This is a genomic window from Paludibacter sp. 221 (genome assembly GCF_010501035.1).
Classification (GTDB): domain Bacteria; phylum Bacteroidota; class Bacteroidia; order Bacteroidales; family Paludibacteraceae; genus QVMH01.
The window spans coordinates 1-49,532 of record NZ_QVMH01000009.1 but is presented as its reverse complement, the minus strand read 5'-3'; the positions used below and the strand labels follow the sequence as shown (position 1 = coordinate 49,532).

Annotated in this window: 52 protein-coding genes; 41 read left to right on the top strand and 11 right to left on the bottom strand. The window is 38.2% G+C overall.

What is annotated here, in order from left to right:
* Window positions 1-313 precede the first annotated feature (313 nt).
* The 6 genes from D0T49_RS03645 to D0T49_RS03620 all read right to left on the bottom strand — a co-directional run bounded on the left by D0T49_RS03645 (window position 314) and on the right by D0T49_RS03620 (window position 3,941).
* Entirely contained in the window at window positions 314-649 is a 336-nt protein-coding gene (locus D0T49_RS03645) for a helix-turn-helix domain-containing protein (protein ID WP_163629231.1), read from the bottom strand.
* Between the two features lie 2 nt (window positions 650-651).
* On the bottom strand, window positions 652-906 hold the full coding sequence (locus tag D0T49_RS03640; RefSeq protein ID WP_163629230.1) for a hypothetical protein: 255 nt from the start codon (window positions 904-906) through the stop codon (window positions 652-654).
* A 46-nt stretch (window positions 907-952) separates the two neighbouring features.
* A complete protein-coding gene (locus D0T49_RS03635; protein ID WP_163629229.1) occupies window positions 953-1,570 on the bottom strand; it encodes a hypothetical protein in 618 nt (205 codons plus the stop codon).
* 26 nt (window positions 1,571-1,596) lie between these two features.
* Window positions 1,597-2,295, bottom strand: coding sequence for a J domain-containing protein (locus D0T49_RS03630; protein ID WP_163629228.1), 699 nt, complete (start codon window positions 2,293-2,295; stop codon window positions 1,597-1,599).
* 307 nt (window positions 2,296-2,602) lie between these two features.
* Entirely contained in the window at window positions 2,603-3,073 is a 471-nt protein-coding gene (locus D0T49_RS03625) for a BACON domain-containing protein (protein WP_163629227.1), read from the bottom strand.
* A 145-nt stretch (window positions 3,074-3,218) separates the two neighbouring features.
* On the bottom strand, window positions 3,219-3,941 hold the full coding sequence (locus D0T49_RS03620; protein WP_163629226.1) for a hypothetical protein: 723 nt from the start codon (window positions 3,939-3,941) through the stop codon (window positions 3,219-3,221).
* A 160-nt stretch (window positions 3,942-4,101) separates the two neighbouring features.
* Between D0T49_RS03620 and D0T49_RS03615 the strand changes: the two genes are divergently transcribed.
* The 26 genes from D0T49_RS03615 to D0T49_RS03490 all read left to right on the top strand — a co-directional run bounded on the left by D0T49_RS03615 (window position 4,102) and on the right by D0T49_RS03490 (window position 17,655).
* Entirely contained in the window at window positions 4,102-4,338 is a 237-nt protein-coding gene (locus D0T49_RS03615; RefSeq protein ID WP_163629225.1) for a hypothetical protein, read from the top strand.
* Complete coding sequence (locus D0T49_RS03610; RefSeq protein ID WP_163629224.1) at window positions 4,335-4,532, top strand: helix-turn-helix domain-containing protein; 198 nt, start codon at window positions 4,335-4,337, stop codon at window positions 4,530-4,532. Before D0T49_RS03615 ends, D0T49_RS03610 begins: the two co-directional genes overlap by 4 nt.
* Before the next feature lie 128 nt (window positions 4,533-4,660).
* Window positions 4,661-4,939 (top strand): winged helix-turn-helix domain-containing protein, encoded by a 279-nt coding sequence (locus D0T49_RS03605; RefSeq protein ID WP_163629223.1) that lies wholly within the window; start codon window positions 4,661-4,663, stop codon window positions 4,937-4,939.
* A gap of 2 nt (window positions 4,940-4,941) precedes the next feature.
* The gene (locus tag D0T49_RS03600; protein WP_163629222.1) at window positions 4,942-5,424 is read left to right on the top strand and encodes a hypothetical protein; all 483 of its coding nucleotides are present in this window, start codon (window positions 4,942-4,944) and stop codon (window positions 5,422-5,424) included.
* A 19-nt stretch (window positions 5,425-5,443) separates the two neighbouring features.
* Window positions 5,444-5,926, top strand: a complete 483-nt coding sequence (locus D0T49_RS03595) for a hypothetical protein (RefSeq protein WP_163629221.1) — start codon at window positions 5,444-5,446, stop codon at window positions 5,924-5,926.
* Between the two features lie 26 nt (window positions 5,927-5,952).
* Entirely contained in the window at window positions 5,953-6,348 is a 396-nt protein-coding gene (locus D0T49_RS03590; RefSeq protein WP_163629220.1) for a hypothetical protein, read from the top strand.
* A 214-nt stretch (window positions 6,349-6,562) separates the two neighbouring features.
* On the top strand, window positions 6,563-7,558 hold the full coding sequence (locus D0T49_RS03585; RefSeq protein WP_163629219.1) for a reverse transcriptase/maturase family protein: 996 nt from the start codon (window positions 6,563-6,565) through the stop codon (window positions 7,556-7,558).
* Window positions 7,530-7,841 carry a hypothetical protein gene (locus D0T49_RS03580; RefSeq protein ID WP_163629218.1) on the top strand — a complete coding sequence of 104 codons (312 nt, stop codon included), beginning with the start codon at window positions 7,530-7,532 and terminating at the stop codon, window positions 7,839-7,841. The genes D0T49_RS03585 and D0T49_RS03580 overlap by 29 nt, the downstream gene beginning before the upstream one ends.
* 11 nt (window positions 7,842-7,852) lie before the next feature.
* Window positions 7,853-8,956: a DNA polymerase III subunit beta gene (dnaN, locus tag D0T49_RS03575; protein WP_163629217.1), complete on the top strand. Its 1,104-nt coding sequence runs from the start codon at window positions 7,853-7,855 to the stop codon at window positions 8,954-8,956.
* An 11-nt stretch (window positions 8,957-8,967) separates the two neighbouring features.
* Window positions 8,968-9,360, top strand: coding sequence for a PcfK-like family protein (locus D0T49_RS03570; RefSeq protein WP_163629216.1), 393 nt, complete (start codon window positions 8,968-8,970; stop codon window positions 9,358-9,360).
* A 7-nt stretch (window positions 9,361-9,367) separates the two neighbouring features.
* Window positions 9,368-10,771 carry a PcfJ domain-containing protein gene (locus D0T49_RS03565; RefSeq protein ID WP_163629215.1) on the top strand — a complete coding sequence of 468 codons (1,404 nt, stop codon included), beginning with the start codon at window positions 9,368-9,370 and terminating at the stop codon, window positions 10,769-10,771.
* A 14-nt stretch (window positions 10,772-10,785) separates the two neighbouring features.
* A complete protein-coding gene (locus D0T49_RS03560; protein WP_163629214.1) occupies window positions 10,786-11,097 on the top strand; it encodes a hypothetical protein in 312 nt (103 codons plus the stop codon).
* Window positions 11,048-11,923, top strand: coding sequence for a hypothetical protein (locus tag D0T49_RS03555; RefSeq protein WP_163629213.1), 876 nt, complete (start codon window positions 11,048-11,050; stop codon window positions 11,921-11,923). Before D0T49_RS03560 ends, D0T49_RS03555 begins: the two co-directional genes overlap by 50 nt.
* Complete coding sequence (locus tag D0T49_RS03550; RefSeq protein WP_163629212.1) at window positions 11,920-12,075, top strand: hypothetical protein; 156 nt, start codon at window positions 11,920-11,922, stop codon at window positions 12,073-12,075. The genes D0T49_RS03555 and D0T49_RS03550 overlap by 4 nt, the downstream gene beginning before the upstream one ends.
* A gap of 65 nt (window positions 12,076-12,140) precedes the next feature.
* The gene (locus D0T49_RS03545) at window positions 12,141-12,512 is read left to right on the top strand and encodes a hypothetical protein (protein ID WP_239056997.1); all 372 of its coding nucleotides are present in this window, start codon (window positions 12,141-12,143) and stop codon (window positions 12,510-12,512) included.
* 5 nt (window positions 12,513-12,517) lie between these two features.
* On the top strand, window positions 12,518-12,841 hold the full coding sequence (locus D0T49_RS03540; RefSeq protein ID WP_163629211.1) for a hypothetical protein: 324 nt from the start codon (window positions 12,518-12,520) through the stop codon (window positions 12,839-12,841).
* A 3-nt stretch (window positions 12,842-12,844) separates the two neighbouring features.
* Window positions 12,845-13,255, top strand: coding sequence for a hypothetical protein (locus D0T49_RS03535; RefSeq protein WP_163629210.1), 411 nt, complete (start codon window positions 12,845-12,847; stop codon window positions 13,253-13,255).
* Between the two features lie 87 nt (window positions 13,256-13,342).
* Window positions 13,343-13,546: a hypothetical protein gene (locus tag D0T49_RS03530; RefSeq protein ID WP_163629209.1), complete on the top strand. Its 204-nt coding sequence runs from the start codon at window positions 13,343-13,345 to the stop codon at window positions 13,544-13,546.
* A 45-nt stretch (window positions 13,547-13,591) separates the two neighbouring features.
* A complete protein-coding gene (locus D0T49_RS03525) occupies window positions 13,592-13,816 on the top strand; it encodes a hypothetical protein (protein ID WP_163629208.1) in 225 nt (74 codons plus the stop codon).
* A 3-nt stretch (window positions 13,817-13,819) separates the two neighbouring features.
* Window positions 13,820-14,017 carry a hypothetical protein gene (locus D0T49_RS03520; protein WP_163629207.1) on the top strand — a complete coding sequence of 66 codons (198 nt, stop codon included), beginning with the start codon at window positions 13,820-13,822 and terminating at the stop codon, window positions 14,015-14,017.
* Window positions 14,018-14,081: 64 nt separating this feature from the next.
* Complete coding sequence (locus tag D0T49_RS03515) at window positions 14,082-14,321, top strand: hypothetical protein (protein ID WP_163629206.1); 240 nt, start codon at window positions 14,082-14,084, stop codon at window positions 14,319-14,321.
* A 50-nt stretch (window positions 14,322-14,371) separates the two neighbouring features.
* Entirely contained in the window at window positions 14,372-14,608 is a 237-nt protein-coding gene (locus D0T49_RS03510; protein ID WP_163629205.1) for a hypothetical protein, read from the top strand.
* Entirely contained in the window at window positions 14,598-15,410 is an 813-nt protein-coding gene (locus D0T49_RS03505) for an RNA polymerase subunit sigma (RefSeq protein ID WP_239056996.1), read from the top strand. The genes D0T49_RS03510 and D0T49_RS03505 overlap by 11 nt, the downstream gene beginning before the upstream one ends.
* Window positions 15,400-15,606, top strand: coding sequence for a hypothetical protein (locus D0T49_RS03500; RefSeq protein WP_163629204.1), 207 nt, complete (start codon window positions 15,400-15,402; stop codon window positions 15,604-15,606). The genes D0T49_RS03505 and D0T49_RS03500 overlap by 11 nt, the downstream gene beginning before the upstream one ends.
* Before the next feature lie 159 nt (window positions 15,607-15,765).
* Entirely contained in the window at window positions 15,766-16,692 is a 927-nt protein-coding gene (locus tag D0T49_RS03495; RefSeq protein WP_163629203.1) for a radical SAM protein, read from the top strand.
* A 9-nt stretch (window positions 16,693-16,701) separates the two neighbouring features.
* Window positions 16,702-17,655 carry a hypothetical protein gene (locus tag D0T49_RS03490; protein ID WP_163629202.1) on the top strand — a complete coding sequence of 318 codons (954 nt, stop codon included), beginning with the start codon at window positions 16,702-16,704 and terminating at the stop codon, window positions 17,653-17,655.
* 421 nt (window positions 17,656-18,076) lie between these two features.
* Here the strand turns inward: D0T49_RS03490 and D0T49_RS03485 are convergent, their stop codons facing one another.
* Window positions 18,077-18,400 carry a hypothetical protein gene (locus D0T49_RS03485; RefSeq protein WP_203583415.1) on the bottom strand — a complete coding sequence of 108 codons (324 nt, stop codon included), beginning with the start codon at window positions 18,398-18,400 and terminating at the stop codon, window positions 18,077-18,079.
* Between the two features lie 280 nt (window positions 18,401-18,680).
* Between D0T49_RS03485 and D0T49_RS03480 the strand changes: the two genes are divergently transcribed.
* From D0T49_RS03480 to D0T49_RS03450, 7 genes are all read left to right on the top strand, one after another.
* On the top strand, window positions 18,681-20,609 hold the full coding sequence (locus tag D0T49_RS03480) for a hypothetical protein (RefSeq protein ID WP_163629201.1): 1,929 nt from the start codon (window positions 18,681-18,683) through the stop codon (window positions 20,607-20,609).
* 70 nt (window positions 20,610-20,679) lie between these two features.
* Window positions 20,680-23,409 (top strand): hypothetical protein, encoded by a 2,730-nt coding sequence (locus D0T49_RS03475; RefSeq protein WP_163629200.1) that lies wholly within the window; start codon window positions 20,680-20,682, stop codon window positions 23,407-23,409.
* 79 nt (window positions 23,410-23,488) lie between these two features.
* Window positions 23,489-24,115 (top strand): hypothetical protein, encoded by a 627-nt coding sequence (locus D0T49_RS03470; RefSeq protein WP_163629199.1) that lies wholly within the window; start codon window positions 23,489-23,491, stop codon window positions 24,113-24,115.
* A gap of 67 nt (window positions 24,116-24,182) precedes the next feature.
* Window positions 24,183-24,620 carry a hypothetical protein gene (locus D0T49_RS03465; RefSeq protein WP_163629198.1) on the top strand — a complete coding sequence of 146 codons (438 nt, stop codon included), beginning with the start codon at window positions 24,183-24,185 and terminating at the stop codon, window positions 24,618-24,620.
* A 27-nt stretch (window positions 24,621-24,647) separates the two neighbouring features.
* On the top strand, window positions 24,648-25,163 hold the full coding sequence (locus D0T49_RS03460) for a hypothetical protein (RefSeq protein ID WP_163629197.1): 516 nt from the start codon (window positions 24,648-24,650) through the stop codon (window positions 25,161-25,163).
* Between the two features lie 34 nt (window positions 25,164-25,197).
* Entirely contained in the window at window positions 25,198-26,220 is a 1,023-nt protein-coding gene (locus tag D0T49_RS03455) for a hypothetical protein (RefSeq protein ID WP_163629196.1), read from the top strand.
* A 2-nt stretch (window positions 26,221-26,222) separates the two neighbouring features.
* Window positions 26,223-36,557 carry a hypothetical protein gene (locus tag D0T49_RS03450; RefSeq protein WP_163629195.1) on the top strand — a complete coding sequence of 3,445 codons (10,335 nt, stop codon included), beginning with the start codon at window positions 26,223-26,225 and terminating at the stop codon, window positions 36,555-36,557.
* 166 nt (window positions 36,558-36,723) lie between these two features.
* On the opposite strand, the gene D0T49_RS03445 is transcribed toward D0T49_RS03450, so the two are convergent.
* The 4 genes from D0T49_RS03445 to D0T49_RS03430 all read right to left on the bottom strand — a co-directional run bounded on the left by D0T49_RS03445 (window position 36,724) and on the right by D0T49_RS03430 (window position 39,357).
* Window positions 36,724-37,620: a hypothetical protein gene (locus D0T49_RS03445; protein ID WP_163629194.1), complete on the bottom strand. Its 897-nt coding sequence runs from the start codon at window positions 37,618-37,620 to the stop codon at window positions 36,724-36,726.
* 432 nt (window positions 37,621-38,052) lie between these two features.
* Window positions 38,053-38,622 carry a rhomboid family intramembrane serine protease gene (locus D0T49_RS13190; protein ID WP_163629193.1) on the bottom strand — a complete coding sequence of 190 codons (570 nt, stop codon included), beginning with the start codon at window positions 38,620-38,622 and terminating at the stop codon, window positions 38,053-38,055.
* 47 nt (window positions 38,623-38,669) lie between these two features.
* Window positions 38,670-39,038 (bottom strand): HAD hydrolase family protein, encoded by a 369-nt coding sequence (locus D0T49_RS03435; protein WP_163629192.1) that lies wholly within the window; start codon window positions 39,036-39,038, stop codon window positions 38,670-38,672.
* Entirely contained in the window at window positions 39,022-39,357 is a 336-nt protein-coding gene (locus D0T49_RS03430) for a hypothetical protein (protein ID WP_163629191.1), read from the bottom strand. The genes D0T49_RS03435 and D0T49_RS03430 overlap by 17 nt, the downstream gene beginning before the upstream one ends.
* 133 nt (window positions 39,358-39,490) lie before the next feature.
* On the opposite strand from D0T49_RS03430, the gene D0T49_RS03425 reads away from it, so the two are divergent.
* The 8 genes from D0T49_RS03425 (at window position 39,491) to D0T49_RS03390 (ending at window position 48,383) form a co-directional block, all read left to right on the top strand.
* A complete protein-coding gene (locus D0T49_RS03425; protein ID WP_163629190.1) occupies window positions 39,491-40,270 on the top strand; it encodes a hypothetical protein in 780 nt (259 codons plus the stop codon).
* Window positions 40,271-40,304: 34 nt separating this feature from the next.
* Window positions 40,305-41,651, top strand: coding sequence for a DUF5309 domain-containing protein (locus D0T49_RS03420; RefSeq protein WP_163629189.1), 1,347 nt, complete (start codon window positions 40,305-40,307; stop codon window positions 41,649-41,651).
* 74 nt (window positions 41,652-41,725) lie between these two features.
* Window positions 41,726-42,166, top strand: coding sequence for a hypothetical protein (locus D0T49_RS03415; RefSeq protein ID WP_163629188.1), 441 nt, complete (start codon window positions 41,726-41,728; stop codon window positions 42,164-42,166).
* 79 nt (window positions 42,167-42,245) lie between these two features.
* Window positions 42,246-42,947 carry a hypothetical protein gene (locus D0T49_RS03410; RefSeq protein ID WP_163629187.1) on the top strand — a complete coding sequence of 234 codons (702 nt, stop codon included), beginning with the start codon at window positions 42,246-42,248 and terminating at the stop codon, window positions 42,945-42,947.
* Between the two features lie 47 nt (window positions 42,948-42,994).
* The gene (locus D0T49_RS03405) at window positions 42,995-44,377 is read left to right on the top strand and encodes a hypothetical protein (protein WP_163629186.1); all 1,383 of its coding nucleotides are present in this window, start codon (window positions 42,995-42,997) and stop codon (window positions 44,375-44,377) included.
* 106 nt (window positions 44,378-44,483) lie between these two features.
* On the top strand, window positions 44,484-45,122 hold the full coding sequence (locus D0T49_RS03400; protein WP_163629185.1) for a hypothetical protein: 639 nt from the start codon (window positions 44,484-44,486) through the stop codon (window positions 45,120-45,122).
* 98 nt (window positions 45,123-45,220) lie between these two features.
* Window positions 45,221-47,770: a glycosyltransferase gene (locus D0T49_RS03395; protein ID WP_163629184.1), complete on the top strand. Its 2,550-nt coding sequence runs from the start codon at window positions 45,221-45,223 to the stop codon at window positions 47,768-47,770.
* 58 nt (window positions 47,771-47,828) lie between these two features.
* Window positions 47,829-48,383 carry a hypothetical protein gene (locus D0T49_RS03390; protein ID WP_163629183.1) on the top strand — a complete coding sequence of 185 codons (555 nt, stop codon included), beginning with the start codon at window positions 47,829-47,831 and terminating at the stop codon, window positions 48,381-48,383.
* Window positions 48,384-49,532: the final 1,149 nt, after the last annotated feature.

Below are 49,532 nucleotides of genomic sequence, written 5' to 3'. Positions count from 1 at the left end.
CAATTTCGGTTTATGCCGAGTCGCGAGAAGCATCTATGTCTCATGAATGTTGGTTGTGTGTTTCACAGAGCCACACAGAATTGTTCACGGAGTTTCGCAGAGAGTTTTTCTTCAAAAATTGTCATTTCCAACAGTGTATATAGTGTTGTAAACAGGCAAAAATTTAATAAAAAAAGCCCTAATAACCATGTTCTGTACATTGATTATCAGAGCTTTATTTGTAATGTCGGGGTAGCGGGATTCGAACCCACGACCCCCTGCTCCCAAAGCAAACGTTGCTAGAATTAAGAGTCTGATAATCAAATCAAAATGATTACTTGATTTTTTTTTGCAATATATTTGCAATATTATTAATGGTTTTATTTTGTTCTTCTAATTGTATTGACATTTTGTTTATTTGCTCTTGTTGTTTGAATAGTAAAATTTTTAAATCCGTTCCTCCTTGTTTTACGTCTTTAGCTTCTCCAAAAAGATAAGCTACTGTAACATTGAAATACTTGGCTGTTTTAACTATTTTATCAGACGGCATGAATGTTTTACCACTTAAATAGCCTTCAAGTGTAGTGCGATGAATCCCAAGATATTTAGCAAATGCCGTTTTATTTACCTTGCGCTCATGAAGAAGATTGGTGAGTATTTGAGCAAGCATGTTTATTGTTTATAGCATATTTTGCACTTGGTTCTCCCCCACTTTTCTGCTTCTTTCATTGTTACTGTTTTCTTTTCGCCCTTGCAAGCATTTAACCCCCGGCACTTATTTGTTTTATGGTATTTGGTAGCTGAATTACCGGTACAGATAGTTACTTTAGTTTCTTGTGTGCTACTTTTTATTTTGTTCTCTGTTCCATTGAGTGAGAATGAAGCTAAGAATAAGGTGAACGATATGAGTAATAGTTGCTTTTTCATTCTGAATTCTTAAATAATAACAATAGTAATGTATTCACATAAATACTTAATTTTCGAAAAAAGTAGATTGATTAATACGAGAGGTTGAAGCATTTCCACCTGTCACGGTATAAAGAGTTACCGTAGCAACAGTGTAACCATTATAACTGTCTTCGAAGTACTGGGGTTTATCAAACTCTGAGAAACTTACATTTGATTCGAAATATCCTTTTCCTCCACAGGGATTTTCGAGTTCTGGATTCCAGTCGTTCCCATAAAAAACTCGAATTTTGTATCTGCCTTGCGCAATGTCGGTCATGGTGAAATTTGTATTTCTTTGTACGTATTCATTTCTTATTGTTCTATCGAGAGCAATGCTATACAGACAAATGACGGCATCCGAACTTGCTCCGTTTTTTATGGTTAATGTGGCATTTCCGTTGTAAATTCCTTTACCAAAACAAGAGTCGAAAGGCGACGATCCATTTTGAAGTTGATAGCCGGCATACTTGCTTTTGTGTGTTTGATGGGAGCTATATTGACGTGTAGTCTCATGTGTTTTTGCTACACGAGGATTTCGTGGTGTGTTATCAGTGTTATCGATTGTCAAATAAAGCAAAAAAGCATAACAAAATGCAATTATTACGATAGTTATAACTAAGAGTATTTTTCTATTTCTGCTCATCTTTCGTTTGAAAATATATGGAGTTTTTATGCTGTTGGTTTGTTTTTAGACCAGCCTCTTTTATGTAATGCAACTACAAGTTCGCAAGCTGATATATCAGATTCTTTTTTTATTCCGGCATCTTTGACTATGATTGATTTGTCAATTGCAGATAAAATTCGTCCCAAAAACCATCCCAAAAGTAGACCTACTATTGAATAAAGAAGCCAATCGTTTTCCAAACCACTGATAAGTCCTAAAATAATTCCCAATGCGGCAAAAGAAATAAGTGGTAAGAATAAGAATAAATTCGAGCTGATTTTATGTGTTTTATGGCATGCTCCACATCTTGGTATTTCGATATCTACAGTGCTGAACCAAACTTTTCGCTGTGGAAAGTGAGTTCGCTTAGTTTCTTTGTAGAGTGTTGTTTTATATGAAAATTCTTTGTTTGCCAAATTGCGATCACAATAATAGCATTTTTCTATTTTTACTTCTGTTTTTTGTTGTGGTTGTATTCTTTGATAAAATTGTGTGTAATACTTTATATCGTAATCCCTTCTTTTATCTCTATCGCTAAGAATGGTATTTGCTTCTATTATTAATTGCATTTGAGAAGTGGTGTCGCTATTGCTATTTGCATCCGGATGCCATTTCTTGGCCATAGTTCTGTATGCCATCGCTACTTCTTCTTGCGTGGCTCGTGGAGAGATGCCCAATATTGAGTAATAATTTTTAAGATACATGTTTTTTCAGGAATTGGCAGGGATGAAAAAATTATTTCTTTTCGATTTCGTTTCTGTATTCGCTACTAACAAAGAATAACATCATGTGTATCATGAAATTTGAGATAAATACAATTACTGATGGTGCAAATAGCCGAATATACCATTTGTCGATTATTCCAAAATATTTAAAAATATAGATTCCGAATACGACCATGGAGACAGTAAATACTCCGAAAATAATCTTGTGTACTAATTTACCTTTATTGAAATAAGGAAAGGCTAATAAGCCTGCAAGTAGACATCCAATTGTGAGCATCGTTTTTTTTTATTTTATGGTTTTTTCTTGAGAAATTTCTATGATTTTTTCTTCTTCAAATCCATTTGAGAAATACTTAAAAGATAGCACTGCGTGAACAGGTGGCAGTGAGGGATTTAGAATGGTTTGCTTGTATCTTACATTCACCTTGCCATCATTTTGTCCCGATAGAGGAGTGGCTTGTAATCCTTCAACGGGAATAATAATTTCACCCCTTCCAGTTTCTAAGTAATTAAAAATTTCGACTGTCCATTTCGTGTTTGATTTTACATTAAGCTGAAAAGAACCAGCTTCAGCACCAAGACGAATGAAATAACATTCGGTACAGCCACGACTTTCTTCGTCACAAGACATAAGTGTGCCTCCTACGAGTTCTACGTCCAACTTAGTTTCTACATCTAATTGTGTGCCATCGAGGGGTTCGTTATCACAGGAAGTAAGCAGTAGGATTGAGGCTAAAAGTAATAGTGTTTTTTTCATATATGATTTTGTTTCAATGTTGTTAATTTTAAGATAAATTTTGTATATTTGCTTTCACATATAAGCTGTTGGTTTTGTAAAAAATACGAATTAATTAAGCCTCTCCTTACCTATGATTAACAGAAATGTACATTCTAGGATTATACTATTTGCGTAATCTATCCTTATAAGTTGCCCCTTTTTTAGCGTTTTCGATAAAATCATTTTCTTTAACAGCCGAAAGTCTATCAATTGTTTTTTGTTTATTCTCAAGCTCCCTATTTAGTATTTCTTTATCCTGTTGTAAAATTTTTTTGTCTTGTTTTAAATCTAACTTGTCCTGTTCCAAGGATTTTATTTCTTTTCTGAGCTCATTTATTAGTTCATCTTGATTGTTTCCATCTATCTTATTGTATTCCGGAACCGGCGAGGCTACTATTGAGGTGGTGTTGAAAGAATCGTATTTTTCAAATAAAATTACTGTGTGGCGTTGTACCCCACCGGATTGCAATCCGGCTTCGGATATGGATGTGTTAATAGCATTCCAGCCATTATTATTCATTTCTGTTATTTTATTATTCACTTCCCATTCGTCGGTAGAGTTAATAATAATAGTTTTTTGCTCTTTCTTTGTTTTATACGGCTTAGCTTTCTGCTGTGTATTCAACATCTCTCCCCTGCCTGTTAAAAGCCAATCAGCATTAATGTTTAATGTCGAATTATCTACAATTCTATTTAGTATTTCGTATCTTGGCTTTGCTTGTTTTTTACCAACAATATCTCTTAAAGCTGGTTGATTCACCCCTGTAATGCGTGCTAATTCAGAAATATTGTTATCGCAAAGTTTCTCTGATATAATACTAATTCTTTGATTAATAGTTGTTTCCATCCCGAGTTATTTTTAAACATTCTAAATTGTAGATTATTCTACAATTATTACGGAGAATTATTTTTATTGTAGAAATATCTACATATATTTGCAATGCAATCAACGTGTAACTAAAACGCAACCAAATGAGATAAGATACAAATATAATAAAATAGTAGATATGGATAAAAAAGAGAGGCTAAAACCAGTAAAAAAAATAGATGTGAAGGCAACCTTGTTACAGATGCAGCCGGGGGATTTTTTGGATTTCAAATACAGGGATGTTGTTTTAGGTACTTTAAAATCGGCAGTATCGAGATTGAACAAAAATCCAAAAACAGGAAAAATGTTTACTTGTTCGGAAAAAGAGATAGAAGACGGTGTAAGAGTGTATTGTACAAAAATAAGAAACATATGACAACTACGATGCCGGAAATAAAAGATAATGACCGATATCCTATTGGAGAAACAGCCAAGATTTTGGGTATTTGCCGTGATACGCTTCGGAAACATACGGAGGAAGGATATATAAAATGTATCTATAACCGTGTAAATAAGCGGAGGCTTTATACCGGAGCAGAGATAAAACGATACTGGAACTCATATTCATAACCAAGTACAGGCTCTAATAAAATAAACATTGATTATCAGAGCAAATAAAAACCACATTTTTTTTCTTCAGGCGTGAAGAGTAGAGCCTGTACTTGAATGAAAATAAGAACAATATAAAAAACATTATTATGAACCAAGTTATTTTTAATGACGCACAGCGTATAGTATCGGTTAACGGTACGACTACCCGGCTCACCGAAAAAGAGTTTCTACTGTTACAACTGCTTTACAGCAATAAAGGAGAAATTGTAGAACGTGACACCTCACTTTCCTCTATTTGGAAGAATGTAGACGAATTTACCCGCCGTAGCATGGATGTTTATATCTGCAAACTGCGGAAAAAGTTCAAGAGTTTCTTCGAAATTGAAAGCATCCATTCACAAGGACATAAATTAATAGAAATATAATTATGAATGAAAAAACATTTACCATCAATCCGCAAGAAGCCCGCCAAATATACGCCGGAGCTTCTGACAAAGTAAAATCCCTTTTAGAAAAAAAAGCAGGGAAAGACTTCTTTTCTTCAAAAGTAACCGACCGTATAAAAACATATGAGGATGCTTGTGTCGAGTTGGGCGAAAAACCTATAAACGAGGACGAATTACTCCAAGCTGGCTTTACAAAAGACGAAATCACTTATCGTAAACTTAAAACCATTACCAAGGCCCTTAATGAAGGACGGGAGTTTGATATTTACGATTCCGATGTGCGCCGTTGGTATCCATGGTTTGAATGTAACGATTCTCCTTCGGGCTTCGCGTTCTACGATTCGAATTGCGGTCGCTCGACTGCGGATGCGGGTAGCGGTTCGCGCCTTTGCTACAAATCTGAAGAATTAGCAAACTATTCAGGCAAACAGTTCCTTGACCTTTGGAGAGAATTTATTCAATAACCTTAAAAATACAATCAATATGAAAATAGACGAACAATTAAGCATTCCAAAAGCAGAAATCATAAAGAAATGGCGTAATGCTGATAACGACGGGAAAAAGCTACTCGAAGCAATTTACGGACAAGAAATTTTTGAAAGTGAAGATGTTACATTAAAGATAAAAACGGTAGAAGATGCCTTCAAACTTACTGGACGGCCTAAAATAGACTTCTCCAACCTTCCTAAAGATATGAGAGAAAAGTTTGAAGCCGAATATGAAATGAATGTCATTTCAGAGGCAATAAACGAAGGTTGGATTCCTGATTGGGACAATGATAATCAACCCAAATGGCGTCCATGGTTTATCATGTCTCCTTCGGGCTTCGCGTTCGACGTTTCGTTTTGCGCTTACTCGGCTGCGTATGCGGGTAGCGGTTCGCGCCTTCATTTTGAAACGCGAGAGAAAGCAATCTACGTTGCAAAGCAATTTCTTGACATCTGGAAGAAAATACAGTTAGGATAAATTAACAACTATAAATAATAGCAAGAATGAAAACATTAAAAGAACAACTGGAAGATAGATTAAAAACAGTAGAAGATGCCTATAACGAAACCGGACGTCCTAAAATAGATTTTTCTGTTTATCCGGAAGACATGCGAAAACATGAAGAAGCAGACTATACTGCAAAAATCATAGTAGAAGCAGCCCGGAAAATAGAAAAAGAAAATAATCCGGAAGAAATAGACTGGGGCAACTTTAGTCAACCCAAATGGTATCCTTGGTTTATCATGTCTCCTTCGGGCTTCGCGTTCTACGGTTCGCTTTACGATCGCTCGATTGCGTGTGCGGGTAGCGGTTCGCGCCTTCGCGTTCTGAATGAGGAAACCTCCGATTACATAGGAAAAACGTTCTTGGATGTTTGGAAAGACGTTCAATTAGGATAAAAACAAAAGGTTGTTTGTCTTTGTGGCTGTCTCCTTCAGGCTTCACGTTCAACGATTCGAATTACGATAACTCGAATGCGAATGCAGGTAGCAGTTCGCACCTATGCAGAAATGATTTTCTAAAAAGACAAAGACCTTGCCCCTTGGCAAAAAACAACAATTCAAAAGGTGTTAGTAGGATAACCCGAACGCTCCGATAAGAAAAGCAAAGGCTATGAAACGGATAAATAACTTATTCGAAAAAGTATGTGAATTTGATAATCTCTATCTGGCTTACCAAAAAGCCAGACAGGGAAAGTCAAATCGGTATGGAGTAAAGCTCTTTGAGAAGAATCTGGACGAAAATCTAAATCAGATACAACACGAACTTCTTTCCGGTACATACAAAACATCCGAATACGACATTTTCATCATTCACGACCCAAAAGAACGGACCATTTACCGTCTCCCGTTTAGAGACAGAGTAGTGCACCACGCAATAATGAATGTGATGGAAAGTATATGGAATACCATTTTCATATCCAACACATATTCCTGTATCAAGGGACGTGGAATACACGGAGCCTTAAAACACATCCGGCGTGATATGAAAAATGTAGAAGAAACCCGGTATTGCCTCAAACTTGATATAAAGAAGTTCTATCCAAGTATCGACCACGAAGTAATGAAAATCATTATTCGGAAGAAGATAAAGGATTCACGCCTTTTAAACCTGCTTGATGGCATAATAGATTCAGCACCCGGAGTGCCTATCGGAAATTATCTGTCACAGTTCCTTGCAAACCTTTACCTGTCTTATTTCGACCATTGGATGAAAGAACAGAAGCAAGTTAAGTACTATTACCGCTATGCCGATGATATAGTCATTTTAGCACTGGATAAACCATATCTGCATATCCTCTTCAAAGAGATAGAGCAATACTTGAACAATAACCTCAAGCTACAGGTAAAACACAATTATCAGGTATTTCCTGTCAATAAACGGGGGATTGACTTTGTAGGGTACGTATTCTACCATCAATACATTCTGATGCGTAAATCAATCAAAAAACGGTTCTGTAAGCGTGTCGCTAAACTCAACAAGAAAAACCTTACTGCCAAAGAATATAAGATAAAAATATGTTCATGGCTTGGATGGGCAAAACATTGTAACTCCAAACATTTAATCAAAACCATAATCAATGAAGAAATTCTCAGAACTTGGGATTGAGATTGAAACTGGTAAAAATATGTTTCAAGTTCCCAAAATACAAATAACCGAAATAATTAATTGTGAAATAGAAGTATTGGACTTTGAAAAAGACATAACCACCCGTCATGGGGATGGAAGATATATCTTAAAAATAAAATATAATGGGAACGAATATAAATTTTTCACTAATGCAGCTAAAATAAAAGAGGCTCTAGATAAAATACCTAAAACAGAATTCCCATTTCAGACAACAATCAAACAAGAGAGCTTCGGAACAGGTAGAACTTTTTACTTTACTTAACAATAACTTACATGAACACAACAATTAAAGTCTCAAAATCGGAGTTACAAAACAAGCTCCGTCTGGTTGGAAAAATAGTACAGCCAAACAAAGTAAACCCGATAGCCGAACAGTTTTTGCTTGAGGCGGAAGAAAATACATTACAAGTATCGGGAACTGATATATCGGGTATGATAACGGTAGAAATAGAGTGTATAAGCATTTCGGGTAGTGCACGTTGGTGTATTGACGCAAAAAAGATGCTTGATGCAATCAGTGAGCTTCCGGACCAACCATTGGTTATCGAGGTGAATGATTTTAAAACGGAAGTGAAATATAGTTCCGGTACGTTTGAGTTAGGTACGCATCATCCTGATTTATTCCCTGTAATAAAAGATAATAGCGCTAATACCTGTTTGTCGGTAGAGAAAAAATTGCTCATTGAGGGTATCAATCAGGTGATAGGTTGTGTGGGTAACGATGAACTTCGTCCGGTGATGAGCGGTGTTTACATGGAATTGAAGGAACGAAAATTATCTTTTGTAGCTACTAACGCCCATGTGCTTGCTTTGCGTGAATATCCTTTTGATTCCGTGTTTGAAACGGGAGCTATTATCCCGTCCAAAGCCGCTAAACTGATTGCATCTATGCTTGCTGTTTGTGATGATACAGTAGAAGTGGGCATATCCCTTAAAAACATATTAATCAGGTCGAAGGGATACAGTTTTATATACAGGCTGATAGAGGGGCGTTATCCGAACTACAGAAGTGTTATTCCAGACAACCAATTATCGGTTGAGGTTGATAAAAGTGATTTCTTAGGAGTATTGAGACGTATTGCCATATTTGCGAATGAAGCAACGTCGTTAATGACCCTTGAGCTTAATACAAATACCATCACTTTAAATGCTGAAGATGTGGACTACAGCAGGTCGGCAAAGGAAACAATGCCTGTAGATTACTCCGGAATCTCCCTTAGGATAGGCTTTAAAGCATCTTACCTGATTGCACTGATTAATTCGGTTGAAACATCATCCTGTACCTTGCACTTTTCGGAACCGGAGAGAGCAGCTCTCATCACTCCCAAAACAGAAGGCATTACATTGCTTATTATGCCCTCGATTATTAACTCATAACACATAGCTATATGAAAGCATCCGATGGATTTAAAAAAACGATAAAAGCCTATTTAGATAACCGGGCAAAAGAGGACGAACTTTTTGCGGAAACTTATGCCAAACCCAATAAGAATATAGAGGATTGCATTACTTATATTCTGAATTCGGTTCAAAAATCAGGTTGTAACGGCTTTGATGATGATGAAATTTACTCTATGGCAGTACATTATTATGACGAAGATAATATTGATGTAGGTAAACCGGTCAACGCTAAAGTGGTGGTAAACCATAAAACCGAGAACAAAAGAGATGAAGATGATAATAAAGCAGCCAAACCGACAAGTGAAGATAAAACAGTTTCGACTAAAAAAAGAACCTCAAAACAAAAGAAAGAAGACGTAGGGCAATTAGTGTTATTCTGATAAAGCTATGAAACCGAGAACTAGATTACAGCGAGAAATAGTAGAATCAGCCCAATATCTTTTTAACAGGGAGAATGAAATACTCCCATGGGCGAGTAAGGTGTGTTTAGAGCACAGGGGATATGCTACAAAAAAGCGTGTAGTGTGTATGGACTGCGGTGAAACATTTTCGCCGGAAATGGTAAAACGCAAACAAGCTGTTTGTCCCCATTGCAATACACGTATAAAAGTGACGCAATCGAGAAAAACCACCGATGAGCAACGGACATACGTGGCTTATGCTGAGATATACGGAGAGTTTCAGGTTATCCGCAACTATGAGCTTCGTTCGTACCACAGGGCAGGTGAAAAAGCAAGGTATTATTTTGATGAGATATTGCAACATTGGATATTGCCGAATGGTAAAAGAGAGGTTTACGGCAAAAATCACACTACAAACTGGTATTGTGATTCGTGGAATGGAGATATGGAGATACGGAGAGATTACCCCCGGTATTACGGTGGTGATAAATACGATGTTTACCCTTATAAATATCATCCCGCCTCTGTTTTCAAGCCGATGTACAGCATTTATGGCATAAATCACAAATTGGAAGGTTTTACTTTCTTGGAGGCGATTAAAGTTCTACCTCATGACCCTAAAGCCGAAACTCTGTTGAAAGCAAAGCAATATAGTATGCTTGGCCAATGGTATTCAAAAAGGGGAAGTATAGACAAATACTGGGCTTCGATAAAAATATGCCTCCGGAATAAATATATGGTGAAAGATGCCGGGTTGTGGCTTGATTACCTTGACTTGCTCAGTTACTTCAAAAAAGACCTGCATAATGCAAAATACGTATGTCCTAAGAATTTAAGGAAGGAGCATGACCGATTTGTGGCGAAGAAACGTAAGATTCAGGAGCGGAAAAACATGGAAGGGGATTATTTAAGCCTACTGGAATACTTCGGGATACCATTCGATAAAAAGAACTACGTGTTCCCTAAAAATCTGAAACAAGAATACAACAGGCTCCTGAATGATAAAAAGCGTGTAGAGTTAGAGAAAAAACTGAAATGGCAATCGGACAGGGAGAAGGTGTACAGGGAATTTATAGAACGTTTTATCGACCTTGTTATTTCGGATGGAGAACTTGTAATAGAACCATTGAAGACGATTGAAGAATTTAAGCAGGAAGGGGATGAACTGAAGCACTGTGTATTTACAAACGAATACTTTAAAAAAGACAATAAGCTAATCCTCTCGGCCAAACTAAAAGAAACAAGAGTAGAAACCATAGAGTTTAACCTCAAAACAATGAAAGTAGACCAATGTAGGGGAAAGCACAATAACAATACGGAATACCACGACAGGATTCTTAAACTGCTAAACCGGAATAAAAAACTAATAGCGGAACGGGTAACTGCATAAACAATTTACACATTATGAAAACACTTCAGGAAAATACAGTAATAAATTATTTTGATAAAAAGTACGGTACAGATGTAGAGCGCCGTTACCGGAAATTGCAGGAGGAGGTGAATGAGCTTCATATAGAAATGCTAAACAGGGAGCGTGGGATGGATAATACAGATAGGATAATAGATGAGTTGAGTGATTCCTTTGCCGTGCTTCTTCATTTGGCATATTGCATTGGTATGGAACATAAAAAAGATTTATGTGCATCGGAACTGCTAAGAATGGCTTATGAGAAGAATAAAATTAGAGAAAGCAACCCTGAATATAAAAGACATTAGTATGGAAACATTCAAAGGAAAAGCAATTTACAACCCTGCCGGTCCTGCCGGAGAGTATTCGAGATGGGCGTGTAATTTCTACATGGGCTGTTCAAATGATTGCGACTATTGTTACTGTAAAGAATATCCTTTAGGTATTTATTGGAGCACATCTCCCACTTTGAAACGGATGCTTGTAAATCCAAACAGGGCGATTGAGATATTCACATACGAGCTATTGAAAAATAAAGAGGAGTTGCAGAAATATGGTTTGTTTTTCTCGTTCACTACCGACCCTATGCTAACTGAAACAATCAAGCTGACACTCAATGCCGCTTTGATATGTTTGGATAACGACGTGCCTGTAAAGATACTTACAAAAAGAGCCGATTTCTTAGAAAGTGAGAGCTGGCTTTACTTTTCGGCCAAGTATATGACGTCGTTACGGAAAAAGAATGTGGCAATAGGTTTCACCCTTACCGGGCATGATGAGCGTGAGCCAAATGCCTCGTCCAATGCAGAGCGCATTGCAGCTATGCGTCAACTATACGAAATGGGGTTTAAAACATTTAGCTCGGTGGAGCCTATTATCACATTTGAGAAAGCAAAGCAGGTGATAGAGCAAACAATGGATTGCTGCCATTTGCATCAAATAGGCCTTATGGATAAGGGGAAGGAATATAACTATGGTGAGTTGTACGACTTTATCAATTGGCTTATCCGGAGTAAGGACGGTTTTGTTGGAAAAATATTCCTGAAACATTCGGTTATGAAGAAGTTGGATATAACCCTTGGTCATCTTCCTTTTACTTTCGTAGGTAAGAAATATAATCTTTTTAATCAATGAAAGCAAGAGTAGTACAAGGTGGAATAGGCACTTACGAAGTAGAGGTGAAAGCAGCATGGTATATGCCGTGGCAACCTGTATATGATGGCATGTTCCCATTTCGTGGTTCTTATAGCGAAGCAAAGAAAATAGCAGATAAGTTTAATAAATGAATTACCTTTTTAGACCTGTCATAAAGTAAAAGTAACAATAACAGATATATAATAGATTATGAATTATGAAAATACTACGATTGACCTTAAAAAAGAAATGGTTCGACATGGTACTCTCCGGAGATAAGAAAGAAGAATATCGAGAGATTAAACCATACTGGATGAAAAGACTCACTTTTTGCTTTATGGGTGGCTTTGTTGCCTGTAAATATAATAGTTGTGGCGGAAGACACGAACATTGTATGAATGCGATGAATGATGTATATACTCATGTCGAATTTAGGAATGGTTATTCTTCGAAATCTCCTAAAATATTACTTGAACTAAAAGGAATTATTGTAGGGAAAGGGCATAAGGAATGGGGCGCTCCCGATGACAATGTATTTATTATTAGACTTGGTGAAATTATCGAAACAAAAAACATCACGCCCAATTAATAGTTATGAAAGAATTTAACGGAACACAAGGTAAGTGGGAATCAGTTGAAATAGATTTGGCTGATTACAAACAAGTTTCGATCGGCTCAGGCGAAAAAATAATTTGCCATTTACACATTGAAAATGAAATATCGGATGAAGTAAAAGCTAATGCCCAACTTATCGCTACTGCTCCCGAATTATTGGATAAATGCATTGAATTGAGGAAGCAGTTAGATACGATTATTACATTATACGGATGTCATATTGAGGCTAAAAGGTATAATGAAATCACAGCTATATTAACCAATTCTTTTAAAGTAATCAATGAAAGTATTGGGAGGGTATGAGTAATGAAAAATGAAATCAAATTACAAAAAAATAATTGCAATAGGGAGTGGAGTGATGTTGAGTGGATACAAGAATTTCACGATTTTTTGCAGGGTGAAATTTCTGAAAATATACGATGTACGCCATTAAACTTGACACCAGAACAATCGAGTTTAATTATATGGTATCTACAAGAACACTTTTCAATACTCCCTGACCATATCGAAATGTGCGATGATTGTAAACAGATGTATGATAGCTATTCAGAGGGGTGTTATTATGAGATTGAGGGCAAATTTTATTGTGGTGCATGTGAAGATAATAGTGAAGCCGTTTATTGCGATTGTTGCATGACTGACATGTGGAAAAAAGACGGTCGAAATGATGATGGAATGTATTATTGTGATGAATGTAAAATCAAAAAACAAGAGTAATATAAGTTACTCGATGTTTTCGAATAACTGCAGAAAAGTAAAACAACAGTACATCTTATTATACATTTTATTTAAAAAAGTAAAACAATGAAAACATTTTACATGGTATTTGTGGAAGGGTGCGGACATCCAACGTATAAACATGAAAGCATGGATTCTGCGGAAAACGAAGCTAAGCGACTGGCAACTTTATTTAAGAAAAAAGCATACGTGCTTTGTACGATTAAATCAATAGAAGACAATCATTATATTATTGAGGATTGCCGACCTGATGATGAATTACCTTTTTAGACCTGTCATAAAGTAAAAGTAACAATAACAGGTATATAATAGATTATGAAAGAAACAAAATTAAAAGCACGGGAAATAGTTAACAGTATTTATCAGCCCTTAGGATATTTACGCTGCATGGTTTCTAACAATGAAATGTGGGAATGGGCTAAAGAAAGAGCAAAAGAACAAATCTCTTTACTAAAATCTCAAATCCCTATGTATGCAGGAGGATTGAATTCTAAATGGGATTTTTGGAATGCTGTAGAACAAGAAATAGATAAATTATGAATTATGGCGTGGTTAAGCAAAGATAAAAATGGTATTGAAACCTTGTGGCTTTGCGAATATCCTCCGGTTCGTTGGCGTGATGAATGGAGCTATGACGAAGAATCGCACGGACAAGAACAACCAAAAGGGGCATATCGGGATTTCCCGGACGGCACTTTTAAAAGTTGTCCCAAATGGGACGAAAATCCGATAGAAATATAATACAATTTTAAACGAAAAATATATATACCAATATACAATAATTCAGTAAAAATAGATATAAATCATGAGAAAATTTAATTTGTACGACAAAGTAACATTTATCCCCGAAGGAGAAACGGAACGGAGAGTAGGCTGTATTATCGGCTTTGAAACCGAAGAAGACGGCTGTATTATCAGCAAAGAAAACGGGGCTTTGGTAGAGCCTAACGAGCATTCGTATATCGTAATTGAAGGCGAAGTAAACGGCCTTAATCTTTCATTAACGGAGTGTCTCGAAAGCGAACTTGAATTAGTTAATGAGTAGCCGGAAGTGGTAAGGCAAGGAGAATTAAAATAACTTTAAATAAAATACTTATGTGGGAAACAACATTTAAGCATTCGGAGTTGGGCGTGGAGGAGGTAACGCACGACTTTGGCAACCAAATAAAGATAGTTGCCAATCTTAGAAAAAAGACTGTTTGCCGTGTTCACGGTGAGATAATAGTAAAGGAATTTGACTACGAACCGGACTTGGAGCGGTATATTCAATTTCTTGAAAACATATATTTTGAAGTAAATCCACCTAAAAAACACAAAGAAGATGAGGAATAAAATAGCGACCAAACATACAGAAGAAAGGTTTAAGACTTCCATACCTGCTAATATGCTGAACAGGTACACGGCAAATAGAGTATTAAAATCATGGGTGGAAAATTTTGTAGACGAAGATAGCGGAGAGGTAGTAAGCATAGAAAGGAACGAGGTTCTTTTTGAAAAGGGCATACTGATAAATCAGGATATTCTGTCGCAGATACGGTTTCACATGGAGAGCGGAGAGATTAAAGAAATAGAGGTAAGTAACCAACGCCGGATTGCTTATTGTCAGGAAAGTACTTGTTTGTTTCCTCACATGGCCATTGTAGAAATGAACAGAAAGAAATATAAGTTTCTGTTTTATGCAAACGGTATTGATAATGCAATACTTATTCTTAACGACTACATTGAGCTGAATTATACTTCTCCTTTTTTTATTAAAGAGATAAAAGACTATCGTGCAGATATTATTCTGATTGATAATCTGAAAGCGGTAAAACCTGCGGAAGCTGACACGGATACGGAAAATGAAAATTCGTCGGACAGCGAGAAAAAGTTTTATCATATAGAATTTAGCATTGAGGTAGATGGGGAGTATTATACCGCCTCGATAGCGGTAGTTCACACATTTACCGTAGACCGGGCCATGATGCTTATAAACGATTACTTAATAAAGAAGGAAAGAAAGCGCTCGGAAGAAAAAAATGAGCCGGAGAGGGTTTTTACAACCATGATAGAGTTGGCCAAACCTACCTCTATCCATGTGTATATTCCTGAAGAATTTTCCGAAGCATATAATAGATACGAATATGAGCAATGAAAGGAAATTGGAAGAAATAGAAAGGTTGAGGCAGTTTGCGGATGAAACGGTTAATCCTAATGTGAAGATAATACTTCTTTCCCTCGCCGGAGCACTATTGGACGACGATGACGGGGTACTGACCTTGCATGTTCAGAATATAGTAAAAGAAGTATTGATACCAAAATCGAAAAAAGATAAGTTCAGATTAAATTAGCATGACTGTAGTTATAAAATGTAAGCATTGTGACCATTTTCGGCAGGAATCGCCAAACAGATACAAATGTGTCCAGCATAACCGAATTGTTGATGAAGAAAATATGCGTTGTAAAAATAACTTTGTCTATAGCAGGGAGCAGCATCCTGAATTGTATAAATGAGAGTAGGATTAATAGATGTAGACGGGCATAATTTTCCGAATCTTGCTTTGATGAAAATATCTGCTTATCATAAACAGAAAGGAGATAGTGTAGATTGGTACTCGTGGCTAAATGGGAGTTATTATTATGACATAGTTTATATGAGTAAGGTTTTTACATTTACTCCTGACTATGAACATCCTATAGCATCTATACACGAAATAAAAGGCGGAACAGGATATGGGAGATATGAGAGTTTGCCGGAATACATAGAAAATACCCAGCCTGATTATTCAATTTATCCCATATCAAAGTGGTATGATGCTAAAACGGCTTATGGTTTTCTTACCCGTGGATGTATACGAAAGTGTACATGGTGTATTGTTCCACAGAAAGAGGGGTATATAAGAACCGTATCGGATATTTATAGAGTTGCAAATGGATTCAATAAAGCGATATTGCTTGATAATAATATTCTTGCAAGTAAAGATTGTATCAAACATTTGAATGATATAATTGAATCCGGTTGTAAGGTTGATTTCAATCAGGGATTAGATAGCCGGTTGGTAACAGATGAAATTGCAGAATTACTGTCGAGAATAAAGTGGATACGGTATATACGTTTTGCTTATGATACAGAACAGCAATTACTCCCACTATTGTCAGCCCTGCATAAACTCAATAAATATGGCATTGATAATTCGAAGGTATTCGTGTATTGCCTGTTGAAGAGCTTGAATGATAGTTATGAAAGATTGAATAAAGCAAAAGAATTAAGAGTATCTCCTTTTGCACAGCCGTACAGAGATTTTACAAACAACCAGATTATTCCTCAATGGCAACAGGATATGGCTCGATGGTGCAATCATAAAGCTACTTTTAAAAGTGTGGATTTTAAAGATTATCAACCACGCAAAGGATTTTATTGTAGAGAATATTTCTAAAACAAGATTGTGTTCGATAAGATAACGATACGTGCTGCGGTAAGCGATGATGAAAGTGTGCATCTGGCACGTCTTCATCGTTTGCATGTTTGGACGAATGAAAGCGGAACTCTATCGGAATACCGGAGCAGTGAGTATTCTAAACTTACAGGCGTGGAGGTTAGAATAGTACGCGGGAAAGTTACTATAAAAACGAGCTTGCACAAGTTTTGGAATGAAAGGAGCTTTGGGAAATTACGAAATGATAATATGTTTACCATATCGGAAGCTAAGGCCGCTTTTGAGATGCTGCTATTTGAAAACGGACTGACAGCATATAAAACAAGGGTGGTACAGTTTGAATTAGGGTTGAACCTGAACGTGAGTTACGACCCGCTATCATTTATTGAACTGGTGAAATATATATCGCTCCGGGATAAAATCATGTTCATTGATGCTAACTATCGGATAAACCGTCAAAAGACGACGCTAAAGCATAAAGATATACGGAAATACTTTAAGATATATGATAAAGGCTGGGAGATGATGGATAAAAAGCGCATCCCGGCCAAACCTATCGATGGAGAGGCTTTGAAAATACTACGAGTAGAGACAGTGTATAAACGCCATAATGAGAGGGCGGATTCGTTCTTTTCAGACCAGAATATAAACCGGCTTGTGAAGTGGTTTTATGTGGATTGGAAAGACTTATTTTTTATGCGGACGGTACGTGCCGATAAAGGCGCGCGAAAAAGCGAAATAGAGCGTGCCGAATTGATTATTAATATGGGTGCGGAGGAATACCTTGAAAAAGCAAAAAGCGAGTTGGAGGAAGGATTAATAACGCCTAAACAGTATAGAACCATCCGTGAGTTTGTGCGTGACTACGAGGATAGCCACGCTCGGTTTAAGACGATTATTTCGCCACAGGAAAAGGAATATAAGGAGCTTTTAAGTAAGCAATACAATATAGCAAAACAATAAATAATTTACGAAAATTCAGCAAAAATCTGCGAAATGCCGATAAGGGCATGCTTAAAGTATTGAAAATCAGAATAGGTAAAAATACATCCTTTAAAAATCAGGGAGTTATATAAAAATTTGGCTACATATAAGAGCCAAATTTTTTTTTGTCCAAGTATGAATGATTTTTTTTGATTTCCGGCAGCTTGTCCTATACTTCCCGAAAGGAAGCGGAATGTTAATTTCGCTTTCAAGGGAAGAAACTGTTTTATTATTTAGAATTAAGAAGTAGGAATTAAGAAGTAGGAATCGGTCTGTTGGTTGATATTCAGGTGCTTGGTTGTTTGGTTTGATAAATGATAAGCTCCGGATTATCTAAAATAGAGGGAAATAGATGTTTCAGTTACTGGTTACTAGCTACTAGTGATTAGGGAATAGTTTATTATTCAAACAGCTCATTTACTTTATCCATGCTTTCTTTAACTGCCTTGGTTGTTTCTTCGTCGAACGATAGTTTATTCTCTGTCTGCTTTGGTAAGACATAGGGAAGAAGTTTGGTGATGATGTTAATCTTTTCGTTTACCTCCAGCGTTTTGAAGTTCTTTTCAAATTCTTTCAAGTTGTCACCTACAAACTTGTTAAGCCAGCTACGCATCTCTGCAGTAGTTTTGTTGGGTGTGCCTTTCTTCCTTCCTCCTGTTTTTTCCCTTTTCTTTTTGACTACTGTTGTTTCATCCGCAGAGGGAGTTATCTCTTTCTTTGCCATAGTTGTATATATGATTGGATATTTTAAAAGAGACTAAATTACAAAGATGATTGTTGAGAAATAGCCGACTTAAGATTAATGATAAAATAAATTCTCATCTTGGGCAAAATAGCAACTCAAAAAAGCGCAATTTTGAGTTTATTTTGAGTTTATGCAAGAAACCCGCAGGAATATACAAGCCTACCAACGAAAGTACAGCAAAACGGCGCAAAATGCGAAAAGGAAGCAACGCAGAGCAGACCTAGAGGATAGTGATATAAAACACGAATCAAACCTTTTGATGTCTGCCTACAACTGCTGGCTATCGATGGCGCAGTGGCGCACAGATATACGCCGGAACGAAGAATTTGTTTTTGGCGACCAATTTTCGGACCGTGTGTATGACGCAAAGAAGCACCGTATCGTGACAGAGCGTGCCTTGCTTGTAGAGCAGGGCTTGCAACCTAGCCAGTATAACATCATCCGGAATGTATTACGCACAATTGTAGGTGTTTGGAGTTCGAACAAGACACTCCCATCCTGTATAGCACAAAAAGACGAGAACCAAGCGGAGAGCGAAGTACTTACCGCTACGCTTCATGCCCTGTACCGTAAGAATGAGCTGTGGAAACTGGATATGGCGGAGTTGCTTCAATTGCTTATATCCGGAGTATCCGTGACAAAGAACCATTTCGCAAGCAGAGACGGAGAAAAGGATGTAGTAAACGATTTTATCGACCCCTTTTCTTTCTTCGTGGATAACACAATGAAAGACCCGCGCTATACGGACTGCTCGTTAGTAGGTTATTTTTACGATGTGTCGGCAGATGATATTGTCGGGTTATTCTCCAAAGGCAGTAAAAGCAGGGGTGAGAAACTGCGTCGGCTTTACGGTGGGAGAAGCGAGGAGCGTATTTATGAAATGTCGGAAACATTTACCGACCAGCGTTTGGAGTTGGATTTCTTTGTTCCCGGTACGGAGGCGTATGGCTTATGCAGGGTGATTGAAATATGGCGTAAAGAGAGTAAAGAGTGCTTTTGGATACATGATTACCTGCACGGTACGTATTATCCCGATTTCGAGATAAAAGAATCGGATATTAAAAAGGAAAACGTCCGAAGAATACAGGAACAGGGCGCAATGGGTGTGGATGAGGAAGATATGTTGCTGATAGACTATGAATGGGGTACCGCGAATTTCTGGAAATACTATTTCCTTACACCCTGTGGCGAGGTATTGGATGAGGGGATGAACCCGTATTGGCATGAGATGCCTCCGATTGTGTTTGAGCTGCATGATTTCTTCTGTGGCAAGATATACCCATTTGTCAAAGACCTGATAGATACCAATAAGCAGATAAACCGCCTATCGGCGATTTCGGAGCTGCTGTCGAAGTATAGCGCAAAGTCGCTGCTGTTCATGCCTACCAACTACATAGACGATGAAAATGGTTACGGAATAGAGTATATACAAGATAAAGCGACTGATTACGATTCCGTCATTCCTTATAAACCCGACCCGAGAACACCCCATACTAAACCCGAATATGTAAACACGGTGGCTCAGGCATTTACACCGCTAAACGTGGTTAATATGTATTTGCGCTTATCGGAGAATGTGAGCGGTGTTTACGGGGCATTGCAAGGCCAGCAGCCAACCTCAGGCACTCCTGCGCAAATGTATGCACAGCAAAGCCAAAACTCCGCGACCAGCCTGAACGGTATATTTGAGGCAATCAACTCGTTCCGTGTACGGAGGGATAAGATGAATGTACAGCTGATGCAGCAGTATTACGATGAACGAAGATACATTTTTGATAAAAACTCCGGGAAACGACTACTTTATGACCCACCCAAAGTAAAAAACATTGATGTAGAGATAGCAGTAGTTGAAAATACGGACACGCCTGCATATCGCCTGATGGTAAATGACCTGTTGTTCCAACTGAAGCAATTTGACACCAATAACGTACTTGACTTAAGAGGGATGATAGAAGCAGGGAACCTGCCATTTAAAGACAAGCTACTGGATTATATGAACAAGAGAGAACAGGAAGTGAAAGATGCAGCTATGGCCGGACAGCCAATGGCAGGAGCGCAGCTCCCACCTGAATTGCAGCAGGAATTACAGCAATACCAATTTTCGCCGGAGGTACAGCAGCAGTTATCGAGCTTGCCTCCTGACGTACAGGAAATGATAATGCAACAGGCGGAGGGAGTTGGTGGGTAGCTACTAGTTACTAGCTACCGGTGACTAGTTAAAAATGAAAAATTAGTAAGGGATAGAGAGCAGATAAGTAATGAAAAAAAGCATAGACATACAGGGTATAAGTACAACATCGCTTTATAATGAGGGTGATTGTGCTGAGGCGGTGAATGTGCGAAAGAAAAACGGCGCATTGCATCCGGTTACCCCACGCAAAGTAATAAAGGAGCTAGACCGTAAATATGATATAATTGTAGTTCATAGTAATTCGGATTACGAGAACTGGATAGGTGTAATACTCGAAGCGGAAAAATCAACGATTTATTACAATATAAATAATGTTGCTATCCAAATAGGAAGCGTAAGCGGAAAAATAAACTCCATACAACAGATAGGAAATACCCTTTCATTTGTAACGGAGGATGATATTTATTATGCCCTTTATACAGAAAATGATTATAAACTTATAGGAGTACTCCCGGAACTTCCTGTCATACAGTTTGGTTCTGATGATGCACATTTGTATACAAAGACGGATACTTCGAGTTGGACAGGGGGCGTAAATCCTGATTCAGAAGAAATAGAACTTCATGTAAAGTCACTAGTTTATGGAATCATCAACAAAATAAAGGAGGAAAACGAATCAGTATTGTTTGACGGACATCTGATACGTTATGCTTTCAGGCTGCACGATAACTCTTTAATAAAACATTCACCTCCTATTTTACTGCTTCCCGGTATTGAAAAGGTAAAGCATGAGAGTAAATATAAAGAATTAGAACATGAATTTGGAGGAATACTGGCGGCTAAGTATGCAACTTTGAAGGCTGAATCAGGAGGTAGTAGTGGCGTTTATAGGAATAACCTTAGCGCCACAATTACGGCTTACAGCGTATTGTTGAATTACGATTTATCTACGCTAAATGATTTTAAAGATATAATCAAGTCGGTGGATGTTTTTTTAAGTCCAGCATTAAACTTATCCAACATAGAGAACATACGAAAAGATATACAATCAGGACAAGAACAACCAAACGAGGTTTATCATGAATATTTTTGGACTCCATTTCCACTTATAGCCGAAGGTTATAAAATTGTAAAACATATTCATCCTGTTATAGAAGCCGCCGGCAAATTTGTGAAAACACAAATACCATTAGAGGCCATCAATACTGTTAAGGAAGAATCTCTTTTCTATCATATACGGAGCTTAGAAATAGGTTCGGAAGGTGTTGATGTAAAATTTCCGGATGTAGCAAAAGACCTGATTCCTAATTTAGATAATCTTGTCTATCAAGAACAAATGTCGACAGATAGTTTCAGTCACCATAATATAGGTGCGGGAAATGCATTGATTTATAACAGCAGGCTTCACTTGTCGGATATAAAGACAACGTTTTTCAAAGGATTCAGTCCGGATTACTTCCAATGGAATGGAAACCGTTATAATGATGTTTCGGCAGCGGAAGAATTGTTAACCGTTCCTCGTTATATTGTAGTTGAACTTAACGTTGACAATGTAAAAAAATATGCCATATCCGAATATAAGGCTAATGATAAAGAAGGAGCTTTTTTCAGTGCTTATTTTTCATATCCCGATTCAAGGGCTACACGTTTCTATGTCATAACACGACAAATACCCAATATACTCCGATGTATATTTTCGGAAGAACTAACAGCGCATAATTCACTTAATATATCTTACTTTTTACGTGCAAACTACAAGACACGAAGCACTAATACACCTCAGATTGGGACAATACATCCAATAACAGACTTAGCTTCTATGTTTAAAATACCTTCTGACTTAGACTGGGATAAAATACCAACTTATAAAGAGCAGAATAAAATACGTGTTTCCGAATTAAACAATCCGTTTTATTTTCCAGCTATCAACACTTATATGGCGAGCAATGGTGAAATACTTAACATGGCAGCCAATGTGATGAATGTATCGGACCGTAATTTCGGAATGTATCCATTGTATATAGCGACTACACAAGGATTCTTTATGCTGAGTGTAGGTAGTGGAGAGGTTGTGTATTCTAATGTTACTCCATCTTCGTCGCGGGAAGTACCTGTTTTGGGTTTGCTATGCCCCACGCCTTACGGAATTGCTTTTGTAGGGCAGCGCGGTATTTATATTATCAACGGCAACGAAACGACATGTATTACCTTACCTGTAGAGCAATTTCCTGAAAGTATGGTTTTGGACGGTGATAAAAAGCAACTTGTTTCGTTTCGTGAATATATTAAAACGCTTTCAGCCCTTATTTATAACCCCACGGAGAATGAATTAATCATCGTCAACAAAGATTATGGTTTCAATTATGTGTATTGTTTTGATACCCGGAATATCTATCAATCGACGGAACGGATAGATTACGAAGTGGGTAACACGTATCCTAAATTATTAGTAGCAGAGGGTAACAAGATAAAAGATTACTTCCAGTCGGGTACGAATGTAAGTCATATAGAATTTACGCTTCGTCCTTTATATTTCGGTATCGATGAGGTGAAAAAACTACAACGCGCCATAGTGCGAGGCTTGTTTTACCAAGTCCGGTCCAATTTGCCCGCCAACAAAGCATTCTTAGCATTGTACGGTTCAAACGACGGTGTAAACCATACCTTGTTGCGTGGTTTCGGTATGCCTGCTAACGTGCAGGGACAGGATTACAAAGATTTTGATTTGGGGCTGATGACACGTTCGACCTACAGGAATTACTTTCTGTCGCTAATAGCTGATGTTGATGAAGAAACAGAAATAAGACATATTGACTTTGAGATAGCGGACAGTTATACGAATGATAAGATGAGGTAGTTGCGAGTGGCTATCTAGTAGCTACCGGTGACCGGTGACTAGTAATAAGGATTATAATTAAATATTAAACATTAAAAATATGGCATTACCATTAGCAGCAATACCCGCAATAGCAAATATAGCTCAAACAGCATACGGAGCGGTAAAAGAGGGTGAAGAGAGAAAAAGAATGCAACGTGAACGTAATAAGTGGAACGCGGAAAACGAAGCCTTGTTCAATAAAGATTATTACAGCGATTATCTGCAAACAGCCGAAGCACAAAACGTTATCAGACAGATGCGCGAGAACATGAAAAGGCAATCGAAGGCAGAGCAAAACAATCAGGTTGTAACCGGAGCAACCCCGGAGGTGGCAGCCGCAAATAAGGAAATGCGCAACAGAGCCGTAGCTGATTTGTACGGAAACCTTGCAGCTCGTGGACAGCTCCGTAAAGACCGTGCTCAGGACAGGTACTTGTCACGTAAATACAGTTTACAAGGATTAGAATATGACACATTGGGACAGCAGGCCCAAAGCGCAAACAACATGCTTTATAATGGGATAAAAGGACTTGGAAACGCAGACTGGTCGAGCATCATCAACTTTGGAAACAACAAAGGAAATAATAACGCCATACCCCAAGCGGGTAGTGATGTAAATTATGATTATACCCCATCGGGAGGTAATGGTATTTCAGACCCGAATAACGGCACATCGTTAGCTTGATGGTAGCGGGTGGTTGGTAGCGAATAGCGAGTAGTGATTAGTAAAAATAAATAAAAATACAACTCTTATGAAAGGAAACACAATGGAAGTAAAAAAAGGACTTACACTCATGGAACGGATATCTGAATTTATCAGAGAATTAAAGTTTCACACGAAGGCATCATTCATACTTTATATTGAAGCCATTAAATTAAAGCTGGCGATACACTTGTCAGACATCAAGCAGAAAGCTAAGAACCGACGTTTTTTTGTCATCTCCATGCAGGTGGGAATAAAAGAAAACGGTGATTCCATTATCCGATTGCGCAGTATAGATAATGATGGGTTTAAGTACTGCAAGCGCATGGGATGGCTGCCTAAGCACATGAGTTACCTTGAACTACAACAAAAGTGTTTTTATTCTACTTCTTTATCGAGGAACAACACTCAGACTACCGAAGAAAAGAAAAAAGCGATGGAGAAGTATATACGTTATCAAAAGATGCTGAACAGGGTGAAATTATAATGTTTAATTATTAATTGTCAATTATTAATGATACTGTTTTTTATATATACGCACGACCTTATACAGCAGCTGGTGAAGCAGGAAACAAGTTTGCTGGCTGAACGCCGTTTTACGGAACTTAAAGACGGAAGCAAAGAAAGCCTTTTTGATAAGCTGGTAATGGACGAGGAATATGATGTATTATTCCGGCGTCTTTTCGGTGAGGCACATGCAGATATAATAACAAAGATACCTGTTAATTATTTAGCAGATACTCCTACCGACTTAGAACCTGTATATCGGGAGTTCCCGGATTTCAGCGTTGACCGTGATTTCAACCTTTATCTTGAGATGCACAATGATTTTCCGTTGCAGTTCCGAAAAAGTATCGACATAAAGATACAGCAATACCTGATAGATAATATCTGTTACCGATGGCTTGAGACAAAATCGCCAAACGATGCGGCAACCTATTATTCACGGTTGGATAAAGCTATCGAGGATATAAAGAGTTTGCTTATCCGGAGAACAACTCCATTGAGACGCAAACCGAGTTTCCCGTAACCAGCTACTCGTGATTAGTTTAAAATAATGAATTATGGCAGAAGAAAAAAAACAATCATACAACCAATACGAACAGCAGATAGAAGAAATGCCCGCATTTAATTACAACCAGTTTGTAAGCGATTGGAAAGAAGGGGGTAAACCTATCGTTGAGGCGATAATGAGTAATTATAGCAAGCCTGAACCGCAAATTACCCCGGAGCAGGAAAAGCGCGCAAAATTTGCATCGGCGTTGACCGATAGTTTCTCGTCGCTTGCAGAGATGTTCGCGCATGGCCAAGGAGCGCATATCCGTAACAGGGAGGGAAACACCAGTAGCCAGACGACTAATGCCCGGTTGGACGCAATTCGGGATAAGTATAATAATGATTTAACCCGATATCAGACCATGCGGGGCAATGCAGAGATGCAGGACTTCAACCAGATGTTGAAAGCAGCTATGGATGCCCGTGGCGAGAAAAGGCAATGGTTGATGTATAAAGATAGGCAGACGCAAGAAGAAATAGCAAGAGAACAAGACAGGCAAGACAAATTGAACTATCAAAAGAAGGCTTTTGATAACGAAGTGAAGCTTATTAAGGAACGGGCGAGAGCTAATCCTCCTACCAAACCGGGTCCCCGTACAGAATTTTACGTAACACCAAATAAAAATAATACTACAACTACCGCTCCTGTCGTAACTCGCGAATATGGCGAACGGCGGCAATACACTGTTACTCCGGCTGAGAAATCGAACATGATGTCGTACATTATAAAATCCCGTCCGGATTTGTTGAAAAAATACGGTTTACTTATTCAGAAGAAGGTAATGGATGATGATGGACGTAGTGAAATAGTTACAAAATATGCAGACGAAGACAGATTTGTAGATGCTTACCTGCAGGAATATGAGAATGGCACATTAGAAAAGCAAGCGCCCGGGTTTGATATGAATAATTTCATCTGGCGTCCTTTGAGCTATCCACCTCATTTAAACCGTCAGGAGGCATCTTCGACAGTACAACAGAATGTAGAACAGACGACTACCCAAACAGGTAGTACAAATGGCTGGTATTGATTATGAATGAGAATTTGACTAAATTACATAATAATTTAACGTCGCGTGACAGCGGGTTTACCATAAGTTTAGAACAGTTTTCTACTGACATGCAAGATGCAAATAAACGTCGTAGATTGTATGATAACCTAACATCGCGCGATAAGGACTTTACTGTTCCCTATGAGCAATTTTCGGTTGATATGGGTTTCCCGCCAACTAATGAAGCAGCCCCTTATCAGTCGAAAAAACAAGCTGTAGAAAGAGAAAAAGGATTCTGGAATACATGGGCAGGTGATTTGCTGGAGAAATTCGGTGCAGGTGTAGTGAATACAGGTGCAGGACTTTTGAGCATGGTAGAAAAAGCAGCAGAAGGTTCGAGAATACCAATTACCATGGGAGGAGATTATATTCCCGACCACGTGATGAATAGTGTTATAGCAGGAGAATATAAGCAGGAGAATTTAGGGTTAGGCAATAAATTGCAAGAGAAAGGAGCTGAAATATCGCAACGGGCAGACAGGTATGGCACGATGATAGACCCTAAAACGGGTGCAGGACGTAAAGTGCAATATTCCGACCTGTTTAAAGAAGGTAAGATTTTAAGCGGTTTGGGCGAAATTATGTTAACTGCTACAGAATCAGCTCCAACTTCTCTTGTTGCTATGATACCGGGTGCAGGGCTACCACTTATAGTAACTTCTGCTGCAGGGCAAAAATTGAATGAACTGGAGAGTGACCCCGACACAAAAGATATGCCCGAATGGAAAAAGATGCTTAATGCTGCCGTTTCAGGTTCGCTTGAAGGTATAACAGAAAAGTTGGGCGCAAAGGTGGATGCCAAGATGATAGAGCCTTTCCTTTCTAAAATGACGGAAACAACCGTTAAAGGTATACTAAAAAAAGGCGGAATCAACGCACTTATTCAAACCGTAACAGAAGGAGCTGAAGAGGTTGTTTCCCAGTTAGGCGAAAACGCAATAGACGCTGCTACGGGAGTATCGGAAACATACAGGCCATTTGAGGGCGTATTGGATGCTTTTGTATATGGTGCCGGAGGAGGCGCTCAGTTCGGCGGTGTTACTGCCGGAACATCCGCTTATCGTGCCGGAGACTTAGCACGACGGAACCGGAAACAAAACACTATACTTGAAAATATAGTAAATCCTGTATTACCGGAAAACTTTGATTTTGACAATGTAAATAACTATGTATATTCAAAGATTACTTTTGTTGAAGCTAAAAGGGCGATGGATGAAGCATTGCAAGATACCGGTTTCACATTTAATCCTGATGTAGCGGGCTTGGTGATTGAGGACCAAAAGCAGATTGTATCTCAAGTATTGCAAGATGAATCTTTGTCGACTGACCAAAAAGAGGCTATCGTTAATTATATAGCTACAGCTGCGTTGGAGAAGCAGTTGCAGGCTGCCCGTCAGAATTTAATCAATGAGAATTTAATTAGCGCGGAGCAGCAATTGAAAAATTCCGTGAACCAAAAAACCGGAACATTAGTGTCGGCCAATATATTGGGAGACGAAAATGCTCAGGGAGTTTTTATAACTGGAGGAGTGACCTTGGGTATTGATGAAAATAACGAAATTAATCCTTATGTTGTTGATGTTGAAAATTCGGATGAAGCAATTTATTACTTTGATAAAGCTGGTAAGGTGCAGGTTACAACAGCCGAGAATGTGGAGATTGTCGACCAAAGTAGCTTAGAAGATAGTATAGCGCAATTACATGACCGGTATAGCCAAGAGAATGAACAACAAGAGGCTTATATAAATAGCTCCGTACGCGATTATTTCGCACAAGTTCCGAAAAATGACGCTGAGGTTGGAGATATGGTAGAACAGCCGGATTTTACGAATGAAGAAAGAGCTGACAACTTGTTTCCAGATAAAACAATAGAAGAACTAAACGAGCAACTATTGCAGATAAATGGCGCGTTGGAATCGGGCGTATTGAGTGAACAGCAAGAAAATGAGCTGATTCAATTAGAAGAGGAGATACAGTCGGAGTTAGCATTGCGGGAAAGCGTCCGAGAAAAAGAAGTTTTGGAACAATCAGGTGTTGTTAGAGAAGAATCATTATCCCCTATTGAAATTATACGGCAATCGGCACCCAAGCAAGAAAATGGTGAAATAGACTATGATGCATTACTAGAAAAGAGTCCGCAAGCATTTGCTACGCTTTATGAGAGTGAGGAAGGAACGGCAGAAACAATAAAAGAATTGCTTTCAGTTGCAGAGGTTATCAACAATAAGATAGCTTCCGCACAAAAAAAACTAGGAAAAGCAGATTCAATAAATCAACGGAAAGCTGCTCGTACGGAGATTGCAGAATTACAAAACAAGAAGAATAGCATTGATGGAGTTATTGGGGTACTGAGGGAAACCCCTAAAGAAAGTCAAGAATCAAGCACCGAGAGTCAGGAAATAAAAGAAGGCTTGTCGGCAGAGTTGGAGGATGCAAACATTGAAAACAAACCGGTTGAAAATCAGGAAGCACAAACAGCCCAAGAAGCTATTCCGGTTGAAGTTCCAAAGGATGGTGATAATTTCTCCCCCGTGGACTTAGAAAACAGGTTGAATGATTATTTTGATACAGTAGATAAGCGTACATGGAGGGAAGGGACGTTGTTTGAAGGTAGAGATGATATACTAGCTAAAAAGGGGAATTATGTATTGTCTATAAAACCAACGAAAAGCGGTTACCATGTGTCTCTTGGCGAACATGGTATTGGAGTTGACAATACATCCCGACGGATGGAAATAGAATCTTGGTTTCCCGGAACAGAAGAGGAATTGATGAAAAGTATAAATCATGCAATTGAGATTATTGATATTGAGAATCAGGGACCAAGAGTTGATAGTCAGGAATCTTTCTCTAATCCTTCCACAGCAGAGGATATTAATGCTCCTACAGACAATAAATTTACCGGAGATATAATTGAGTTTGCCCAAAATATAGCTAAAAATAATGAGATAAGAGAAGCAGAAGAACAGGTTAATACCAATCCTACCGAAGCGCAAAAAGAAGCAGGAAATTATAAGAAAGGTCATGTAGATATACAGGGGTTTGATGTAACCATAGAAAATCCTAAAGGTTCTGTGCGTTCGGGTGTGGATGAAAATGGGACTCAATGGAGTGTAACCATGCAGAATGACTACGGATATATTCGCGGCACAAAAAGCAAGGACGGTGAGCAGATAGATGTGTTTATTGGTCCTAATCCGATGAGTGATACGATTTATGTAGTTGACCAAGTTGCCCCTGTTCAGAGCCAAGAGTCAGGAACCAGGAATCAAGACTTTGTATTTGATGAGCATAAGGTGATGATTGGTTTTAATTCGTTGGAAGAAGCGAGAGAGGCTTATTTGTCTAATTATGAAGATGGTTGGCAGGGTTTAGGTGATATAACTCCAACCGATGTAGAAACGTTTAGGAAATGGGCTGAAATGGACGGCAGGCGAATAAAGCCGTTTGTGGAGTATATTTCTATTCAGAACCAAGAACCAAGAACTAAGAGTCAAGAACCTGATAAATCGGCCGAAAATATTCGTTTTCAGAACGTCAGGGAAGATTGGCGTGATGGGCATGCAGCTTCGAGTATGGGATATGAATCACTACAAGAGGCTTTGGATAATGGAGATGAATTTAATCTATCGGAAGTAGTAAGAGGTTTTCATAATCAGCCTGATAATTATTTTGACACAAGAGTAGGGGCTAAATACTACTCTTATGATACAACAGCAGGGCATGAAAGCCTTACAGCTATTAACAATGTAAAAAGAGCAATAAATGCAGGAAAGAATCTTTCTGAAATTACTATTACTGCATATAGGGCAATTCCAAAGGATATTGATGTTGATAAATTAAAACAATATGACTGGGTTACATTTTCCGAATCATATGCACAACAGCACGGAGAGCATCGGTTTGGAGAAGGTGAATATAAAATTATAAAAGAAGAAGTTCCTATTCGCTATGTATGGTGGGATAGTAACGATATAAATGAGTGGGGATATGACAACACGAATGAAATTCGTTTTCAAAACACTTCTTCTATTCAGAAGTCTTCAACAGTTTTCACTCCTATATCGAGAGAGATGTTTGATTCTCTTATTGAGCAATTAAAACAAACTGGCTTGGCAAAGGATGTTGTGACAGATAAAGGGGAGTTTGATAGAAAATTAATGGAGTTGTCCGGTAAAAAGAATAGTTCTCGTGTCAGAGCCATGTTTTACCATAATCCGAAAATAGAGACAGAAAGTGCACAGGAATTAATAGACTTTGTCAAAGAACGGTATAACAATGGAAATGAATATGTAGATGCGGTTTATCGTGGACAGCCTATTTCAATCAGAATGAATAAAGACCATTCTTGGAACTTTAATCGAAATTCGGATAGTAGTGTTCATAACCTATCTCTGGTGAATGTTAAGGATAATTCGGCAGTGGGTTATTCAGATAAAACAGGAGTTATAAGAAAACAGGTTGACAATATCAAAGAGTGGGAAGATGCTGCGAACGAAATTATTGACTTTTTAGCTGCTGTAGAAGAAATAAGCGACCTTGATACGGATTGGAGAACATTGCTGAATGTTCAGTTCATGAAATATCCGAATGGTACGGTTTACGGTTTTGTTACGTCTGATGGTGTAGTTTACCTGAATCCGGAGCGAATGAACGCTAATACTCCTATCCATGAGTTCGGGCATTTGTGGAATAGTTTTACGAAAGAGAATAATTCGGAATTGTATAAAAAAGGAGCTGAACTGATAAAAGACAGCGAGTACTGGAAGCGGGTAAATGAAAATCCGGTTTATAGTAATCTTTCGGAAGAAGGTAAGGTAGATGAGGCATTGGCTATGGCCATTGGAGATAAAGGGGCGTTGTTAGTACAAAGGGAAAAGGGAAAAGGGAAAAGTAACTTTAATAAATTAAGAGAGTGGCTGAATGAGGTGTGGGGATGGATAAAAGCCAAGCTGAATATATCATCTGACATTAAGCTTGAGGATATGACCTTAGAGGATTTTACGGATTTGGCTGTGGGTGAATTGTTGGGTGGAGAAAAGATTGTAGAGAGTCAAGAGTCAAGAATCAAGAGTCAAGAATCAGTAGATAAAGAGCAAGATAATAATTTGGAAAATCCGCAAAAAAACAGTATATTTGTAAACGATGAAACAACCGCACAACAAGAAGACTCCGACATTCCACTCGGAAGCCGAAAGACTGAACTACGAAGGGGCAATGAAAACTCTTTCGGAACGGGTCTTACCTCTCGACTTAGAAAAGGTACAGGAGGAAATTCTTCGCAACTCCCGATAACAAAAAGACAGGACGTTGAAAAACGTATTGCTGTTGACTTTGCCAAAGAACAAGGTTTTTGGATTGACGACTTGTACTCGCTCGGTATGCCTATGCGTGGCGGGGGCAATGAAAACACCTTAGCCATTGACGCAGAAACGGGAGCAATCTACAAATCAAACAACCTTATGAACTCGAATATGCTTGTTTCGCAACTACTGGAACAGGTGGAGGCGCATAACAGTATATTTCCGATGGATGCATACTCCATAGAGGGAGTAACCGGATATGATTTTGGAGCGAATAGCATTCCTATTGTTGAAGTAGTGCTAAAACAGGATTATGTGCCGGATGCTGTTGAAGCTACACAAGAAGATATTGACGGATTTATGCAGTCAAAAGGTTATACAAAAATCAATGACACGACCTTTACTAATGGGAAATACATTGTATCCGACCTTCATCCGCGTAATGTATTGAAAGATGTAAACGGATTTATCCATGTTATTGATGATATTATTCGTCCGGCTACAGAAGCGAGGTTGCAGGAAATATCGGAAATGGATGCTGTCAGGCAAAATAGCATTGATAACGGCACTTTCATGCTTGCTCCCAATGGGAAACCTACTAATTTGAATGAAAGACAATGGCTGCAAGTACGGACTACTAATTTTAAAAAATGGTTTGGTGACTGGGAAAACTCTCCTGAAACCGCAAGCAAGGTGGTGGACGCAAATGGTGAGCCGTTGGTGGTATATCATGGAACAAATAATACAGAAGTAAAACAAGTTTGGAATGAAAAGACAAAGGATTATAACACTTTGCACAGTGATTTTACCATCTTCAAAAACACTTATGATGAGCAAAGCGGGCATTTTTTTAATAGCGAATTTGACAACGCAGGCGGTTATGGAAGTACGGTGTATGAAACATTTTTAAATTTAAGAAATCCTTTAGTGATAGACGCAAAAGGTTCTCATTTCAGTGACATCGAGCATAATGGAGAATGGAAAGATACTTATGAATGGGCTGAATATGCGAGAAAAAGCAGAAAAGATGGTGTTATTTTCAACAACGTAAGTGATGGTGTTGATTATGGAGATTTAGCGACTCCCACGAACGATTACGTTGCCTTTGCAGCTAACCAAATAAAATCGGCTACTGATAATACAGGAGGATTTAACCCTGCCGATAATGATATTCGTTATCAGGTGGATGGGGAAAAGCCCCAATACTCTCCGGATAAAAGTATTGGTGAGTTTGCCAAAGAGATAAATGAATGGAATAAGAAAATAGCAAGTATTGAAAAGAAAAAAGATGCTCTTCGGAAGGCTCATTTAAAAAAAGAAATCAGCAATAGTGAATTTGCCCAAAAAGCAGATAGCTTGTCAGCAGAAAAGAGTTCAGCAGAAAAGCAAGTAGAGGCACTAGAAAAAGAAAGAAACGAAAGAATAGTTCCTCCGGAAATAGAATCGGGCGAATCATTACTTGACTATTCGGTACGAATAAATGCCTGGCGAAATAATATCGCAAATGAAATCAGCGAAATAACCAAGGAGCTCAATACCGCAAATGTAGCGCTGAAAAAGCTACGATATAAGCGCAATGCCATTGCAAGAAAAGTAGGTGATATAAACGAAATCGGAGGCAATAAGGCAGAGATATTGGAACGTACCCGGAAGACAGCTCATGAATTGGAAAGTTATATCAGGAATAATCTGAATAACGAATTGGCTGATTGGATGGGGTTGGGAGAATTACGCAGCTTATTGGCCGGTTTGAATAATCCGACAAGCAAAAAGGATGTAGAGGCAGCCATGCTTGCGGTTGACAGAACGTTGAACAGCATAGAAACCCGCAAGAACCGCCGGACACTGAATGCATTATTAAATACCAAAATACTTGATTGGAATAAGAAAGGTGTATCCATAGCAAAAACGGTTGACGATGATACGCGGCGTTCAGTAGAATATATACGGACTAATCAGTATTTGTCTGAAGCAGAGGTACATGAGCGTATCGCAGAAATAGAAAGCAATGCGGAGAATGGCATTCTATCACCGGAAGATACACAAACGCTTGGAAGTTTAGAAATTATCCGCCTATTGTCTGCCATTAATGTAGGGCATAACAATGTACGTCAGATAGATGATGAGATACGCCGGGCAAATGTGGAAGCCACACAGCAGATAGAGCAACTTAAAAAAGAAGACCCGGTAAACAACAAGGCGCTAAAAGCCGCTTACAGACACCGCAGGAATATTATACAATCGCTACAACAAGAACGTGTTGCGGAGCAACAATATACGAATAAGGCGTATGATAATGTTATCAATGAGTTGAACTCTCTGATAAATACCGGCAAGAGTAAATTAATAGAGCAAAAAGAGCATGAGCTTAAACGAAGAAATGAGATAGCACGCGAATCTATTGAGGCGGTATACGACAAAGAAATAAAAACGCAGGCTCAGGATAAAGAACTATCAAATTGGGAGCGTGTAAAAGATATTTTGGCTCATAATAAAGTAAAAGAGTTTTTATTGTCACCGCTCGGTAGTTTTAATTTTATGTTGAAAAGCCTAGACCGAAATCATCCCATAGGGGCCGGCTCTATGTATGAACGTTGGATGAAAGGGAAAGAAGGAGCGTTGCAAGCAGAAATAAATTTTGAAAAAGGCTGGCGTTCTTTTAAAGAGGAGGTTGCAAAAAAAGCAGAAGAAATATTCGGTGAGAAATTTTACCAAGTAATAAATGATAGCCGGAAAGATAGCGGAGCTGCTGTAACTTATAAGACATTTGAAAAAGAAGGTGAAAATGGAGAGCTAGTTCCCGTAACAACAACCGCTTCTATGACCAAGGGCGAGTTACTGTATATTTACATGACATGGAAGCAAGCAGAGGGACGTGAAAAACTGCGAAACATGCTTATCGACGAAGCAGTTATTGACGAAATAAAAGAAACGCTGGGAGATAAATATATTGCGTTTGCCGATTGGGTACAAAGTGAATTTTTACCATCGAGACGTACGAAATACAACGATACACATAAGCGTGTATTTTTCACATCGATGGCAGCAGTTGAAAATTATTTTCCGTTGAAATATAATGAGAAAGATATTTCCAAGCCGGTAGAGATAGGACGGGAACTGGATTTTGGTTTGCCGAGCACTATGACAGGGGCAATTATAGGGCGTAAAAGGAACAAGAACGAAATAGCTTTGAATGCTAACGCCTTTGATATACTTATGCAGAATGGGCATGAAATGGAAGAGTGGAATGCTTACGCGCGCTTGCGTAAAGATATGAACTCCTTATTGAGCAATAAGCATTTCAGGAACCTTGTAGATGCCAACGACAGAACGGCTTTTGAAAAATTCAAAGATAGTGCACGAATAGCCCTTAAGGCAAAAAGAGATAAAGTATTGGACCCTGAAAGCTGGGCAGGACGATTTAACAGTAAATTGGCCGGAGCGGCAATTGCGTTCCGAATAAATACGGCTTTCAAGCAAATTCTTTCTTACCCTGCATTTATGGCTTATTCAGCTAACCCGGTATATCAGGCCAGATTGATATCTAATCTTAACCCTTACATGCTTTACCGGAACTACCGATGGGCGTTAGACCATTTACCGGGGTTTAAAGAGCGGGTAAGCTCAGGAGCATTTGGAAACGAAAAATTGCTATCTGATGGGTGGCAGAATAGCGAACAAGCAGCAGGAAAGCAAAAGATATTAGGAAAAGCAGGCGTTAAGGCAGATGATTTCTTTAATGTACTGACTAAAATAGGTATGAAGCCGAATCAATTTATAGACGGTTTGGCCATATCGGCAGGAGGAAGAGCCATTTACGACTATAAAAAAAGCATTTATAAGAAACAAGGATTAACAGAAGAGGAGGCTAACGAACGCGCCCTGTTTGATGCTGCAATAGCAGGAAATGAGAGCCAGCAATCTGCTATGGATGTATTTCTATCGCCTATACAAAAATCAGAAACACTTTGGGCGCGAGGATTAACTACCTTTATGAATGCTAACTTCGGATACTTACGTAAACAAGTAGAAGGAGTGTTACAATTAGCCCGAAGTAAAAAACAATACGAAGCACTTGTGCGAAAGAATCTTGAAGCCGGCATGAATGAGGAAGCAGCCAAAAGCAATGCTTTAAAAACAGTGTTGAATGCGGATGGAAAAGCGGTATTGAATGCCGTTATGTTTGGTGTGATGCTAAATACGATTTGGCAGCTTGCGGAAAAAGCATTGTGGGGAACGGGAGATGATGACGATGAAAAGAAAGCAGAAATAATAAAAGCAATAGCTACTTCTCCTATAGATAATATACTTGGTGGTAGTATGATAAGTGCTGTTATAGATGGATTTGAGCCACAGGATTTGATGAGCAGCGAAATAAAGAAAGCTTATAATGAAATAGTAAAAGCTACCAAAGCAGAAGGGTTTATTAGCGAAGAAGTGGCACTTGCTGCAACTAAAACCTTTATTAAGTTCAATACGGGTATTAATTTCGATACATGGAAAAATATATATAACGGCTATGAGAAAGGAATAAAAGAAAAAGGCGGAGCTGCTATGGCTTATCAGTATTTTACGAATGTTCCGCAGAGTATCCGTATAGCAACCGCCCAAAAGATTCAGCAAGGAGAAAGTATCGGGGATTATGCCAAACGAGTTTCGCTGGCATATGACAATGAAAAGCGTTTTGAACGTGAGTTGAAATCCATTATAGATAAATACCTGTTTAGTGATGAGGGCGATATGACCAGATTCAACAATGCTATAGAAGAAGCTAAGGAGTGGCAGGTGTTGGATAAAGGACGTGATAGCCTTTCGGAAGTAGCTAAAAAACGGCTGAAAGAACTGGATGAAAACAAAAAGCAATACAAAAATTTACTGAAGCTTGAAAAAGATGCTGTCAGCGACATAAGGAAGTACCTGAAAGGTCAGAAAAAATATACCGACGACAGGATGGATGCAAAAATCAATACAACAAGAAAGAAGTATGATGAAATAGTTGATGCGTTGGAGTAAGAAACTGTTTTGAATTTTAAATAAGTTGTGTTTTCATGTAAAAAGAGACTAGCTTGTCGGGAGACAAGCTAGTTTTGTATAATGCAATTACGGCAGTATCCCAAATTTTGTGTAAACTGTAAAACAGGTAATCGGATTCGGACAGTGCCTCCTTTACATTTTCAGATTACACATTTATGTTAGTATTATTATCTTCTCTTAATTTTTCTTTCTCCATATCTTTTTTAACATTAAGCTTTTTTAATTTATTTCGCTTATAATAATTTTCAATGTATTTTGAAAACATAGTAAATAAGAGAGAGATAATTCCTCCAAGCAAAGTAGCAATAACGAGATTTCGTGTCTCGTGTTTCGAAGTGTTGTCTGTCCTTTCCCCTTTTATATAAACATAATCCAAAAAATCGTTATCCGATTCAGAATATACTAAACTCTCATCAAAAAGCTGTTGATAGGGAGGAAATGTTTCAATATCGAAGTTAAAAGGTGCTTTGATTAGGAATCCCTGTGTCCCTCTTGGAGTATCATCAAAGCAGGTATAATTCATTTCTATCTTAAATTTTTTTTCATTTATTCCAAAAAAATTTCCTTTGTACCTGTATAATATTGTGTGTTCTCGATGTTCGCTCAAATCAACGTCAATAGTTAATTTACTTTCAAATTTATTTTCATGAAATTCAGTGCTATAGTAGTATTCTTTAAGATGATAAGTAATACACTCATCTTCTAGAACCCAATATATCGGAAAATTATCAGTTATTACGATTGCATCCTTAATTACCATATCTTCCCCTCTGTCCTTTTTTTCTCTCCATATTATGCTATCCATTTCATATTTTAATGCATGATATTTTAAATCCTCTCCATTTCCATTAAATTCAAGGCTAAATGAACGGTAAGTTAAAGATAGATTATTACCATGAGCCATAATAAAATGCTTATTTTTCAGAACATAAATTTCATGATATGGGTTTATAACAAATAAATATAATATAGCAATAACTGAAATGTTAAGTATAAAAACAATTAAGAAATGCTGTTTGATATAAGTAATTAGGTTTTTCATGTACATTTTTTTACAAAAATAAATGATTATCATTTTATTTATTTTTTTTAACATGTAATGTGAGCGATGAAAAAACAATTCCGAGTAATAAGCAAATTAAATGTAGTCCGAAGGCGCTGTTTTCTTTGAAAAAACTTAGAGTTAAGCTGAGTGTAAGACAAACAAGAAAAATATAGAAGTTATTAAATCTTTTACAGAATGTGAGCAGTACGGTTTCTTATAAAACTAGTCATTGGTGATAATTTCTTTTTTGATGTAGGTTTTATTGTAACAGCTATATTATATTCATCATAATTATCAATAACATATAAACACAATTTGTTATTTATGTCATAAATTATGTTGGTTATACCTATACCTCCAGCAATGAATTTAACTTTATAATTAAATTTGGTTTTATATACTCGTTTTGCTGTTGGCTTACGCGTGATTTCAGTTCTTTTGATTACTTCGAAATGTGAGCAGTTGATTTTCATTTGACTTTTTTTTAGTAAATATATTAAGAAGCATAGACAAAATACATGCAGATAGCATACATATTAAATGTAATGAAAAGGCGCTGTTTTCTTTGAGGAAACTTAGAGTTAAGCTGAGGGTAAGGCATGCGAGAAAAATGTAGAAGTTGTTTTTTATTTTAATCTTCCGTGTTATCGCGTCAGATAGCACAAGCCCAATATATATACCTGTCATCGCGTAAACCATGCCGCTTGCACCGACGAGAGGAAGCCCCCCTAAGTCCCCCCTAAGGGGGGATAATAAGAGAAAGGAGGCAAGAACGGCTATCAGCCATGAGCTAAAAGCTAATAATTGAGGTTTTATTCTTTTTTGTAGTACACGGAAGAACATAAAAAATGAAATGGAATTTAGGATTAAGTGCCAAAAATTAGCGTGCTGGAATGAGTATGTAAGATGCGTCCACCATGAAGAAGAGGAGGTAACTCCAAGCTCCAACCCCCAGAAACAGTATACTATAATGAAAATGAATATAAAGAGATGTTTCATATATTTTAAAGCTTAGAGAATCAAGAATCAAGAATCAAGATTGATTTTTATTTTTTCAGATTATTATATTCAGCTTCCACCCTTTCGATTTCTTCTTTGCATTTGTTCCATCCCGGGAAGCCTCCCACGTTTTTATCATCGATGTACATGTGCGCATATACTTTGCGGCTATTGCTGTTGTATTTGGCTGTATTGGTTGGTTCGTTGTCGTTGATGCGGTGAAATTTTATATCGTTATTCAGCAGGAAATTAACAGCGGAAGTAAGATGCAGGTCGCAACGACATGTCCAAATGATAATATAATGCCCGGTATCATATAACGAATTGATGACCTCTTTTGCTTTGGGCAGGAGAGTACCTATTTCGGGAAATTTGTTCTCTACAATAGTACCGTCGAAATCAATGGCTATTATCATTATTTGCTCTTAGTTTAAGTTGTTTGTTGATGATACGTCTGATAGTTTTTTCATGGAGACAATATTCGGGTTGATTATTGAATGTATAATATATAGCTTTATTTACATCCTTGATTTCCAAAAATTTAAGTTTGAAAACTTTATATATTTCCTTTGAATGTTCCAATTTTAAATTGCTTTTTCCATTATAAACGATATTCCTTATTCTTTTCAATGAAAGAAAACTTGGTAATTTTTGTTGAGCAATTTCATCAAAGTTTAATTTTTTATTTTCCCATAAATATAAAATATATGTATCTCTTTCTGTTGTATTTTTCATAATAGCAGTTTTAAACTACAAATGTAGTATTAAATCTACAAATAATTCTCATCTTGGGCAAATAATAATTTAAAAAAATCATTCATTTGTATTCATTTAAGAATAATCCAAATCAATACAAAGAACAAGATTTATGGAAGATGCAAAAATTCAAGTTCAAGCTACAGAGCAGCCAGAAGAAGGACAGACACCAAGAGGCCGCGCCGCTTTTTTAGAAGCATATAAAAAGTACAATCCGGATATAGCAGATGAGCCGGATGATGATTCTCTTTTTGACTTTGGCCGTATAGGGTTGACGGAAAGAGATGAGCTGAAAGGGAATTATGAGCGAATTAACGGCGCAAACGAGCGATTGTCTGCTGTTATCTCGGAAGACCCTCGTTTTGCTCAGTTTATTGCAATGGTAGCTAACGGTGAAAACTTGATGTATGCACTAGGTAAAACCTTTGGTAACCTTATAGACCAAGTGAATGATGACCAGTTGGAGGAGCTTCGCAAGGGACAAGAGGAATACAAATCAAATTTCACTCGGATAAAAGATAACTTCAATACCTATGAAAATGATTTGAAAACTTATGCAGAAGAAAACGGCTTGGATGAAGAAGCCATTAATGAAATAAATGAAACCATTTTAGATATAGCCGAGGCTTTCATGGAACGTTCAATCTCTCGCGATATCATTGAAATTGTCCACAAAGGATTAGACCATGATGCGGATAAAGAGGCTGAATTGGAAGCAGCCAGACTTGCGGCTAAAAATGAGGCCATTGAGGAAATTAAAAATAAAAAGCAGCCTGCAGATACAATGCCGGATTTGACAGGACAAAAATCGAATAAGAAAACATCATCTCCTGAAAGATACGCTAATAAAATAACTAATGTAGCAGATGCCTTTGTGGAAAGAGATGTGTAAAAACTAACATCAAAATTAAAATAAGACGAAAATTATGAAGAAGATTTTTGAAAAAATGAGAAACAGCGGACTGTTTTTGTTCGCCATTATGTTTTTCTGCTCACTGTTTGGGATAACGGGAGTAGATGCTATGTGTGCAGACTCCGGTACAGTAACATACGGAGAAGCCCTTTCGTTAGAAATGGCCAATGAGCAGTCGCCGGATATTGTAAGAGCAACAATAGAACGTGAGGTCGTAGTAATAAAGCCACACTTAGCCCCTCTCTACACTATTGCAGCAAATCATGGACGAACGAAAAAAGGAACAAACCCCTTAATTGAATACCACGAAATTGAAGCTCAAGGATTAACAACAACATTGGCGACCGCATATGTAGGTTCGGGAGCAGTTCAGGATGTAGTTGATTTGACAGACAATAAATTGATTGCCATAAACCAAACCTTATTCTTTAAGAATATTGATGGATATAAAGAGGATGGAGCAACAGTTGACGGATGGTTTCAGGCCTACGTAAAAGATAAGGATAATACCGGGAAACCGATTATTGTGCCAGTCAATGGAGTACAATCCGGCGCATCCGATAATACCATTCCTTCTATCGCAGCCGGAACCATTGTAGTGAGAGGTGCAAGAACCGGTTCGGAAAAGCAAAGCCGGACAGCTCCACTGACAGCCACTCCTACAAAAAAGATACAGTATATGCAAAAAATGATACTGGAAACAGAGGAAACTACTTTCTTCAGAATATCCAGTACAGGAGCAGATGCAAAATGGGATAAAACTGAATTGACAGATTATGCAATTTTCGAGCATAAGATGACTGCTGAGGCTGACATGTTGTTAGGTAAAAAACGTAAATTAAAGATTGCCAATAAATTTAATGGAGATAAAGAAGAGGATACCTATTTCCAAGAAGGTATCTGGTGGCAAGCAGGAAAGGATTTCTCATTGCCACGAAATGCAACATCAGCCGACTTAATTTCTATGATGAAAACTATTTTTGTCGGGAATAAATCAAGCAATACAAAGACGCTTTTAGCAGGTGCAGATGTCATTGAAACCCTTAATAAAATAGAATACAATCAGGTTATATTTCCCGGTAAACCCGGTCAAGTTTTTGGGCTTGATGTTCAAAAGATTATTTACGGACAATATACATTATTTGTTTGTGCGGAGCCAGCATTTGAGGATGTTGACATGGCAGACTGCGCATTGGTAATTGATGATACTTATTTAATTAAATATAAGCACGAATGGCGTTCCATTCCATTAGACAATCTAAAGTTAGGGCAATCGGATAGTAAATCACAAGTATATATTGACACTTTCGGTTTGGTGTTGCAGAATGAATATGCTCACGCCCGCATTCAATTAATTTAAAGAAACAAGCAAGTAGTATCTTCTTTAGAGCGGTACTACTTGCTTTTATTTAATAACCGAATAAAATAAATAAAATGAAAAGATATAGTTTTAAGACATTAGGCGGAGAACATACGCTCCCGATTGAAGTAAGTGGAGCTCGTCAATATATAAAATTTAAAAAGGCATATCGAGATGCAAAACTGGCATTGTTTGAGACAAGCGATGAAAAAATTCAGAAAGGAATAGAAGAATCTGACTTATTTAAAGCCGGACGAATAAAACTTGTGTTCAGCGACCAGAACGGGCAAGTGAAAAAGACAAAGAAAGGAAAAGAAGGAGAACCTGTTAATAGTAATGAAGGAGAACCAAAAGAATATCCTGAAGTAAGCACGTTCCAACAAGCAAAAGATGTATTGTCGGGAGAGCCTTACGATATTCCTGCAACAAGTCCCGATGTAAGTACTCCGGAAAAGATTTTTGCGAAAGCAGCCGAATTAGGCGTTTCATTCCCTAACCTGAAAAAAGAAGACTAAGTAAGACAAAAAAGAGAACAAAGGCTGTCAGGTCAGTAAAGGCTGACAGCCTTTGTTTTATTAAATAAACTCCGGCAGAATGAAGAAAGTAGATTTTATAAACCGCGTAATGCTTATAATGAATGAGGCAGATATGTCTACCAACAAAGGACTGTCATTGCTCGGTGCTGATATGGCACAAGTGGACCGTTACATTGAGGGCAGTTATGCTGATGCGTGGCGACGCTGTATAAAAGTAATGCCCCGTACATGGTTTGAGAATAAATCATTCAGTAATTTACTTCCCATTCCGGATTTATCGTATAGTACAGGATATGTAGTGCTTCCGGATGATTTTTATTTGTTGACTTCCTTTAAAATGGAAGGTTGGCAAAAAGCAGTTTTTGAGGCAACGATAGAAGATGAGAAGGTATCGTCTATTCAATCCAACGAGTGGACTAGAGGTAGCGCAATCCGCCCTGTTTGTACTATTTCTAATAAGTCAATAGGGAATGAAGTGAAACAGGTATTAAATTATTATTCATTGTCGCCATCAATGGTTGAACATAGAATAGAGCAGGCTATTTATGTCCCGATAGCAAAACCTCTGAAAAATTATTCCCCGAATGAAGATATAAAACTAAACGAGCAACTTATAGAGCCTATTGCTTATTTATGTGCCAGTACCGTATATACCATGTTTGAGAAATACGACCTTTCAAGAGCATTGGAACAACGTGCTATTGAAATGTATCCGGGGTTACAGGTTGTAAGAGGGAATAATGTGGTAACAAAGCAGTGATTAGTAACTAGCTACTAGTGACTAGTTGGGAGTATAAAGTTAAGAATATGAATAAATGCAGAGAAAATAAAAAACAGGCATATTGCGAGGAGCTAAAAAAGATTCCGGTACTCCAGTATCTAAAGCCTCCAGTGAATGTTATCAATGATTTGTATGTACGCTACCCAATGGGAGGAGAGTATGGTTGGTTTGCTTTGGTTGCAACCCCCAAGAACATTGCTTACTGGAACAGCGACCTGCGTAAATGGGAATATCTGATTGACAGTATAAATAATGATAGTGTATTGTCTGATTTGAACCTGAAAGCTGCGGAATGGATGGCAATGAATCCGGGACAGCCCAACCCCTTGCAGGGGGACACTGCCGGCTTTATTAGTTGGTTGAGCTCCTTACGCCTTCCGAGCAATATCTATATTACCGGGAAAGTGATGTTTACTGATTTTCCATCAGCTATTTCAGGTAAAGAGGCGGTGCTTGAAGGGGTTTATACCGAACCTAATTTTGCTGTAATAACCGTAACAAGCAGCGATATATTGCCAACTTCGTATATCTGGAATATCAGAAGAAGTGTTTGGGAATCTCCGTTGTCTTCTTTAAAGAACGGTATAAGAACCATCAGCGGTGTGGCTGACGATGCCCTGAATGCCGCAAATAGTGCTACAGCTGATATTGTAGATATAAAAGGCGGTTTAAATGCCAATGCCAATTTTACCAGTGTGTGGGGAACCGGTAGTGATACAATAGCCGATGGTTTATCGGGTATTTCGGGCTTATCGGTAGCTATTGAGAAAGATAGATTTAAACTTATCACTGTGTCGGGAAACTTGGATGAGTTGAAAGATACCGTTTCCGAAATTAATTCAGTAAAAATTCCACGCATAACCGAAGATTTAGGTCTTGTAACGGGGATGCTTGAGGAGGTTTCGGGAGCTGCACATAGTATTATTTCCGGATTTGAAAACGGTTATGGTAGTAGATTCAAAGATGTTTGGGGTGTTGACAATCCTGATGCTGCAAGAGGGCTGTTCAATATCGACCAACTAGATAGAGAACTACGCTATACATCAGGAATTGCTTTTGCAACATCGGGAGAAGTGAATAACATCGTTTCCGGTTTTACTTCTGGGACCAGTTCTAATTATTATTATGGTGCTCGTTTCATGGATGTTTGGGGCGTTGAAGATTCAAAATCGCTTGGAGGACTTATGAATATCAGAGAGCTGACAGAAAGTTTACATAACGTTTCGGGAGCTGCACACAGTATTATTTCCGGATTTGAAAACGATTATGGCGACCGTATGTCGGATGTTTGGGGCGTTGATAATCCTGATGCTGCAAGAGGGCTATTGAATATCAACGGACTAAATGCCGCTCTTATGGCTGTTAGTGGTAAAGCATGGGCTTTGGAGCGGAAAATAGCTAGTAGTTAGTAGTGACTAGTGGGGTAAAAGTTTGAATAAACCGAAGCACCGTGTCTTGGTGTCTCCGTGTTTAAAGAATGATAATTAAACATTGATAATTAACAATTAATTTATTATGAAAAAAAGATTTGACGAACTTACAGAACAGGAAATATTGGCATTAAACGAGAGTGATATAAATACTCTTATAGATGCAGAAGCCATTGAACAAGGCGTGAAGATACTCTCTAAACCAACAAAGCCGGAACTGACTGAAATAGCGGAGCAGGATGTTACTTTGTTTAACATACAGGGTACGTCGCTGTATTTCTTGAATGCTGAGGAAGCGAATACAGTTGCAAACTATCTGAAAGCATGCAGCTCTCTGAAGGATATAAAAATGGATGTATCGGCAGGCATTACGAAGATTGAAAAAGAGGCAAATATGGCATTTGCATTGAAAGAGGAAAAGTGCTATTCGGCAGAACTTTTTGAGTCTATCAAAGAGGCTAAAAAGGCAAACTCGGCAGCTCAAAGTAAATACCAAAGCCTGTTGAAAGAGTATAATGATGAAAAATCGAAGAAAGACAAAATAGCTGCTTCTATTCGCAAAAAGACGACGGACGTAAAAAATAAGTATGCTGAGATGGAACGGTTGAAAAGCATCTTTACCGAGAATTACCTCCCGGTAGCCGAAACCAAAGAGAAAGCAATGGAAGCATTTAAAAAGGCTTTTGAGATTTCGGAAGAAACGGAGGGGTATGTTTTAGGGTAAGTAGTGGGTAGATAGTAGTGGGTAGTGGGTAGCGAGGAATCAAGAAATAAAAAATAAAAAATACTAGTAACTCGTAGCTAGTAACTTGTAACTATATTATGTGTGCAATATCCATAATAATGCCGGCTTTCAATGCTTCTTCTTTTATAGGAGAGGCTATTGAAAGCATTTTACAGCAATCGTATGACAGTTTTGAATTTATCATAGTGGATGATGGTTCGACAGATGATACCGTAGAGATTATACAGGCCTACAGGGATAAGCGAATACGATTGCTGCTAAATGGTGTAAACAAAGGGGTTGCTTTCTCCCTTAACCGTGGTATTAAAAATGCCAAAGGCAGATATATTGCACGGATGGACGCGGACGATATCGCATTGGCTGAACGGCTAAAGGTGCAGTATGATTTCATGGAGGCACATGCGGATATTGACATTTGCTCGTCGTGGATGTTTGCAGGGGATAAGGTGGCAGCTTCGGGCAAAGAGCTTATCGAAAATCCCCTGTATGTTTTAGCCGAAAGAAACTTTCTTTTCCATCCTACTGTGATGATGCGGAAAAGTTTTCTTGAAGAACACCATTTGTGCTACAACGAGGATTACCCCTGCGCGGAGGATTACAAACTATGGGTAGAAGCGGCTAAAAAAGGGGCAAAATTTTACACCATCCCTCAAGCCCTGATACATTACCGCCTGTCACCTACGCAGGAAAGCCAACGTAAAAAAGAGATAATGTCGGCTACTGCCGGCCGTATACAGGATGAAGTGAAAGCGTATCTATCGTCGGAAAAGGTTTCGGTAATCATGCCGGTATTCAATATGGAGAATACGGTTGCAGAAGCTATTGAAAGCATTTTACAACAAACGTACAATAACTTTGAGCTAATCATAGTGGATGATTGCTCGACGGATAAAACCGTTAACGTGGTTGAAACATTCACGGATAAGCGTATCCGTTTAATCAGGAATGATGAAAGAAAGGGTAACTATGTAAGGCGTAATCAGGGGATAGACATCGCTAAAGGCAAATATATAGCTGTAATGGACGCGGATGATATTTCGCTTCCCGGACGTTTTGAAAAACAAATAAGATTCCTTCGTGCAAACTCCGATTATCTTGCTGTAGGGTCGGATATTGTATATTTCAGCAAAGAGGGAGTATCGTCCCCGCAAAAAAAACTGACACAGTGGGAGGACATAAAAGAGTTCCTGAAAAAAGACAATCCCTGCACACACCCAAGCCTGATGGTAAGGAGTGATGTATTTACGCGTTATGGTATTCGTTACGATGAAAGGTACTTGTATTCTGCCGATTACAATTTACTGATAGATATAAGCAAACATGGTAAAATAGCTAACCTGCCTGATGTGCTGTTGAAATACAGGAGCGATAATGTGGATAAAATAAGCCTTTCGAAACAGAAAGAGCAGCGTGATTGCCGCAACTTAATCCGTAAAGAGCAATTCGGTGATACGATAAATCTTTTTATCCTGAGCATACGCAATCAGAATCCGTCGGGCGTGGTGCGGTATATTGAACAGCTAAAAGAGGGATTGAAAAACCACCCGAATGTAGAAGTGCATACAATCACATTTTTTCAGGGTACACGGGAGCTGGTATTCCGTCCTGAAGGGAATGATTTCACCGTGTATTATCCACCCCACAAAGGGGATATGCTACAAAAGCATCCGGCATTTATCTACGACCAGCTAAACCATCTGTTTGCCGGAAAAGAAAACATCATCCTGCACCTGCATACTCTGAACCTGATTGACTTGGCTGTATACATCAAGGCTCAGATAGCGGAGTGCAGGATAATATCACACCTGCATTGCATACCGTGGAAGGGGTTGTACAATAGCAACCGTAAACGGTTTAATGAGCTATACAAAAAAAGTATTGAGGCGGGGATTGACGATAGTTTTATAACGACTGATTATGAAAGAAAGACCTATACTCATTCGGATAAAGTAGTTTGCGTGACCGAAAATGCGAAACGATATGTGAAAGATGCTGCGGGGGTTGACAGTATTGTAATACCAAACGGAATTGAGGACGCAGGAGACGGATTTCAGCGGTCGTTTAAAGATAAGGAGGTGTTTGATATTTTGTATGTTGGGTCGCTCAATGCGGGTAAAGGTATATTCTTTATTCACGAGGCAGTAAATAAAGTAGCTGCTGCAGGTTATAAAGTACGGCTTAACATTGCGGGTGCTTACGATGAAAAACTGAAACATCACTTTTCGCAAAGCAGCTATGTAAAGTTATTGGGCAATATCCCTTTCGACCAGCTCAGAGAGCAATACACGCAAGCCGATTGCGGTATTATAGCTTCGCTTCAAGAACAATGCAGCTATGCGGCTATCGAGATGGCTATGTTCGGGCTTCCTATTATCACTACTGCGGTTGATGGGTTGGATGAAATGTTCACAGGCAAAACCGCAATAAAGATAAAACCTTTGTTTTCTGAAAATTTCAGCCTGTACGTTGATACGAATGAACTTGCAGATAAGATTATCGGGCTGATAAATGATAAAGAAAGAAGAAAAGAACTGTCGGAAAATGTCCGAAAATTATATGAGGAGAGATTTGGTGTTGAGGGGATGGTTGAAAAAACGGTAGGGGTGTATAGGGAGGGGGAGAATTGAGTTTTAGGGGTAAGAGATAAGAGATAAGAATTAAGCAATAATTAAAAACTAATATATTATGATTATAATAATCACTAATGACGAGACAAAAACCTATTCTTTACAGAAAGACAATCAAGGTGTGTGGTATGGAGCGTACGGAGATATGTATGCCAGAAGGACTAACAGTATTATCTATTTCTACAAACAAGGAAACAATGCGCGGATGGAGTATGAAACGTTTGAAAACGGCGTGGAGGTTGACGGTGAAATGCTTACTCCTGAAAATGCAGAGGAAAAATTAAGGAAACTTTTTAACTCCGGAGGGTCGTCTCCGTTACCAACGCCTATAAATCAATCTTCTGATTTAAACTCAACGCTCAACGGAGCATCCATCATTACCGGAAACGAAAACATAGTGTTGACCTTGACTGGAGATACCCCTACACCCTTTCATTGCGACATTACTAAATATGGTACAGGTACAGTTGAAATAAGTTGTGCTGCCGGCTTTACTCTTAACCGTGAGCATACCTCTCTTATTATTCCCGACATAGACCAAGCTGTTGCCATTGTTCGGGTAAGTGATACGGATTTCTCGGTTATAGGCCTATATGAATATCAGGAGGGGTAATTATGAATAGATTTGGAGTAATAGCATCGCAAAAGCGGTTTAAGCCATCGGACTTGCCGGGATTAATCCATTGGAGNGATTTTTCACGGAAGAATAATCAATCTGCTGACAGAGATAGAGCAACCGACCTAAGCGGTAATGGCACAGACCTTGCGCTGAATGGTTTTGCTTTTAGCCAAATGAGTGGATACAATGGTTATCTGGAAAACTTCAATACATTTGGAAACTCCCGTCCTGATTACATAGAATATCTCGAAAAGACAGATAGCTTATTGAAATACCGTCCTTATAAAACAGGTGCCATCAATACCTACCAAATATACGGTACCTCTATCAACTTTAAAGCAAGGGTTACCGGACTGGATGCCAATAGGGATGCAGTATTGAATTTATTTGTATATTATCGTTTACCGGATGGTGGTTTTTTTTATATCACGGAGGATGGTATCTATGAGTTCAATTTTTCGACCGATATAGCAGGAGGTACTTACTATCAGATAAATACAAATTTCTCTTTAAAAGAAGGCCATACAGTCGACGAGATAACCCCTATTACCATCGAACAGATACCCGAATATCCCGGAGCATTGGTATTTGACGGGGTGGATGATTTCGCACATTCCATCCCACCCCTTGCAGGCAACTGGACTGATTTCACAATATTTATGAAGTGTGATATGTTACTTACTGATGAAGAAGCAGAAAGCTTGCCACTTTCTCCTATTATGGTTATTCCAAACAGCACAACACTTGATGCGCGAATTGTTTTTAGTATTTACAAACAGGCAAACACTGCAAACTGGTATATCAATTCGAGAGGAACCAATACCCAAAAACCATTATCATCTTTTAAACAGATAAATGTGGCAACTCCCGATTCTTTTAATGGCGATAGTATTGTACAAGGAAGCAATACAGAAGAATCTCCGACACTTTATATAAGTCGGACGTATTATGCGAATCGATTCGTTAAAATGGCTCTTTACGACCTGATTATCTACAATCGCACATTATCTCAAGCGGAAATAGACAAAGTAGTAAAATATTTAAAGAGTAAATAGTTAGTAGTTACAAGAATTAATAATTAAACATTGAACATTAATAATTATTTTATATGAAATACATTATTATCCAAACAAAAGAATTGGA

Excerpts from the sequence above, each read along its gene's own strand:
- D0T49_RS03520 (WP_163629207.1), top strand. The coding sequence starts at position 13,820 with ATGGCGTGGTTAAGCAAAGATAAAAATGGTATTGAAACCTTGTGGCTT.
- D0T49_RS03505 (WP_239056996.1), top strand. The coding sequence starts at position 14,598 with ATGAGGAATAAAATAGCGACCAAACATACAGAAGAAAGGTTTAAGACT.
- D0T49_RS03630 (WP_163629228.1), bottom strand. The coding sequence starts at position 2,295 with ATGTATCTTAAAAATTATTACTCAATATTGGGCATCTCTCCACGAGCC.
- D0T49_RS03550 (WP_163629212.1), top strand. The coding sequence starts at position 11,920 with ATGAAAGCAAGAGTAGTACAAGGTGGAATAGGCACTTACGAAGTAGAG.
- D0T49_RS03545 (WP_239056997.1), top strand. The coding sequence starts at position 12,141 with ATGAAAATACTACGATTGACCTTAAAAAAGAAATGGTTCGACATGGTA.
- D0T49_RS03395 (WP_163629184.1), top strand. The coding sequence starts at position 45,221 with ATGTGTGCAATATCCATAATAATGCCGGCTTTCAATGCTTCTTCTTTT.
- D0T49_RS03570 (WP_163629216.1), top strand. The coding sequence starts at position 8,968 with ATGAAAGCATCCGATGGATTTAAAAAAACGATAAAAGCCTATTTAGAT.
- D0T49_RS03515 (WP_163629206.1), top strand. The coding sequence starts at position 14,082 with ATGAGAAAATTTAATTTGTACGACAAAGTAACATTTATCCCCGAAGGA.
- D0T49_RS03530 (WP_163629209.1), top strand. The coding sequence starts at position 13,343 with ATGAAAACATTTTACATGGTATTTGTGGAAGGGTGCGGACATCCAACG.
- D0T49_RS03425 (WP_163629190.1), top strand. The coding sequence starts at position 39,491 with ATGGAAGATGCAAAAATTCAAGTTCAAGCTACAGAGCAGCCAGAAGAA.
- D0T49_RS03620 (WP_163629226.1), bottom strand. The coding sequence starts at position 3,941 with ATGGAAACAACTATTAATCAAAGAATTAGTATTATATCAGAGAAACTT.
- D0T49_RS03495 (WP_163629203.1), top strand. The coding sequence starts at position 15,766 with ATGAGAGTAGGATTAATAGATGTAGACGGGCATAATTTTCCGAATCTT.
- D0T49_RS03390 (WP_163629183.1), top strand. The coding sequence starts at position 47,829 with ATGATTATAATAATCACTAATGACGAGACAAAAACCTATTCTTTACAG.
- D0T49_RS03560 (WP_163629214.1), top strand. The coding sequence starts at position 10,786 with ATGAAAACACTTCAGGAAAATACAGTAATAAATTATTTTGATAAAAAG.
- dnaN (WP_163629217.1), top strand. The coding sequence starts at position 7,853 with ATGAACACAACAATTAAAGTCTCAAAATCGGAGTTACAAAACAAGCTC.
- D0T49_RS03605 (WP_163629223.1), top strand. The coding sequence starts at position 4,661 with ATGAACCAAGTTATTTTTAATGACGCACAGCGTATAGTATCGGTTAAC.
- D0T49_RS03525 (WP_163629208.1), top strand. The coding sequence starts at position 13,592 with ATGAAAGAAACAAAATTAAAAGCACGGGAAATAGTTAACAGTATTTAT.
- D0T49_RS03645 (WP_163629231.1), bottom strand. The coding sequence starts at position 649 with ATGCTTGCTCAAATACTCACCAATCTTCTTCATGAGCGCAAGGTAAAT.
- D0T49_RS03595 (WP_163629221.1), top strand. The coding sequence starts at position 5,444 with ATGAAAATAGACGAACAATTAAGCATTCCAAAAGCAGAAATCATAAAG.
- D0T49_RS03475 (WP_163629200.1), top strand. The coding sequence starts at position 20,680 with ATGAAAAAAAGCATAGACATACAGGGTATAAGTACAACATCGCTTTAT.
- D0T49_RS03510 (WP_163629205.1), top strand. The coding sequence starts at position 14,372 with ATGTGGGAAACAACATTTAAGCATTCGGAGTTGGGCGTGGAGGAGGTA.
- D0T49_RS03410 (WP_163629187.1), top strand. The coding sequence starts at position 42,246 with ATGAAGAAAGTAGATTTTATAAACCGCGTAATGCTTATAATGAATGAG.
- D0T49_RS03635 (WP_163629229.1), bottom strand. The coding sequence starts at position 1,570 with ATGAGCAGAAATAGAAAAATACTCTTAGTTATAACTATCGTAATAATT.
- D0T49_RS03470 (WP_163629199.1), top strand. The coding sequence starts at position 23,489 with ATGGCATTACCATTAGCAGCAATACCCGCAATAGCAAATATAGCTCAA.
- D0T49_RS03590 (WP_163629220.1), top strand. The coding sequence starts at position 5,953 with ATGAAAACATTAAAAGAACAACTGGAAGATAGATTAAAAACAGTAGAA.
- D0T49_RS03465 (WP_163629198.1), top strand. The coding sequence starts at position 24,183 with ATGAAAGGAAACACAATGGAAGTAAAAAAAGGACTTACACTCATGGAA.
- D0T49_RS03600 (WP_163629222.1), top strand. The coding sequence starts at position 4,942 with ATGAATGAAAAAACATTTACCATCAATCCGCAAGAAGCCCGCCAAATA.
- D0T49_RS03580 (WP_163629218.1), top strand. The coding sequence starts at position 7,530 with ATGAAGAAATTCTCAGAACTTGGGATTGAGATTGAAACTGGTAAAAAT.
- D0T49_RS03450 (WP_163629195.1), top strand. The coding sequence starts at position 26,223 with ATGAATGAGAATTTGACTAAATTACATAATAATTTAACGTCGCGTGAC.
- D0T49_RS03460 (WP_163629197.1), top strand. The coding sequence starts at position 24,648 with ATGATACTGTTTTTTATATATACGCACGACCTTATACAGCAGCTGGTG.
- D0T49_RS03565 (WP_163629215.1), top strand. The coding sequence starts at position 9,368 with ATGAAACCGAGAACTAGATTACAGCGAGAAATAGTAGAATCAGCCCAA.
- D0T49_RS03400 (WP_163629185.1), top strand. The coding sequence starts at position 44,484 with ATGAAAAAAAGATTTGACGAACTTACAGAACAGGAAATATTGGCATTA.
- D0T49_RS03610 (WP_163629224.1), top strand. The coding sequence starts at position 4,335 with ATGACAACTACGATGCCGGAAATAAAAGATAATGACCGATATCCTATT.
- D0T49_RS03585 (WP_163629219.1), top strand. The coding sequence starts at position 6,563 with ATGAAACGGATAAATAACTTATTCGAAAAAGTATGTGAATTTGATAAT.
- D0T49_RS03415 (WP_163629188.1), top strand. The coding sequence starts at position 41,726 with ATGAAAAGATATAGTTTTAAGACATTAGGCGGAGAACATACGCTCCCG.
- D0T49_RS03540 (WP_163629211.1), top strand. The coding sequence starts at position 12,518 with ATGAAAGAATTTAACGGAACACAAGGTAAGTGGGAATCAGTTGAAATA.
- D0T49_RS03405 (WP_163629186.1), top strand. The coding sequence starts at position 42,995 with ATGAATAAATGCAGAGAAAATAAAAAACAGGCATATTGCGAGGAGCTA.
- D0T49_RS03420 (WP_163629189.1), top strand. The coding sequence starts at position 40,305 with ATGAAGAAGATTTTTGAAAAAATGAGAAACAGCGGACTGTTTTTGTTC.
- D0T49_RS03615 (WP_163629225.1), top strand. The coding sequence starts at position 4,102 with ATGGATAAAAAAGAGAGGCTAAAACCAGTAAAAAAAATAGATGTGAAG.
- D0T49_RS03455 (WP_163629196.1), top strand. The coding sequence starts at position 25,198 with ATGGCAGAAGAAAAAAAACAATCATACAACCAATACGAACAGCAGATA.
- D0T49_RS03555 (WP_163629213.1), top strand. The coding sequence starts at position 11,048 with ATGAGAAGAATAAAATTAGAGAAAGCAACCCTGAATATAAAAGACATT.
- D0T49_RS03430 (WP_163629191.1), bottom strand. The coding sequence starts at position 39,357 with ATGAAAAATACAACAGAAAGAGATACATATATTTTATATTTATGGGAA.
- D0T49_RS03485 (WP_203583415.1), bottom strand. The coding sequence starts at position 18,400 with ATGGCAAAGAAAGAGATAACTCCCTCTGCGGATGAAACAACAGTAGTC.
- D0T49_RS13190 (WP_163629193.1), bottom strand. The coding sequence starts at position 38,622 with ATGAAACATCTCTTTATATTCATTTTCATTATAGTATACTGTTTCTGG.
- D0T49_RS03435 (WP_163629192.1), bottom strand. The coding sequence starts at position 39,038 with ATGATAATAGCCATTGATTTCGACGGTACTATTGTAGAGAACAAATTT.
- D0T49_RS03640 (WP_163629230.1), bottom strand. The coding sequence starts at position 906 with ATGAAAAAGCAACTATTACTCATATCGTTCACCTTATTCTTAGCTTCA.
- D0T49_RS03500 (WP_163629204.1), top strand. The coding sequence starts at position 15,400 with ATGAGCAATGAAAGGAAATTGGAAGAAATAGAAAGGTTGAGGCAGTTT.
- D0T49_RS03625 (WP_163629227.1), bottom strand. The coding sequence starts at position 3,073 with ATGAAAAAAACACTATTACTTTTAGCCTCAATCCTACTGCTTACTTCC.
- D0T49_RS03535 (WP_163629210.1), top strand. The coding sequence starts at position 12,845 with ATGAAAAATGAAATCAAATTACAAAAAAATAATTGCAATAGGGAGTGG.
- D0T49_RS03445 (WP_163629194.1), bottom strand. The coding sequence starts at position 37,620 with ATGAAAAACCTAATTACTTATATCAAACAGCATTTCTTAATTGTTTTT.
- D0T49_RS03480 (WP_163629201.1), top strand. The coding sequence starts at position 18,681 with ATGTCTGCCTACAACTGCTGGCTATCGATGGCGCAGTGGCGCACAGAT.